The 48,512-nt window shown below is 49.9% G+C and carries 43 protein-coding genes and 1 riboswitch; of the genes, 26 read left to right on the top strand and 17 right to left on the bottom strand.

Annotated elements, in window-relative coordinates:
• Positions 1-3,663, bottom strand: a 3,663-nt coding sequence (locus AC5JO6_RS07325; protein WP_496080399.1) for a tandem-95 repeat protein, incomplete at its 3' end; no start/stop codon positions are given.
• 180 nt (positions 3,664-3,843) lie between these two features.
• Complete coding sequence (gene sipA / locus AC5JO6_RS07320; protein ID WP_496080398.1) at positions 3,844-4,068, bottom strand: regulatory protein SipA; 225 nt, start codon at positions 4,066-4,068, stop codon at positions 3,844-3,846.
• 1,008 nt (positions 4,069-5,076) lie between these two features.
• Here sipA and AC5JO6_RS07315 point away from each other — a divergent pair.
• Positions 5,077-9,354: an amino acid adenylation domain-containing protein gene (locus AC5JO6_RS07315; RefSeq protein ID WP_496080397.1), complete on the top strand. Its 4,278-nt coding sequence runs from the start codon at positions 5,077-5,079 to the stop codon at positions 9,352-9,354.
• An 83-nt stretch (positions 9,355-9,437) separates the two neighbouring features.
• Here the strand turns inward: AC5JO6_RS07315 and AC5JO6_RS07310 are convergent, their stop codons facing one another.
• On the bottom strand, positions 9,438-10,610 hold the full coding sequence (locus tag AC5JO6_RS07310) for a PRC-barrel domain-containing protein (RefSeq protein ID WP_496080396.1): 1,173 nt from the start codon (positions 10,608-10,610) through the stop codon (positions 9,438-9,440).
• Positions 10,611-11,221: 611 nt separating this feature from the next.
• Here AC5JO6_RS07310 and AC5JO6_RS07305 point away from each other — a divergent pair.
• Complete coding sequence (locus AC5JO6_RS07305) at positions 11,222-11,746, top strand: fatty acid hydroxylase (protein WP_496080395.1); 525 nt, start codon at positions 11,222-11,224, stop codon at positions 11,744-11,746.
• A gap of 255 nt (positions 11,747-12,001) precedes the next feature.
• Here the strand turns inward: AC5JO6_RS07305 and AC5JO6_RS07300 are convergent, their stop codons facing one another.
• A complete protein-coding gene (locus AC5JO6_RS07300; protein ID WP_496080394.1) occupies positions 12,002-12,334 on the bottom strand; it encodes a hypothetical protein in 333 nt (110 codons plus the stop codon).
• A gap of 135 nt (positions 12,335-12,469) precedes the next feature.
• On the opposite strand from AC5JO6_RS07300, the gene vapB (AC5JO6_RS07295) reads away from it, so the two are divergent.
• The 4 genes from vapB (AC5JO6_RS07295) to AC5JO6_RS07280 all read left to right on the top strand — a co-directional run bounded on the left by vapB (AC5JO6_RS07295) (position 12,470) and on the right by AC5JO6_RS07280 (position 14,588).
• A complete protein-coding gene (vapB, locus tag AC5JO6_RS07295) occupies positions 12,470-12,700 on the top strand; it encodes a type II toxin-antitoxin system VapB family antitoxin (protein ID WP_496080393.1) in 231 nt (76 codons plus the stop codon).
• On the top strand, positions 12,694-12,909 hold the full coding sequence (vapB, locus tag AC5JO6_RS07290; RefSeq protein ID WP_496080392.1) for a type II toxin-antitoxin system VapB family antitoxin: 216 nt from the start codon (positions 12,694-12,696) through the stop codon (positions 12,907-12,909). The genes vapB (AC5JO6_RS07295) and vapB (AC5JO6_RS07290) overlap by 7 nt, the downstream gene beginning before the upstream one ends.
• Complete coding sequence (locus AC5JO6_RS07285) at positions 12,909-13,298, top strand: type II toxin-antitoxin system VapC family toxin (RefSeq protein ID WP_496080391.1); 390 nt, start codon at positions 12,909-12,911, stop codon at positions 13,296-13,298. Before vapB (AC5JO6_RS07290) ends, AC5JO6_RS07285 begins: the two co-directional genes overlap by 1 nt.
• A 69-nt stretch (positions 13,299-13,367) precedes the next feature.
• On the top strand, positions 13,368-14,588 hold the full coding sequence (locus tag AC5JO6_RS07280) for a glutathione S-transferase family protein (protein WP_496080390.1): 1,221 nt from the start codon (positions 13,368-13,370) through the stop codon (positions 14,586-14,588).
• Between the two features lie 21 nt (positions 14,589-14,609).
• On the opposite strand, the gene AC5JO6_RS07275 is transcribed toward AC5JO6_RS07280, so the two are convergent.
• Entirely contained in the window at positions 14,610-15,239 is a 630-nt protein-coding gene (locus tag AC5JO6_RS07275) for a helix-turn-helix domain-containing protein (protein WP_496080389.1), read from the bottom strand.
• 239 nt (positions 15,240-15,478) lie between these two features.
• On the opposite strand from AC5JO6_RS07275, the gene purU reads away from it, so the two are divergent.
• The 13 genes from purU to AC5JO6_RS07210 all read left to right on the top strand — a co-directional run bounded on the left by purU (position 15,479) and on the right by AC5JO6_RS07210 (position 27,847).
• A complete protein-coding gene (purU, locus tag AC5JO6_RS07270; RefSeq protein ID WP_496080388.1) occupies positions 15,479-16,339 on the top strand; it encodes a formyltetrahydrofolate deformylase in 861 nt (286 codons plus the stop codon).
• 9 nt (positions 16,340-16,348) lie between these two features.
• On the top strand, positions 16,349-17,590 hold the full coding sequence (locus tag AC5JO6_RS07265) for an FAD-dependent oxidoreductase (RefSeq protein ID WP_496080387.1): 1,242 nt from the start codon (positions 16,349-16,351) through the stop codon (positions 17,588-17,590).
• A 63-nt stretch (positions 17,591-17,653) separates the two neighbouring features.
• Positions 17,654-17,953: an antibiotic biosynthesis monooxygenase family protein gene (locus tag AC5JO6_RS07260; protein ID WP_496080386.1), complete on the top strand. Its 300-nt coding sequence runs from the start codon at positions 17,654-17,656 to the stop codon at positions 17,951-17,953.
• 33 nt (positions 17,954-17,986) lie between these two features.
• Positions 17,987-18,316 (top strand): low molecular weight protein tyrosine phosphatase family protein, encoded by a 330-nt coding sequence (locus AC5JO6_RS07255; RefSeq protein ID WP_496080385.1) that lies wholly within the window; start codon positions 17,987-17,989, stop codon positions 18,314-18,316.
• 52 nt (positions 18,317-18,368) lie between these two features.
• Positions 18,369-18,629: a sarcosine oxidase subunit delta gene (locus tag AC5JO6_RS07250; protein ID WP_496080384.1), complete on the top strand. Its 261-nt coding sequence runs from the start codon at positions 18,369-18,371 to the stop codon at positions 18,627-18,629.
• Positions 18,626-21,769 (top strand): 2Fe-2S iron-sulfur cluster-binding protein, encoded by a 3,144-nt coding sequence (locus AC5JO6_RS07245; protein WP_496080383.1) that lies wholly within the window; start codon positions 18,626-18,628, stop codon positions 21,767-21,769. The genes AC5JO6_RS07250 and AC5JO6_RS07245 overlap by 4 nt, the downstream gene beginning before the upstream one ends.
• The gene (locus AC5JO6_RS07240; protein WP_496080382.1) at positions 21,766-22,431 is read left to right on the top strand and encodes a methylglutamate dehydrogenase; all 666 of its coding nucleotides are present in this window, start codon (positions 21,766-21,768) and stop codon (positions 22,429-22,431) included. Before AC5JO6_RS07245 ends, AC5JO6_RS07240 begins: the two co-directional genes overlap by 4 nt.
• A gap of 253 nt (positions 22,432-22,684) precedes the next feature.
• Positions 22,685-24,013, top strand: coding sequence for a type III glutamate--ammonia ligase (gene glnT / locus AC5JO6_RS07235; RefSeq protein WP_496080381.1), 1,329 nt, complete (start codon positions 22,685-22,687; stop codon positions 24,011-24,013).
• A gap of 85 nt (positions 24,014-24,098) precedes the next feature.
• Positions 24,099-25,007 carry a class II glutamine amidotransferase gene (locus AC5JO6_RS07230; protein WP_496080380.1) on the top strand — a complete coding sequence of 303 codons (909 nt, stop codon included), beginning with the start codon at positions 24,099-24,101 and terminating at the stop codon, positions 25,005-25,007.
• Positions 24,995-25,672 carry a protein glxC gene (locus AC5JO6_RS07225; protein ID WP_496080379.1) on the top strand — a complete coding sequence of 226 codons (678 nt, stop codon included), beginning with the start codon at positions 24,995-24,997 and terminating at the stop codon, positions 25,670-25,672. The genes AC5JO6_RS07230 and AC5JO6_RS07225 overlap by 13 nt, the downstream gene beginning before the upstream one ends.
• Before the next feature lie 122 nt (positions 25,673-25,794).
• A complete protein-coding gene (locus AC5JO6_RS07220) occupies positions 25,795-26,022 on the top strand; it encodes a hypothetical protein (RefSeq protein WP_496080378.1) in 228 nt (75 codons plus the stop codon).
• Complete coding sequence (locus tag AC5JO6_RS07215; RefSeq protein ID WP_496080377.1) at positions 26,012-26,446, top strand: putative toxin-antitoxin system toxin component, PIN family; 435 nt, start codon at positions 26,012-26,014, stop codon at positions 26,444-26,446. Before AC5JO6_RS07220 ends, AC5JO6_RS07215 begins: the two co-directional genes overlap by 11 nt.
• A 39-nt stretch (positions 26,447-26,485) precedes the next feature.
• Positions 26,486-27,847, top strand: a complete 1,362-nt coding sequence (locus tag AC5JO6_RS07210; protein ID WP_496080376.1) for an FMN-binding glutamate synthase family protein — start codon at positions 26,486-26,488, stop codon at positions 27,845-27,847.
• A 128-nt stretch (positions 27,848-27,975) separates the two neighbouring features.
• On the opposite strand, the gene hpf is transcribed toward AC5JO6_RS07210, so the two are convergent.
• Positions 27,976-28,647: a ribosome hibernation-promoting factor, HPF/YfiA family gene (gene hpf / locus AC5JO6_RS07205; protein WP_496080375.1), complete on the bottom strand. Its 672-nt coding sequence runs from the start codon at positions 28,645-28,647 to the stop codon at positions 27,976-27,978.
• A 175-nt stretch (positions 28,648-28,822) separates the two neighbouring features.
• Here hpf and lipB point away from each other — a divergent pair, with 175 nt between their 5' ends.
• Entirely contained in the window at positions 28,823-29,575 is a 753-nt protein-coding gene (gene lipB / locus AC5JO6_RS07200; RefSeq protein WP_496080374.1) for a lipoyl(octanoyl) transferase LipB, read from the top strand.
• Here the strand turns inward: lipB and AC5JO6_RS07195 are convergent.
• Both AC5JO6_RS07195 and AC5JO6_RS07190 read right to left on the bottom strand, forming a co-directional pair.
• Entirely contained in the window at positions 29,526-29,906 is a 381-nt protein-coding gene (locus AC5JO6_RS07195) for a hypothetical protein (protein ID WP_496080373.1), read from the bottom strand. The genes lipB and AC5JO6_RS07195 overlap by 50 nt on opposite strands.
• A 370-nt stretch (positions 29,907-30,276) precedes the next feature.
• Positions 30,277-31,152, bottom strand: a complete 876-nt coding sequence (locus tag AC5JO6_RS07190) for an alpha/beta fold hydrolase (protein ID WP_496080372.1) — start codon at positions 31,150-31,152, stop codon at positions 30,277-30,279.
• Positions 31,153-32,110: 958 nt separating this feature from the next.
• Between AC5JO6_RS07190 and AC5JO6_RS07185 the strand changes: the two genes are divergently transcribed.
• On the top strand, positions 32,111-33,373 hold the full coding sequence (locus tag AC5JO6_RS07185; protein ID WP_496080371.1) for a septal ring lytic transglycosylase RlpA family protein: 1,263 nt from the start codon (positions 32,111-32,113) through the stop codon (positions 33,371-33,373).
• A 225-nt stretch (positions 33,374-33,598) separates the two neighbouring features.
• Here AC5JO6_RS07185 and AC5JO6_RS07180 read toward each other — a convergent pair whose 3' ends face one another.
• The 3 genes from AC5JO6_RS07180 to argF form a co-directional block, all read right to left on the bottom strand.
• On the bottom strand, positions 33,599-34,831 hold the full coding sequence (locus AC5JO6_RS07180) for a class I SAM-dependent methyltransferase (RefSeq protein WP_496080370.1): 1,233 nt from the start codon (positions 34,829-34,831) through the stop codon (positions 33,599-33,601).
• Positions 34,832-34,964: 133 nt separating this feature from the next.
• Positions 34,965-35,165: a hypothetical protein gene (locus AC5JO6_RS07175; RefSeq protein ID WP_496080369.1), complete on the bottom strand. Its 201-nt coding sequence runs from the start codon at positions 35,163-35,165 to the stop codon at positions 34,965-34,967.
• A 394-nt stretch (positions 35,166-35,559) separates the two neighbouring features.
• Positions 35,560-36,480, bottom strand: a complete 921-nt coding sequence (argF, locus tag AC5JO6_RS07170) for an ornithine carbamoyltransferase (protein WP_496080368.1) — start codon at positions 36,478-36,480, stop codon at positions 35,560-35,562.
• Positions 36,481-37,044: 564 nt separating this feature from the next.
• Here argF and AC5JO6_RS07165 point away from each other — a divergent pair.
• Both AC5JO6_RS07165 and AC5JO6_RS07160 read left to right on the top strand, forming a co-directional pair.
• Positions 37,045-37,422 (top strand): hypothetical protein, encoded by a 378-nt coding sequence (locus AC5JO6_RS07165; RefSeq protein ID WP_496080367.1) that lies wholly within the window; start codon positions 37,045-37,047, stop codon positions 37,420-37,422.
• 228 nt (positions 37,423-37,650) lie between these two features.
• Positions 37,651-37,698: riboswitch (Glutamine riboswitch) on the top strand.
• 33 nt (positions 37,699-37,731) lie between these two features.
• Positions 37,732-38,151, top strand: a complete 420-nt coding sequence (locus AC5JO6_RS07160; protein ID WP_496080366.1) for a hypothetical protein — start codon at positions 37,732-37,734, stop codon at positions 38,149-38,151.
• Positions 38,152-38,184: 33 nt separating this feature from the next.
• Here AC5JO6_RS07160 and AC5JO6_RS07155 read toward each other — a convergent pair whose 3' ends face one another.
• Both AC5JO6_RS07155 and AC5JO6_RS07150 read right to left on the bottom strand, forming a co-directional pair.
• Entirely contained in the window at positions 38,185-38,856 is a 672-nt protein-coding gene (locus AC5JO6_RS07155; protein WP_496080365.1) for a potassium channel family protein, read from the bottom strand.
• 157 nt (positions 38,857-39,013) lie between these two features.
• A complete protein-coding gene (locus tag AC5JO6_RS07150; RefSeq protein ID WP_496080364.1) occupies positions 39,014-40,297 on the bottom strand; it encodes a DUF58 domain-containing protein in 1,284 nt (427 codons plus the stop codon).
• Between the two features lie 256 nt (positions 40,298-40,553).
• On the opposite strand from AC5JO6_RS07150, the gene AC5JO6_RS07145 reads away from it, so the two are divergent.
• A complete protein-coding gene (locus AC5JO6_RS07145) occupies positions 40,554-41,756 on the top strand; it encodes a type IV pilus twitching motility protein PilT (protein ID WP_496080363.1) in 1,203 nt (400 codons plus the stop codon).
• A 74-nt stretch (positions 41,757-41,830) separates the two neighbouring features.
• On the opposite strand, the gene typA is transcribed toward AC5JO6_RS07145, so the two are convergent.
• From typA to AC5JO6_RS07130, 3 genes are all read right to left on the bottom strand, one after another.
• Positions 41,831-43,630, bottom strand: coding sequence for a translational GTPase TypA (typA, locus tag AC5JO6_RS07140; protein ID WP_496080362.1), 1,800 nt, complete (start codon positions 43,628-43,630; stop codon positions 41,831-41,833).
• A gap of 249 nt (positions 43,631-43,879) precedes the next feature.
• The gene (locus tag AC5JO6_RS07135) at positions 43,880-44,725 is read right to left on the bottom strand and encodes a Uma2 family endonuclease (RefSeq protein ID WP_496080361.1); all 846 of its coding nucleotides are present in this window, start codon (positions 44,723-44,725) and stop codon (positions 43,880-43,882) included.
• 33 nt (positions 44,726-44,758) lie between these two features.
• On the bottom strand, positions 44,759-45,670 hold the full coding sequence (locus AC5JO6_RS07130) for a DNA adenine methylase (RefSeq protein ID WP_496080360.1): 912 nt from the start codon (positions 45,668-45,670) through the stop codon (positions 44,759-44,761).
• 55 nt (positions 45,671-45,725) lie between these two features.
• Here AC5JO6_RS07130 and hisIE point away from each other — a divergent pair, with 55 nt between their 5' ends.
• Entirely contained in the window at positions 45,726-46,358 is a 633-nt protein-coding gene (gene hisIE, locus AC5JO6_RS07125) for a bifunctional phosphoribosyl-AMP cyclohydrolase/phosphoribosyl-ATP diphosphatase HisIE (RefSeq protein ID WP_496080436.1), read from the top strand.
• A 52-nt stretch (positions 46,359-46,410) separates the two neighbouring features.
• Here the strand turns inward: hisIE and AC5JO6_RS07120 are convergent, their stop codons facing one another.
• Positions 46,411-47,655, bottom strand: coding sequence for an MFS transporter (locus AC5JO6_RS07120; RefSeq protein WP_496080359.1), 1,245 nt, complete (start codon positions 47,653-47,655; stop codon positions 46,411-46,413).
• A 248-nt stretch (positions 47,656-47,903) separates the two neighbouring features.
• Between AC5JO6_RS07120 and AC5JO6_RS07115 the strand changes: the two genes are divergently transcribed.
• Positions 47,904-48,347, top strand: a complete 444-nt coding sequence (locus tag AC5JO6_RS07115; protein WP_496080358.1) for an Rrf2 family transcriptional regulator — start codon at positions 47,904-47,906, stop codon at positions 48,345-48,347.
• The last annotated feature ends 165 nt before the right edge of the window (positions 48,348-48,512 follow it).

The raw sequence follows: 48,512 nt of genomic DNA, 5'->3' as shown, positions 1-48,512 counted from the left end.
GAAGGCATCCGGGGTCGCCACGGGTGCTTGATTCACGGGCACAGGGGCAGTGACGAAAATATTGACCGTAGCGGGATTAGAGTTGCCGATGCCGTCGCTTGCTTGGTAGGTAAAGCGATCGGTGCCGACATAGTTACTGTTTGGCGTATAGGTGAAGGTACCATTTCCGTTGAAGATGATGGCACCACTCGTGGGTGTGGTTAATAGATTGGCGGTCAGTGCGTTGTTTTCAGGATCGGTGTCGTTGGCGAGAACTCCCTGTCCAGCGACAGTGAGAGCAACATTGCGGGTAGTGGTATAGCTATCAGAGTTGGCAGTGGGAGGGCTGTTGAGTGCGCCACCCACGTTAACAAACAGGGTTTTAGTGTCCGATAAAGCTGTGCCGATGCCCGTGTTGCCTTCATCGTTGACGCTAATGCTGATGGTGTCGAAGCCAGTAAAACCGGGATAGCTGCGATAGATGAGACTACCGATCGCCGTATTGATTGCAGCCAGCGTTCCTTGGAATGTGATGCGGTTATTTTGATTACCTGTGCCTTGAGTAAAGGTAAGTCCTGTGTTAGATGGCAGCGAAAGAACCCCATTAGCAGCGGCGATCGTTACGGTCTCTGTACCGCCTGCGGCATCTGGGTCGCTAATACTAACACCGACGATCGCCAAATTAGTGTTGGCGACAGTCGAAGGTGCCAGCGGTACTGTGATCACAGGAGCCTGGTTGATGCCCAGCACATTGATTGCGATCGTCTTGCTGTCGCTTAACGGAATGCCAAAGCCAACATTGCCGTTATCGTTCACGTTGATGCTAATGGCATCAGCACCGTTAAAATTGGCGTTGCCCTTATAGACGAGAGTACTGAGAGCGCTGTTGATGGCTGCCAAGGTACCGCTGAAAATCAGACTGCCGCTCGGACTGCCGTTTCCGCTTGTGAAGGATAGTCCGGCTGTCGTACCCAGTGAAAGCTTACCGTTTGTGGCTGATAGACTCACCGCGATCGCACCACTGCCAGCATCCACATCCGTAATGCTAATACCCGTTACCTGTAAAAGCGTGTTCTCGTTCACAACCTGAGCCGCTGGTACCGTTAGCACTGGAGCATCATTTACGGGCGTTACCGTCACCACCAAACTCTTTGTGTCTGACAAAGCAACACCGTTGCCCGTGTTGCCGTTGTCATTCACGCTAATAGAAACTAAGTCAGAGCCATTGAAATCCTTATTGCTCTGATAAGACAAGCTGCTCAGTGCCGTATTGATCAGCGCTAAAGTACCTGCAATGGTGAGGTTCCGGTCTTTGAAGCCTGTGCCCGTTACAAACGTTAGCCCAGCAGTCGTACCGAGAGAGAGAACACCATTTACGGCTGAGAGGTTGACCGTCACATTGCCGCCGCCAGCATCCAGATCGCTAATACTAATACCAGTGAGGGAGAGGCTTGTATCTTCGTTAACTGATTGCGAGGTCGGCACAGTGATGGCAGGCGGCTTGTTGACAGAATTTACCGTCACCGCGATCGTTTTGCTGTCCGTCAGCGCTCCACCTTTGCCCGTATTGCCATTGTCATTGACCGTAATACTGATGGTTTCAGTACCCTGGAACGAAACATTACTACGGTAAATCAGGCTGGTCAGTGCATTGTTAATCGCGCTCAACGTACCGCTGGCAGTAATTGAGTTGGCTGCACTACCATTTCCTTGTGCAAAAGTTAAGCCTGCGGTTAAGCCTAGAGATACCAACCCGTTTGCGGCTGAAATGGTGATGGTTTCGCTACCAGTCCCACCATCAAGGTCAGCAAGGCTCACGCCTGTAATGAGCGAGTTAGCGTTTTGATCAACTGTCTGACTACCTGGAACGGTCAAAACTGGCGCATCGTTCACCGGGTTCACTGTGATGCCGAACGTGTTGCCAGCGATCGCTCCACCTGCTCCATCGGACACTGCAAAGCTGAAGCTATCAGACAGCGTTTCGCCACCGTCATGCTGATAACGGAGCAGGTTACTGGTGATATCTGCTTGCGTAAAGGTTGCACCAACACCGATCGCCGCTCCATTCAAAGAAAGGGCACCATAAGCAGGCAGACTTCCCACCGTATATGTCAACTGTGCGATCGGGTTATCATTGTCAGCCACCTGGAGCAAACTGCTGCCGATTGTTGCAGCAGCACCTTCATCAAGCGTCAGTCCAGCATTCGTCACCAGCACTGGTAAATTATTAATGAGCAGGTTAAGCGCATACGCACTGCTACCACCATTAGCGGTATAGACCCGAACGTAGTAAACGCCAGCATTCAGTGTGCTGTTAATCGTTTCCGGGCTAATACTGCTCAGCGTCGAGCTTTGCAAAAGCTGGTTACTGCTGTTAATTAACTGCACGTCTAAATTATTAGTAAAGCCTGTGAGCGTCAGGCTAACAGCACTGGAAGTGCTCAAATTGAGCTGATAGTAGTCGCTCTCCAAACTACTGACAGCATCACGATACGTCCCGCTGCCTGTCAAATTGTCACCAACATTGAATGCATTAGACAATGCGTTTCCAGCCACGCTAATGGGAGCGGGTTCAACAGTGCGAACAAAGGGAGAGAGCGATCGCCAGTTAGGATCACCAACAGCTTGAAGGTAAACATCTGTACTGAAGGTAGTGCCATTCATCAGCCAGATCACATTCTGCCCGGTGCTGTAATTGCGCCATAGTAAATCGGTCTTACCATCGCTATTAAAATCACCCGTCCCACTAATACGCCAACTAAGATCGCCAATGGGACGCAGATAAACGTCTGAACTAAAGGTGGTGCCATTCATCAGCCAGACTACATTTTGCCCGGTGCTGTAATTGCGCCACAGAATGTCGGTCTTGCCATCACGATTAAAATCACCGACTCCGTTAATTTGCCAACTCGGATCGCCAATCGGGCGCAGATAAACATCTGAACTAAAGGTGGTGCCATTCATCAGCCAGATGACATTCTGCCCGGTGCTATAATTGCGCCACAGAATGTCGGTTTTGCCATCACGATTAAAATCACCGACTCCGTTAATTTGCCAACTCGGATCGCCAATCGGGCGCAGATAAACATCTGAACTAAAGGTGGTGCCATTCATCAGCCAGATGACATTCTGCCCGGTGCTGTAATTGCGCCACAGAATATCTGATTGACCATCCTGATTGAAGTCACCTCCGCCTTGTATCGCCCAATTCAAATCAGTGATAAGCCTTAGAGAAGCATATGCTTCAACTGATGCATCCGTTACCTGCCAGACGACATTTTCACCAGTAGCATAATTACGCCAAAGGATATCCGATCGGAGGTCACTTTGAGCAGACACATTCAAGCTGTAGTTGGCACTGGTGGCAAAAGCACCTGTAGCGACACGAATGTAGTAGGTTCCAACATCTAACGTGGTATTGATGGACTCAGCTAGATTGCCCGCATTGTTAGATGATTGTAAGACTCCGTTAACGCTAAGTACGCTACCTGTGCTAGATAGCAAAGCAACGTCAGCGTCAGTATTTAAGCCTGTTAAGGACAGGTTAAAACTACTACGATGACTGAGAGTGAAGCGGTAGTAGTCATTCGCAGTTGGAGTCACAATGTCTGGGAAGGTCTGAACATTGGACGAAAGGTTCAGCGCTGTCGCTGTTCCCAAAGAGTTCCCGGCGATATCAGGCATAGCTACTACTCAAGCAATGGCATAGCTATGTTGCCCGGATATGTTTTAGGGCTAACGACTTTGATGCTGATTCACAAAAGTTGTCTCTTTAGACAAGCCTTTAGAGTGAAAATACCGATTAACTTTTGTCGTTTTTTCTCCGCCCTGCGGTTTTTACGGAGTTAACTATGCTGACGATCGCTACCCTTCGACGATCGCTTCTAAATACTGTGGCTCTAATAGAAATGTGCCACTAGCAAAGCGAACGCCCCAATAGTTACCCGGTCGCTGGTTTACCACAACGCCTTCTAATCCCACAGCAAGCACGTTCGGCGGACGCAACGTGGGCATTGGATCAGCAGTTTTAATAAAAGCAGGAAGAGCCACAATACGGACACGATCGCCCACTGAGATTACTTTTGACATGATGTTATTCTCTCGGCATAGAATGTCAAATAAAAGCGTGTAACAAAAAAGCTTCAATGCCAATCGAAACAGAGTTAGTGCTTCTAGTTCCCAAGACTCTAATCAGTTACGTACCTTCTCAGCCTAGCAAACTTAAGGCAACTTCCGTCAAGTGGATTATTTAGAGTAGCTGCACTAAACACATAAAAGCCTTTGCCTCGTGACACCTTGCTGCTGTTGGGTTGCTATTGCCGAGATCATGCTTCTGCTCAAACGCTTCACTGCTTCCAGCCGACTCTACATTCTTCACGCGTTGACCTAATCTCAACCCCTGTTTAGCGTCGCTTCACTAAAATAGTAAGACTGCAAAATTGGCTGATTGGCAGTAATTGGCAGTAACTGACACAGTCATCTGCAACCTGCATAGCCTCAAGTGAATAAAATGCCTACCCATGTCTTAACTAATTAGATTGAACTATTTGAATGTGCATAAGCAGTACTTGGGTTAACTGCTTTTGATGTTATTAACTACTTACCATCATTGCAAGTTCAATCTTCATAATGACCTTCTACTCTTGTTGAAAACAACGATCGAGAGGCTTCTTAAACACACTTAAAATTGCTAGCACCGCTTTACTTCACGACTTGAAAACTCAGATCAGCTTTTCAAGAAAGCATATAAAGATTTCTTGAAAGCGTAAGGTAAACGGCATGGATAGATAAAGACTAAGTGAAGGATCGTCATTTATGCATTGACGGTTGTAAGTTAGGGAAGCATAAATGGAATGTTGTTACGAACAAAGATGTCTAGTGGATTTGTCTATTTACTAATGTTCACTCTTTTTTCTTCCTTGAGCTGAGTTAGCTCAAGCACAGATGTCCTTGTCGAGACGGCTCTCCGCCTCGACAAGAAAGGCAGTATTTAGTGCTGGTACTCAGTCCACCGCCACGTTTGCAGTCTCATTAAAACCCTGAAGGGTCTGGGTGAAGTCCTCTGTGTAAGTTCAGCTATACAAATTCATCCTTATCATGATGCTCTTCAATCCTTCTAAGCGACTACGACCAGCTAAAGCATCGGTCACTGAGCCAAAAATAGAGAGAGCAGGCGCGATCGGGAAGGCTTTAGAACCGTTGTTGCATGACTCGCCCATGCCAATTACGTCCAAAAGGATAGAAGCTTCGTATGCACTCTCTCCGATGCAACAGGGCATGTTGTTCCATAGCCTGCATGAGCAACAGTCTGGAATCGATATCGAACAAATGGTTTGTACGCTGCGTGAAAACCTTGAAATTGCACCGTTCATCCAAGCCTGGGAGCAAGTTATACAACGGCATCCAATTTTAAGAACCAGCTTTAGATGGAATGATCTAGATGAACCATCGCAGCAAGTGCATCAAGACGTACAACTGCCACTGACACAATACGACTGGCGAGAATTATCTGATATAGAGCAACTGGAACGCCATCAGACATACTTGCAAGGCGATCGCCAGCGTGGTTTTGATCTGACTCATGCGCCTCTCATCCGGCTTGCTTTATTCAGGTTAGCTGACGCTGAGTATCGGCTGGTCTGGACATTCCACCACATTTTGCTAGATGGACGCTCGTTTACGTGGCTACTCAAAGAAGTCTTCGCACTTTACGAAGCGGTTTGTCAGGCTCAAACGCTTTCACTGCCAACCCCTCGTCCGTATCGAGACTATATTGAGTGGCTACAGCAGCAGGATCTCGCGAAGGCGAAAGACTTCTGGCAGCACCTCCTCAAGGGCTTTTCCACACCCACGCCTTTACTTCCAATTCAAGCTTCTAGCCACTTGCTTGACCGGGCAGACTATGGAGAAGAGCAGATTTGCCTCTCGTCAGCCTTAACAACGGCGCTACAAGCTCTCGCTAAAGAGCACGACATCACACCAAACACGATCGTTCAAGGTGCCTGGGCACTGCTTTTAAGTCGCTATAGCGGCGAGGAAGATGTGCTTTTTGGGGCAACTAGAGCCTGTCGGCATTCGGCTCTGGGCGGAACAGAAGCGATGATTGGACTGTTGATCAACACGCTACCAGTGAGAGTCCAGGTTCCTGCTGAAGCGTCCTTGCTGCCCTGGCTGAAAGCGCTACGATCGCAGCACGTAGCCGTTCGTGACTATGAACACACACCGCTGGTTAAGGTACAGACATGGAGTGATGTGCCTCCTGGTGTAGCTCTGTTTGAGAGCATTGTCGTGTTTGAAAACTATGCGCTGAACACGACGCTTCAACAGCAGGGAGGCAACTGGCAAAACCGCCACGTTCAACTCCATGAACAACCCGGGTTACCGCTGGTATTGATTGGCTGTCTGGATGCAGAACTATTATTGAAAATTTCCTACGATCGCTCTCGGTTTGACCGGGCAGCGATCGTCCGACTACTGGGACATCTGCAAACATTGCTGGCAGGGATGGTTGCTCATCCAGAGCAAACGCTGGCAGATCTAACGCTGGTGACTGAAGCTGAACAACATCAACTGCTGGTGGCATGGAACGACACAGCGGTTCCCTACGCGCAAGATGTCTGTTTACATCAACTGTTTGAAGCTCAGGTCGTGTGCAATCCTGACGCGATCGCCGTTGTTTATGAAAACCAACAGCTAACGTATGGCGACGTTAACCGTCAGGCGAATCAACTCGCTCATCACCTTCAATCTTTAGGAGTTGGTGCTGGTACCTTTGTTGGAGTCTACTTGAACCGTGGCTTAGAGATGATTCCAGCTCTGTTGGGAATTCTGAAAGCTGGAGGTGCTTATGTGCCTTTGGAACCAAGCTTTCCTGAAGCGCGGGTGCAGTGGATTCTGGACTCACTCAATATTCACTGGGTTGTCACACAGGCGTGTCACCAACCAACGTTTGAAGGGCTACAGCCGCAACTTCCTCAGTTAGAGCATTTGATTTGTTTGGATCGAGCCGCGATCGAAACACCGACTGCCTGCGCCTCGAAGCCGCTGTCTTCAAAAGGACTGCACGTTTGGCAAGCATCCCACCTGTACAAGCAGCCACAACAGAATTTGCCCAGGCAAAACAGTCCTGATGACACTGCCTACGTGATTTTCACCTCAGGTTCGACTGGAACACCGAAAGGGGTCGTTGTTCGGCATCAGCCTGTCATCAATTTGATCGAGTGGGTCAACCGCACCTTTGCTGTGAACGCCTCCGATCGCGTATTGTTCATAACTTCTCTCTGCTTTGACCTATCGGTCTACGACATCTTTGGGCTTTTGGCAGCGGGTGGTTCTATCCGAGTCGTATCGAACGAAACGGTTCGTGATCCATCTGCTCTGCTACAGATTCTTTGTCACGAGCCAATTACCTTCTGGGATTCTGCCCCACCAGCACTACAACAGCTAGTACCGTTTTTTGCCAGCATTCCGGCAACTGATCGACCTAACCCGTTGCGACTTGTTTTTATGAGCGGTGATTGGATTCCGGTCACATTGCCCAACGCAGTGAAAGCAACGTTTCCAGGAGTCAAGGTAATTTCGCTTGGAGGTGCCACAGAAGCGACTGTCTGGTCGAACGTCTACCCCATTGACCAGATCGAGCCTCACTGGACAAGCATTCCCTATGGCAAGCCGATTCAGAATGCCCAGTACTACATTTTGGATGCTCGCTTGCAACCCTGTCCGATCGGGGTGACTGGAGAGCTTTACATTGGTGGTGATTGTCTGGCATCTGGATACACCGATCCAGTCAAAACAGCAGAACGCTTTATTCCTCATCCGTTTCATCAGTCACCACAGGCGCGGCTGTATCGCACGGGTGATTTAGCGCGCTTTTTCCCGGATGGCAATATCGAGTTCCTGGGTCGTATAGACCATCAGGTGAAGATTCGGGGCTTTCGCATTGAGTTAGGCGAGATCGAAGCCGTACTGGCGCAACATCCTGACATTCAGGTTTCTGTGGTCATGGCACGGGAAGACCAGCCCGGTGAAAAGCGTCTGGTTGCTTACATTGTTCCTCGTCAGCAGCCTGCTCCGACGATCGGTGAGTTGCGACGCTGCTTAAAAGAAAAACTGCCAGAGTACATGGTGCCTTCAGCTTTCGTCATGCTGAAAGAGCTACCCGTTACCGCCAATGGCAAACTCGATCGTCAGGCGTTACCGACTCCTGAGTTGGCATTTACGGACGATCGCCAAACCCTGTTGGTATCGGCGACTACTGGTGCAACGGATGCCGTAGCAAGTACATTCGTTGCACCGAGAGATGAATTAGAACGTCAGTTGACCGAAATCTGGCAGGACGTTTTGAGAATCAAGCCGATCGGCGTTTACGATAACTTTTTTGAGTTAGGGGGACATTCGCTTTCAGCCGTGCGGGTTTGGGCGCAAGTTGAAGAGCGGTGTAGCAAGGGTCTCCCATTGTCTACTCTTTTTCAAGCACCAACAATCAGTGAACTCGCAAAGGCTTTACGGCAACTGGAACCAACACCTATCTGTCCGTCGCTAGTGGTCATACAGTCGGGTAACCAAGCGAGTCATAAGCCGCCGCTCTTCTGTATTCATGTACTTGGTAGAGGACTAGAGTTCTACTTACCATTAGTGCGGCACCTCGATTCAGAACGACCCGTCTATGGTCTGGCAGCTCAAATTGCTGGAGAAGCGATCGCGCTCGATCGCGTTGAAGATCTAGCGGCGCACTATATTCAGCAGATGCGAACACTACAGCCGCAAGGACCCTACTTATTAGTAGGCATATCGTTCGGCGGTTTGGTTGCGTATGAGATGGCACAGCAACTCAAAGGGCAAGGACAAGAAACTGCTTTGTTGGGGTTGATTGATACCTATCCCCCGATCGCCGCTCAGTCTTCTCTAGCTCGTGATACAGCAACCAAACACTGGCATAAGATGAGGCAATCTGGTTTCGCTTACCTGTTACCCACGCTCAAAGAACAACTTCGCTGGCGAACGCATGACCTCACACAAGCGCTGTGGGATTTCTATTATCATGTCCGAATTAAGATCTCTCAACGTGCGGGACTGCCCTTACCAGACGAGATTATGGACTTTAACTATGAGCAAGAAAACCAGGAGTTAACCGCTCGCTACTGCATTCGTAGCTATGCTGGTCACGTTACCTTGTTCAAAGCAACTGAAATTGCTAGTGCCTATCACGCTCTTCCTGACAACAAATTGAGTTGGCAGAGTTTGGCAGAGAACGGCTTAGAAGTTTTTCTGATTCCTGGCAATCATCTGGGCATGTTGAAAGAACCTCACGTGCAACTACTGGGTGAGAAACTAGAAAACTGCATTGCCGATACAAGGGCACAGCAAATTTAGAATGACCTGTATTGACAAAGCTTCACTGTTTAGCAACAGCAAAGACGATTACAGAGCGTCCAAACTCACCCTACCGATAGCTCTTAAATCCAAGGCTCGTCGTCATCAATGTCAGTTGCTTCCAAGTTAAGTTTTTGTTGATGATTTGGGCTGTTTTTTGAATGTGGAGAAGCGATCGTTGGTAATGGGGTGTCGATCGATGTCCCGATCCAAGGTTCATCGCCAATCCAGGGAGCATCATCATCGTTGAAGTCACTAATCTCCGAGCGAGTGGTTTCAAAACCCGTTTGTTCGTTTACTTGAGTTGAAGGGATGATTGGTGTGGATGACACGGCTTGCTCAGTATCGTCTGTCGTCGGTTCGAGGATTTCTTTTGCCTGGACGGTCAATGTTTGGATGCCATCTTCGACTTGCTCACCCAGGCTTTGGATGCCGTCTTCAAACTGTTCGCTGAAGGTTTGAGTGCGTTCTTTCATCCGTTCGGCAAGCACCTGGCTATTCTCTTTCGCTTGTTCAACGATCGTCTGCGCGTCTTCCTGGAGCTGCTCGTTGATGTTTTGAATCGTTTCTTGCGCCTGTTGAGAGAGCGATCGCGCTCGTTCCTTTAACTGTCCAGTCAGGGTTTGAAACCGCCCCTTTGCCTGTTCGGTAGCGGCTTGTGCTTGTTTTGAGAGCGATCGCAATTCTTCGGTCGCTTGACCATAGTCTTCTTTTAGCACCGACGTGGCTTTCGCCAACGTTTGCTTGATGCCGCTTTGATCGACTGCCAGCGTTTGAGCTGAGGCTTCGGTCACAAGCACCCGTTTTCGCCCCATACTCAGCACTTGTGATGGTGGTAGCTGGTAGAGATCACTGGCAATGCCAGCCCAGCCACTTGATGCCAGCAAGTAGTGAGTAATAGTGCCTGTTTTCAGGTTAAAAAGGTAATCGGTGATTTTGCCGATTTTGTTGCCAGTTTCACTCCACACCTCGCAGTGCAGCAACGTTTCAAGCTGACGTACTTTTGTGGCATCCGTTTCTTCGGGTTGATCGCGAGTCAAGATGCCATTGGCACCCAATGTGCTGATTTGAGCCAGTTTGAAGGCTGTTTTTTTAGCTCCGAAGGTGCCTGCTTTGCAGACAAAGCCCAACACACGATGGGCAGAGGGATACATCCACATGACTTCTACTCGCCCCAGTGCTTCCATGGTGGTGCGATCGAGTATTAGCTGGTTGAGCAAGTCGCTCTGTCGGATTACGTCAGGTAATGGTGTCATTGCGTTCGTCACACTCCTGTTGCAAGTGTTCGTCACACTCCTGGTTGCAGAGTTTGTACATCCAGAGTTCAGTGTCTATCTCTTGATTTTATGCTGCTTGCAGTCGAGTTGCCGATGAAATGGCATTGATGCAGAGCGCGTAGCGGTGTGATGGCGACTGAGTTTACCAATTGTCGGTTGGCGATCGAACCGTCAACTGTTGCCGAAGCAGCCTGAGCAGGTATCACCTGGAACGATCGTAGAGAACGCTACAAGGATCTTGGCTTTCACTGACAAGATCGGTACAATAGTGCAAAATCTACGGTTAACCTATCGGAAAACCATTGTATGCAAGATTTGCTTGACGTGAGGTGAAGACATGCTTGTCTATCGGTGTCGAAACACATGATCCCTGTAGCCAGAGTCGCTTCTTTTTGAGTGCTGTAGGCTACACGCAAATTGAGCTGAGAGATGTTAACAAGAGATGATCTTGGGGTTAGTCCTCTGGCTCCAGTGATTTCTAAAGACTCGTTTGGTTTCTTTAGCTAATGACGTTTTGAGACGGTAGAGGGCTTGGGTGCCTTTCCGGTCAAATTCTACGATGCCAATCTATATCGGTGTGAGGAATATCCATGCTTGAGGCGATCGCACGTGCGTTCATTTGTCCATTGACAGTTGCCTGGTTGTTGTTGGTGCTTGGCGATTTTTTTTCTACCTTTTGCTACCACGTTCCCGAACATGTTTTTGGTAGCCTTCATCTTAAGACGCACCATTCTGCAAAGAAAACGTTTCACCACTACGCCATTTTGACGTTCAACGTGCAGGTTTTGCTTGACGGTCTTTTGGGTGCATTACCGTATCTGCTGGTGGCGGTGGCGCTGTGGTCGTTCTCACCGATCGGCGTTATCAGTGGGCTACTCTTCGGACAATTTCACGTTTGGTGGCGGCATGTTAGCGCGTTGGGCTGGCAAACACCAAAACCGATCGCGCTGTTGTGTCAGGTTTGCTTCATCACGATTCCTGAACAGCACTGGCTGCATCACCAGAAGACAAGCGTGGGTTTCGGGGATATTTTTACTTTTTTTGAACAGCCTGCCAGAGCATGGATGCGCCTACTGCGGTTGCTGAGACTTTATTTGAAGTATGTGCCTGTTTAATGAACACGGGCTTGGTTTGGAGGGGCGATCGTGCCCCCTAACCCTACATTCACGCGATGTGCGACTTTCCTAAAATACCTGCCAAAACTGCCCTCACCCTAGCCCTCTCCCGATGGGAGAGGGAACCGGAACGGTCTGGAAGCCCTTCTCCCTGGGGAGAAGGGTGGGGATGAGGGCGAATTAGTTGCACATCGCGTTACGTTCATCTGTGGGTAAAGAATTGACGGCTTTAGTGTGCCCCTTGCAACACGACGGTTAACGCTTGCAGAAGGAATAGTTGGGGCTGTGATGCGAGTGTGCATTGAGCAATGCGCGATCGATGTGGTCACAGTGGCAATGTAGGGTGATGCAGTTGTGATCGATCACGATCAATTTGAGATCGATGCAGTCGCCTTGGTAATGCAGGGGCATACATTCGAGATCGATCACGCTGCCTTTGAGATCGATCACGCTGCCTTTGAGATCGATCGCGATCGAGTCAAGATCAACGCGGCGACAGTGACAATGTAGGGGCACAATTTTGCCTCGTTGAGCGATCGCGTCTACTCCTGTTGAGTAGTAGTTGACTAGCTCCACGCCAATCAACACTTTGACCGTTGCCGCGAGAAACCCGGTTTTTGGAGACTCGCGCGATCGCGTCTACTGGCTTATTCTGGAAGAACGGTTGTGTATATTGTGCTGTCAATGCGTTTGATTGCGAACTCTACGTTGGAGTAAGGAGCCATGATTCAAACAGATTTATTAGAGGCGTTGCAGAAATTACCTGAGTCATTACAGCAAGAAGTGCTGCATTATGCCGAATTTCTGGTTCAGAAGTATCCTCAAGACACGATCGCAGCAGAGCCGCCTGAAAAGAAGCGCGAAGCGGGTGCGCTTAAAGGAAAAATCTGGATGTCGGATGACTTCGATGAACCGTTAGAAGACTTTTCTTTGAAGGAGGATGCGTCATGTTAGAGACTACGATTTTGCAGAATCTTGAGAAACTACCGGAAGCACTGAAGCAAGAGGTTTTGCATTACACAGAATTTCTTGTGAATCGTTATGCAACGGTTTCTTCTGAGCAAGAGTCTCTCAAACGACAGGGTTTTGGCGTTTGGAAAGACAAAATCACGATCGCTGATGATTTTGATGAGCCTCTGGAAGACTTCAAGGATTATATGTAATGACGGCTGCGCTTCTGGATACACATGTATTTCTGTGGTACATACAGGGCAGTCTTACCTTGAGTGCATCGGCAAAAGACATCATTGAAGCGCGAGAAAATCGGATTTATCTGAGTATCGCCAGCCTTTGGGAGATTGCAATCAAAGTTGGCTTGGGAAAGCTAGAACTCCAATCTTCATTTCAAGACTTACGTCAGCTTTTACAACAGTTTGATATTGAAACTCTCCCCATTACCTTTGACGATGCAGCGCTCTACTTGACACTACCACTGCATCATCGTGATCCATTCGATCGGATGCTCATTGCACAAGCGATCGTTCATGATTTGATTATGATTAGCCGTGATGAGCAGTTTGACGCATATCCGATCCGGCGATCGTGGGCATGAAGCAAGACGATCCGCTGTTGCAGACAGTTTTAGACCGTTACCGTTAGACTCAATCTGGTTGAACTCATTATGACATCCCTTTCTACAGCGATCGATCCTTTAAGTTGGTCAGAACTCGAAGCTCTGGCAGAGTTTCCAGTCGATCCGGTCAATGGCTCGACCAATGCTCAAGCTCGTTTGCGTCTCTTTGGTCATGCTGAAGCAGACGTGCGGGTAACGCTCTACCGCGACAACCATGCCTGGTGTCCTTACTGCCAGAAAGTTTGGCTGTGGCTGGAGGAGAAGCAAATTCCCTACCGTATCGAAAAAGTCACGATGTTTTGTTATGGGGAAAAAGAAAGCTGGTACAAGCGCAAAGTGCCATCGGGAATGCTGCCCGCGATTGTGCTGGACGATCGCATCATCACCGAAAGCGATGACATTTTGCTTGCTCTGGAACAGGCGTTTGGGGTATTGGGATTGGGCATGAAACACCCCGCAGTGCTTCCCCTGAGGTATTTAGAGCGTCTGCTTTTTCGATCCTGGTGTGCCTGGCTATGCTATCCATCCAGTTCGGCTCGGCAAGAACAGGGGAACCGCGACCAATTCGTCAGCGTAGTCGCTAAGGTCGAAACGGCTCTGGGTGCCACGTCAGGTCCGTATTTTCTGGACGAGTTCGGCACGGCTGACGTGATCTTTACACCCTATGTCGAGCGGATGAACGCCAGTCTTTACTATTACAAAGGTTACTCCTTGCGTGAAGCAAACCCACGACTAGCGGGCTGGTTCGCGGCGATGGAAAGCCGTCCTACTTACCGTGGCACTCAGAGCGACTTCCACACTCATGTGCATGATTTGCCACCCCAGATGGGAGGCTGCTGGGAAAACGGTGAACCGCAGATGGAATTGAATAAAGCACGAGTGGATAACGGTCCCTGGAATGGTCTGCCCGACGTGACCTACCCAGAACCGGAAACCTCCCGCGCTGAGGCACTTTATCGGGTGATTAGGCATCGCGCCAATATTATTCGCGTCAATCCCGCTGACGATCGCTTGATGGATGAAGCCTTACGCTGTGCGTTGACTAACCTGATGACGGGTCAAGTGTGTACACCACCATCCGGTTCTGATGTGGCGCTGCGCTACCTGCGCGATCGCATTAACGTGCCGCGCGATATGTCGATTTATGCTGCCAAGCGGTTGAGAGAAGCTTTGGAAGAAACTGCTGCTCTGGTCGGCGATCGGCAGGGTCAACCTATTCCTGTGCAGCATCGGCGAGACCAGAACCCGGCTGATTTTGCCAAACGTTAGAAACGAACGCATCAACAAGCTCTAAGACAAATCTACTTGTGAGACAGAGTAGTAGATGATGGCGAGAAAGCGAATGGGTAGTGTGAGAAGCTTTTCGGGACCGTGGGGAATGTCACCGCGAAAGGTGAGGGAATCGCCTGGTTCTAAAAGGTATGTGGATTGCCCATGACGATATTCGATCGCGCCTTCCAGCATATAAATGAATTCCGTGCCGGGATGCTCAAAGGTGGGGAAAACCTCGGAGGCATCGTCCATCGTAATCAGAAACGGCTCAAAGAGCTTCGTGGGTCCCTGGTCGTATGCCAACAAATGATAGGTATGCCCGCACTTTGTACCTCGACGCACTACTTCCATCCCATCGCCTTGCTTGACCAGTTGAGCGCTGCCTGTGGGAATGTTGTAGTTACGAAAGAGTGTGGCAAGTGACACGCCGAGAGCATTAGCAAGTCTAGCCAATGTTTCCAGGCTGGTGGCAGTTTGCGCGTTCTCGATTTTGGATAGCATCCCACGCGAGATGCCGCTCTGTTCAGCAACTTCGGCGATCGTCAGCCCATGTCGTTGCCGCAAATCCCGAATGGTGTTGCCCACATAACGCTCTAATGTATGGTCGGTGACGCGCTGTTCGGGGTTGCTGGTCGTAGCCTCCGTCATGACTCACCTCGTAGGCGATCGCTTTGCTCTGGCTAATTTGCATAATAGCAGGAAAATTAGTTGACACACATGAATCAAAACGGCATGATAATAGGACTCAAGCACAAGGCTTTCAGATCCTCGCAAAGCTTTTAGATCCCCGACTTCTCTGACGGTAATGCGATGTGCCCAGCTTTTACAACAGAAGTCGGGGATCTTTGCATAAGTCCTAATCACTAACGTCTCCTGATGGAAAGCCGATGTCCTCCGTAAGACGCTACACTCTGACCCTTTCGTGCCCCGATCGCGTAGGCATTGTGGCAGCCGTGAGTACGTTTGTTGCCAATCATCAAGGGTGGATTGTGGAAGCGCAACATCACGCCGATCGTGTGGTAGAGCGATTCTTCATGCGTCAAGAAATTCTCGCCGATTCCCTTCCCTTTGGCATTGAGGCGTTTCGTGAACAGTTTGCACCGATCGCTGAGTCATTCCACATGGAATGGAACGTCACCGATTCGGCACAGAAAAAGCGAGTGGTGATTCTGGTTTCCAAATTAGAACATTGCCTGTACGATTTGCTGGCACGATGGCAAAGTAGCGAACTGGATGTCGAAATTCCCTGCGTCATTTCTAATCATGATGTGTTTCGTAAGTTTGTGGAATGGCACGAAATCCCCTTTTATCACGTGCCCATTACGCCCAACACAAAAGCAGAAGCCTTTGATAAAGTGAGCCATTTGTTTGACACCATGAAGGGTGATGTGATGGTGTTGGCGCGATATATGCAGGTGCTTTCACCAGAGGTGTGCGATCGCTACTCTGGACGTATTATTAACATCCATCATTCCTTTCTGCCCTCGTTTGTGGGTGCGAAGCCATACCATCAAGCGTATGAGCGCGGCGTGAAGCTCACAGGTGCCACCTGCCACTATGTCACAGCCGACTTGGATGCGGGTCCCATCATCGAGCAGGATGTAATTCGCATTGACCACTCCGATTCGGTAGAAGACTTAGTGCGTTATGGCAAAGATATTGAAAAAGCGGTGCTGGCACGGGGATTGCGCTACCACGTGGAAGATCGAGTGCTGGTGCATGGTAACAAAACCGTTGTGTTTCGGTAGGAGAACCCTATGCCTTTGCGTCTCCTAAAGTTTGGCTTTTCTAAGAAATACCCCGAACCACGCATGTTTCGGCAGCACGATCGCCTCAAGTCGAGCTACGACGCGGTGATCATTGGCGCAGGTGGTCATGGACTCGCAGCCGCCTACTATCTAGCGCGCGATCACGGGATGCACAATGTTGCCGTGTTGGAAAAAGGCTACCTCGGTGGTGGTAATACGGGACGCAACACCACGATTATTCGCTCTAACTATCTCACTCCCGAAGGCGTGAAGTTCTACGATGAGTCGGTGCGGCTGTGGCAGGACTTATCACAGGATTTTGATCTGAATGTGTTCTATGCCACACGCGGACATTTCACATTGGCACATACCGATGCGTCGGTGCGAACGATGCGATGGCGATCGGAGGTCAACAAACATTTCGGCATTGACAGCGAATTGGTGGATGCTGATGCCGTTCAAGAAGCCTGTCCATATATGGATGTTACTTGTGGTGGCAATGCCCCTATCCTCGGCGCACTCTACCATGCACCGGGAAGCATTGCCCGCCATGATGCAGTGGCATGGGGCTACGGGCGTGGGGCTGATCAGCGGGGTGTAGAAATCCATCAGCAAACGGAAGTCTTAGGTATCAACGTGAAATCTGGTCGTGTCACAGGTGTGAAAACCTCACGCGGCACTATTGCCACATCACGAGTGTTGTGCGCGGTTGCCGGATCAACGCCACGGTTGCTGGATATGGTAGGACTGCGATCGCCCCTCTACATCCATCCCTTACAAGCAATGGTAAGCGAACCAATGAAGGCATGGCTCGATCCCATCATTGTCTCTGGTAGTTTGCATGTGTATGTGAGCCAAACGGCACGGGGAGAACTGGTGATGGGTGCGTCGCTTGACCCCTATGAACTGCATTCCACCCGATCGACCCTCGATTTCGTGGAAGGCTTGGCGGCTCATATGCTGGAACTCTTTCCGTTCCTTTCACACGTCAAAGTGGTGCGGCAATGGGCAGGGATGGCAGATATGACACCAGATTTCGCCCCCATTATGGGAAAGACCGCGATCGAGGGTTTCTACCTCGACTCTGGCTGGGGCACCTGGGGCTTCAAAGCCACGCCTGTCGCGGGAAAGACGATGGCATATACGGTAGCGAACGATCGCACTCATGAGTTAATTGAAGACTTTTCACTCGATCGCTTTGCCAACTATGCGTTGGTGGGTGAAAAGGGTGCCGCATCGGTGGGACATTAGGATAAAGGCAGAAGGCAGAGGGCAGAGGGCAGAAGGCAGAAAGAAAGTCAAGGATTGGATTTTATGGTGCTTGAGGTGGCGATATTGATGGTTAAACGTGGTCTGGAGCAGGCGTTTGAGACTGCGTTCAGGCAAGCTTCTGTCTTAATTGCGTCCATACCAGGATATGACTCCCATGAACTCCATCAATGTCTGGAAGTGCCGGGGAAATATTTACTGTTGGTGCGATGGCAGACATTGGAAAACCATATGATCGGCTTTCGGGAGTCATCCACCTATCAAAAATGGAAACAGCTTCTCCATCACTTTTATGATCCGTTTCCCGTCGTTGAACATTTTACAGAAGTTGTTAGCTGGAAATAGAAGTCAGGCATACCCATGAACGGTGGGAGGCTCATGAAAAAATTGCTCTTTGTGTGTGGCAAAAATCGTCTACGTAGCCCAACGGCTGAAGCAATTTTCTCGTATTATGAGGGTTTAGAAGTCGAATCGGCTGGGATCGATCGGGACGCAGACGTTCCACTCGGTCATGAAATTATTCAGTGGGCAGACATCATCTTTGTGATGGAAAAAGTACACCGAAGTAAGCTCTCAAAAAAGTTCCAGCGCTATCTCAATGAGAAACGAGTGATTTGTTTAGATATTCCAGATGAATATGAGTATGTGGAGCCAGTTTTGATTGAACTACTCAAGAAAAAGGTGTTACCGCTCTTAGGAACCTTTTAACACTGATAAAGTTAGCACTGAAACAAATGACTGTGATGGATGGGATTGAACGATGAAATTAATGGTTTGTCCAATTAACGGTGCCAGATCGATTTCTGAATTTGTGTATGGCGGCGAAGTGCGTCCCATAACCGATCCACAATTAGTAGATGATGCAGCATGGGCAGATTACATCTTTAATCGCAATGGTGCAGCAGGTGTAAAGCAAGAATGGTGGTGTCATACGCCGAGCAATACCTGGTTTCTAGTCGATCGCAATACCATCACCGATGAAATTCTTCGCACCTATCTTTTGGGTGAGGAGGCAGCATGAGTCAACGATTGCCACCTGTTCCCGGTGAATGGATCGATCGCACTCAGCCGATCGACTTTACCTTTGAAGGGGTGTCATTTCGAGGGTATCAAGGTGATACCATCAGCAGTGCTTTGTGGGCAGCAGGACAGCGGATCTTGGGACGCAGCTTTAAATATCATCGTCCGCGTGGGCTGTTGAGCTTTGCCAATCATGATATTAATACGTTGATGCAATCTGGTGAGAAACTGAATGTGCGGGCAGATGTCACACCGCTAGAAGCAGGAATGTCGCTCACCGCAATTAATACGATCGGTGGCGTGATGGGCGATCGTGCCAGCGTTCTCAACTTTTTTTCACCCTTTCTGCCTGTTGGTTTTTACTACAAAGCCTTTTTAGGTAAAAAACTTTTTCCTTTCTGGGAACGCCTCATTCGCCGTATGACAGGGCTGGGCGAAGGCGATCCATCCACTCCTCACATTCGCACTTTCAAACGCTACGATTTTTGTGATGTGTTGGTCATTGGTGCTGGAGTATCTGGGCTGTCAGCAGCACTATCAGCAGCAAATGCAGGCGCAGATGTGGTAACTATTGATGAGAATGCAAGGGCGGGTGGATCGGGTACTTACCAACTCGGTGGCAATCCATCTCGCGCTAAGAAAACGGGTGAGATGATGGACGCGATCGTATCCCATCCCAACATTCGCTTGTACCTGGGAACCGAAGCAGCAGGCTATTATGCCGATCATTGGGTTCCCCTAGTCGATCGCGATCGGCTTACCAAGATGCGGGCAAAGGCAGTGATTGTTGCCAGTGGTGCCTACGAACAGCCTGCCGTTTTCCATAATAATGACCTCCCAGGCATAATGCTGGCATCGGCGGCACAACGGTTAATCTATCGTTATGCCGTCAAACCCATGCAGCGGGCTGTGGTGTTAGTCGCAAACAGTGACGGCTATCGTGCGGCATTGGATCTGGTAGCACATGGAATTGTTGTGATGGCGATCGTTGATCTGCGTCCCACGATCGCAACAACGGATCTAATGCAAGCCGTGAAATTACACGGTATTCCCATTTTCGCAGGATATTGTATCTACGAAGCAAAGCGAAACCCAGCAGGCGATGGTGTTTCCAGTGCGGTGATTTGTCCGTTTGATGGTGACAAACCGCAAGTAGGACAGAAACGCACGATCGTCTGTGATGGCATTGTGATGAGTGTAGGTTGGGCACCAGCGGCAAATTTGCTCTATCAGGCGGGTGCCAAGATGTGCTTCGATGACCACTTGCAGCAATTTATCCCGGACGTTCTGCCTGCAGGAGTTTTCGCCTGTGGTCGAGTGAATGGAATCTTTGAGTTTGAGCAGAAAATGTTGGATGGCGATCGGGCTGGGATGTCAGCAGCAGTACATCTAGGCTTTAAGACCCCCTTCACCGAGCGGAATAGCCTTCAGTCTACACGGCTTACCTCGATCGACGAGAGGCTGAGACCAATACAAGCAGCACCTTTCGGGGGGCGTGGGGGAGTTAAGACCCCACATAGCGGGGGACAAGATGATTTCTGCGTCGCTGTGCCGAAGAAATCATCTTGGCAGGGGGGAAGTCCCCCGGGCAACGTTAGCAACGAAGCCCAGATGAATGTACACGGCAACTTGTCTGGGATCGCGGTTATGAATGAGGGCGAATCCCATCCCTGGGCGATCGTCCCCCATCCTCACGGCAAAAACTTTGTGGATTTTGACGAAGATTTGCAGCTCAAGGATTTCTACAACGCAGCGCAGGAGGGATTCGACAACATTGAACTATTAAAGCGCTATACCACTGTAGGGATGGGACCCAGCCAGGGCAAGCATTCCAACATGAACGCGCTACGAATTTTGGCACGTATTACAGGTAAAGCACCCGGTGAAGTCGGCACCACAACCGCACGACCGTTTTTCCATCCCGTTCCTCTTTCCCATCTGGCAGGACGTGGATTTACGCCTGAGCGTCAAACGCCTTTAAATAGTCGTCATACTATATTGAACGCAAAATTCATGCTGGCAGGTAATTGGCGACGACCCGAATACTATGTGCAAACCGGGAAAAGCCGTGAGGAGTGCATTCAATCAGAAGCGATCGCCGTTCGTACTCACGTTGGTATCATTGATGTCGGTACGCTGGGCAAGCTGGAAATACGTGGTGCCGATGCGGCTGAGTTTCTGGAGCGCGTCTATACAGGACGCTACGCTAACCTGAAAATTGGGATGTCACGCTATGCCCTGATGCTAGATGAAACAGGTGTAATTATCGATGATGGCGTGGTAGCGCGGTTTGGAGCCGAGCATTTCTACTTCACGACCACGACATCCGGTGCCGCGACTATTTATCGTGAGCTATCACGCCTCAATACCATGTGGCAGATGGATTGCGGCATTGTGAATACGACAGGGGCACGATCGGCAATCAATTTGGCTGGACCCTGCGCCCGTGAAGTGCTCACCACGCTTACTGATTTAGATTTATCCAGTAGTGCATTTCCCTATCTCGGTGTCCGTCAGGCAACCGTTGCCGGGATTTCTGCCCTTTTAATGCGCGTTGGTTTCGTGGGTGAATGGGGCTATGAGATCCATGTAGCGGCAGACTGCGCGATCGCCCTGTGGGATGCCCTTCTAGAAGCAGGTGCAGCCTATAATATCACGCCTTTTGGTGTGGAAGCACAGCGACTCTTGCGATTGGAGAAAGGGCACTTGATTGTGGGACAGGATACCGATGGTTTGACCACTCCGCGAGAAGCTAATCTGGGATGGGCAGTGAAGATGGATAAACCATTTTTTATCGGTCAACGGAGTTTGCAAAGTATGGCAAAACGTCCGGTTAAACATACATTAGTAGGCGTTATGCTAGAGCCATTTGAAGGGATGCCACCCCAGGAATGTCATTTAATCATCGATCGCGGTGACATTGCAGGTCGCATCACCAGTATCACCTTCAGCCCCTCACTGCAAAAATTTATTGGCTTAGCGTATGTGAAACCAGAGTTGGCAACGGTGGGCGATCGCCTTTCCATCCGTCGCTCTAATGGTTCCTTTGTCACTGCAACCATCTGTCCCACCCCGTTTTATGATCCTGGTAATCTACGCCAGAAAGAATCCATGCCAAACCGTGAGGAGGTTGCAGTATGATTCGCCTCAGTCCTATGCACGACTTGCTGCAATCCCTTGATGGAACGTGGCGCGATCTGAATGGAATGCCATCATTGGTGAAATTGCCCAACGAAGAGGCGATCGCCGCCCATTTAGGCATTGCTGATGTTTCTTGCCTGAACCGCTTCGGTGTCAAAGGAACCAACGCCGCCCATTGGTTAGAGAGTCAGGGTGTCGCAGTACCCGATCGCCCCAATACCTGGAATTCTCTTCCCGATGGTGCCATCATTGCCCGTGTTGGTTTAACAGAATTCTTCATTGAAGACAGTTTGCGTAGTCAATTTGCATCGCACTTAATGGAAAACTGCCAGCAACCACCCGCCAAAGTCTATCCCGTTTTGCGTCAGGATGCCGCGATCGTCCTCTGTGGCGCAGATGTTAACGAACTACTACTCCAAACCTGTAGCGTTAACTTTCGCGCTGTATCATTGATAGAACGTCCCATCTTCATCACGTCAATGGTAGGAGTCGCTGTTACAATCATTCCTGGCGATCGCAATGGCAACCCGTTCTACCGCCTCTGGTGTGATGGCACCTTTGGAGCATATCTATGGCGCACATTAGGGGCGATCGTGTCAGAGATGGGAGGTAGAGCGATCGGTATAGAAGAAGTGATAAAGGATAAAGGTTATGAGTTTTGAATTGTGAGATTTGAGTTGAAAGAAAGGCTAAAGGATGAAGGATAAAGAATAAAAGTTATGAGTTTTGAATTGTGAGATTTGAGTTGGAAGAAAGGCTAAAAGTTATGAGTTAATCCAAGTGCCCCTGCTTCCTCTGCCCCCTCTGCCTCTTCTGCCTCTTCTGCTTCCCCTACTTCCCCTGCCCCTCTGCCTCTTCTGCTTCCCCTGCCATCCCTACTCCTGACTCCCGCCCACCAACTTCAAGGAACCACCCATGACCCCAGAAACGGCAAAAAAATTCTTGGCAGACAATCACGTTAAATTCGTCCTAGCGCAGTTTGTGGATATGCACGGCACTGCCAAAACAAAAGCGGTGCCTGCGTCCCATTTTGATGATATTCTCGACCCCGGTGCAGGGTTTGCAGGGTTTGCGGTTTGGGGCTTGGCGCAACAGCCGAATAGTCACGATTTTATGGCAGTAGGCGATCCATCAACCTTAACGCTCGTTCCCTGGATGCCGGGTTTCGCGCGTATGGTTTGTGTCGGGCACGTGGATGGACAGCCCTACCCGTATGATTCTCGCTTTGTCTTGAAGCAGCAGTTGGAACGACTCAAGCAAAAGGGTTGGACGTTCTATACGGGATTGGAACCTGAGTTTGGCTTGCTGCAAAAAGATGCTCAAGGTCGCATTGCTCCTGCCGATATCACCGATACCTTAGAAAAACCCTGCTACGACTATAAGGGACTCTCTCGCAGTCGTACGTTTGTTGAAAAGCTGGTGGAAAGCCTGCAAGTGGCGGGTTTTGATGTGTATCAGATTGATCACGAAGATGCAAACGGGCAGTTTGAAATTAATTACACCTACACCGATTGCTTGACTTCTGCCGATCGCTACATTTTCTTTAAAATGGCTGCCTCCGAGATCGCTAAAGAGATGGGATTGATTGCGACCTTCATGCCCAAACCCTTTGCAAACCGCACAGGCACTGGAATGCACATGCATATGTCCATGTCCGATGGCAATTCTAATCTCTTTGCGGATGATAGCGATCCTCGCCAGTTGGGATTATCCAAACTCGCGTATCACTTCCTCGGTGGGTTATTAGCTCATGCGCCTGCCTTGACTGCCATCTGTGCGCCGTCCATCAATTCCTATAAACGTTTAGTGGTCGGTCGATCGCTCAGTGGCGCAACCTGGGCACCCGCTTACATTACCTACGGCGACAACAACCGCTCCAGCATGGTACGCATCCCTGGTGGACGGCTCGAATTTCGCCTTGCCGATGGTTCCTGCAATCCCTATCTAGCCGCAGCCGTCGCGATCGCTGCTGGTCTTGATGGCATCGAAAACGAACTCGATCCAGGCGAACCTCACAACATCAATCTCTACGATCTTTCTGAGGTAGACCTCACAGATAAAGGTATTCAAACCTTGCCCCAAAGTTTGAAGGAGGCGATCGACGCTCTCGAAGCCGATCCCATCATCACCAACGCTCTTGGACCACTCGCCACCGAATTCATCAGCCTCAAGCGCATGGAATGGGTCGAATATATGCGCCATGTTTCTGAATGGGAAGTGCAGCGGTATTTAGAATTTTTCTAAAGTTGCAAAGACTTCGGATTTCTTGGAGAAATCGGAGGTCTGAACCGCCTACTAACAACTAACAACTAACAACCAACAACCATCCATGTGCGGCATTGTCGGACTACTCATCAAAAATCCATCACTGCGATCGTCCCTCGGTGAACTAATGGTGCCCATGCTCATCGGCATGAGCCAACGCGGTCCTGATTCTGCCGGACTCGCCGTTTTTACCGAAACGCTCCCTGACCATCAGCGCAAATATAGTCTTTATGCTGGCAGCATTCATACTGGTGGAAACTTCAACTGGTTGGAACTCGCACAGGCATTTCAAACCCATTTCAAGACAACTCCTGACCTCCAAATTCATGAGAATCAGGCAGTTTTAACCGCTGATCTGGCTCCCAATATAGTTAAGCAATGGTTGCAAGTGCACTATCCACAAATCCATCTTCTATCGACAGGACGCGCGATCGACCTGTACAAAGATACTGGGAGTCCGACAAGCATTGCCGATCGCTACCAGTTCAAACACCTGCAAGGTTCCCATCTGGTGGGTCATACCCGCATGGCGACGGAATCGGCAGTCACGCCCGCTCACGCCCATCCCTTTACCGCTGGTGAAGACTTCTGTCTGGTGCATAACGGCTCCCTATCCAATCCCTACGAAATTCGCCGCAAGCTTGAACATCACGGCATCCACTTTGAAACCGACAACGATACCGAAGCCGCCTGCCGCTTTTTGGAATGGCGCATGCAAGAAGGGGATGATTTGAAAGCTGCCATTCAAAAAGGCTTTGAAGCGCTCGATGGTTTCTATACCTTTCTCATGGGTACCGCCAATCAATTAGCATTAGTGCGTGATGCTTTTGCCTGTAAGCCTGCTGTAGTGGCTGAAACGGATGATTATGTGGCGATCGCCTCGGAATTCCGCTCTCTCGCCCATCTCCCAAACATTAACCACGCTCATATCTACGAACCTGCACCAGAGGAAATGTATGTATGGACGGTGTAACCTTCGACCTCGCTCAAACGCCCCTACGTGAAGTCAATCGCTTTCTCCATCAATCATCAAGCGGGTATATCCATATCATCAATCCTGACGGTGCTCATAACATTGCAGTAGGCTTAGATGCTCCCATTGAAGTGGAAATCGTCGGTCATGCAGGCTACTACGCCGCTGGTATGAATAAACTGGCAAACGTCACCATTCAAGGTAATGTCGGTACTGGTGTTGCCGAAAACATGATGTCTGGACGAGTCCACGTTAAGGGCTTTGCTTCCGTCTCTGCTGGAGCCTCTGCCCAGGGTGGACTACTCATCATTGATGGCGATGCCAGTCTGCGCTGTGGTATTTCCCTTAAAGGAGCCGATATTGTGGTGGGTGGCAGCGTCGGCAGTTTCTCCGCGTTCATGGCACAGGCAGGGCGCATCGTGATTTGTGGCAACGCAGGCGATGCTCTCGGTGATTCCCTCTACGAAGCCATCATCTACGTGCGCGGTTCCATTAAATCGCTCGGTGCCGATGCCCAGATGGAATCCATGTCTGATGCCGATTATGAAACGGTTAGGGAGCTACTCGCCAAAGCAGGTTTCACCCACAATCCCAAAGACTTCAAACGCATCGCCTCAGCCAAGCAGCTTTATCATTGGAATGCGGATGCCAACCAAGAATATTAAATACACTAGGATCGTATTCTGCATTATCTGGTTAGGGTTGAAGCATGGTTGACTCATTGATTCGTTGAGTAAGCTGTAGACAAGATTATTGAAGCAATCAACCGAAAAACAGGAGTAGAACAATGGAAACCAGACCGATTACAATTCAGGTTGATGTTGAAACAGCACGAATGTTTGAAGCGCTGCCAGAGGAGCAACGGTATAAGTTAGAGGTACTACTGAGCCTGAAACTGAGCGAAGCTACTCGTCAAAGAAAACCACTTGAAACAGTCATGACGGAAATTAGCGATCGAGCACAAAGCCGAGGCTTGACTCCAGAGATTTTAAACTCGCTTTTACATGAGCAATAAAGTCCGCTATATTCTGGATACGAACCTGATCATTAGTGCATTACTGTTCAAAAATAGTACGCCTGCAAAAGCATTTCGATACACCTTGAATCATGGTGAAGTCCTTTCGTCGCTTGAATTGTTAGAAGAATTGAGCGAGGTACTTGGGCGGGGTAAATTCGATCGCTATGTGACCAGCGAAGAGCGAGAAGAGTTTTTAGAAAGTTTGATAGAGCGGATAGTACTGATCCAACCAGTTGAAACGGTGCAAGTATGCCGTGACCCAAAAGATGACATGGTTTTGTCGCTGGCTTTAAGTGGAAAAGCCAATTACATCATTAGCGGCGACAACGACCTCCTTGTTCTAAATCCATTTCGCAACATAAAGATTGTGACGGCAGAAGATTTTTTGCTGGGATCTGAGGAAGCCGAAGAAAATTCATAAAAAACGATTAATACATTCTTCGTGGTGAACTGTGACGCTATGAACACACAAAATTCTCAATCCCCTCAACCCATCTCTCGTGAGACATCCTGGGGCTACGACAGCCGCATGATTAGCTACATTCAAAACGCAGCCGCACACGGTCTTTACGAAATTCGTGGGTTGGGTGCCAAGCGTCGGTTGCCTCACTTTGATGATTTGGTGTTTCTCGGTTCATCTCTCTCGCGCTATCCATTAGAAGGCTATCGAGAAAAATGTACGACCAAAACCATTCTGGGCACTCGATACGCTACAAAACCCATTGAGTTGGAGATTCCCATCACGATCGCAGGCATGAGTTTCGGTTCCCTCTCCGCCAACGTGAAAGAAGCATTGGGGCTTGCCGCAACCGCAGTGGGCACTTCGACTACGACAGGCGATGGCGGCATGACTCCCGAAGAACGGCTGTCGTCCAAGACGTTGATTTATCAGTGTTTACCCTCCCGTTATGGGTTCAATCCCGATGATGTGAGAAAGGCAGATGCTATCGAAATCGTCATTGGGCAGGGCGCAAAACCGGGTGGTGGTGGGATGCTGCTGGGGCAGAAAATCAATCCACGGGTGGCAAAGATGCGAACCTTACCTGAAGGGATAGATCAGCGCTCTGCCTGCCGTCATCCTGACTGGACAGGACCCGACGACCTCACCATCAAAATTCAGGAATTGCGGGAACTGACCGATTGGGAAAAACCCATCTATGTGAAAGTAGGAGCCTCGCGTACCTTTAATGATGTGAAACTAGCGGTGCATTCCGGTGCCGATGTAATCGTCGTTGATGGCATGCAGGGTGGGACGGCTGCAACCCAATCGGTGTTTATTGAACATGTGGGCATTCCCACTCTCGCAGCCGTGCGTCAGGCAGTGGATGCTCTCGAAGATTTAGACATGAAAGGGAAGGTGCAACTCATTGTTTCTGGTGGGATTCGCACAGGAGCCGATGTGGCAAAAGCGATCGCAATGGGTGCCGATGCTGTTTCCCTTGGGCAAGGCATTCTCATTGCATTGGGTTGCAACGGCGAAACCTATATCCAGCAGGGCGAACACCACTCAGCGGTAGAGGATTATGCGGCGATCGGCACTGCTCCCGGTTACTGCCACCATTGCCATACCGGAAAGTGTCCCGTTGGTGTCACCACTCAGGACGAGGTTCTAGAAAAACGGTTGGAACCAGAAGTGGGTGCGCGGCGAGTGGAAAACTATCTCAAAACGTTGAATATGGAACTGACCACGATCGCCCGTGCTTGCGGCAAGCAAAACATCCATCATTTAGAACGGGAAGATCTGGTTGCCCTCACCGTTGAAGCGGCTGCAATGGCGCGTTTACCTCTAGCGGGAACGTCCTGGATTCCGGGGTGGCAGTGAGAAGTCAGAAGTCAGAGATTTCGATCACGGTTCTACGTCATGCAAAAACCCGCCTTCGTTGGGACAACTGCTTAACGGCAGCGATCGAGTGAAGGCGGGTTAGGTAAACTTATGACTATAGCTATGGCTTAGGCATGGGTGGCTTGAGGAACATACTCATACTCGCTGCTATGCCCATTAGTGTCGTCATGATGTGCGGTCTTACCGTTCTTGCCGTTGGTGTGCCCATTGCCCTTACGCGGTTGAATCACGCCATAGCCACCATGATTACGCTCATAGATGACGTTAATTTCGCCCGTTTCGCTGTTTAAGAACATGTAGAAATCGTGATCGACCAGTTCTAGCTGTTCCAACGCTTCCTGTGTGGTCATCGGAGGCATGGCGAAGTACTTGGTGCGTAACACCTGGCTGGGTAACGTGGGCGATCGGTCTTGCAATAGATCAGGCGCGACGGGTTGATCGCTCAACACCTCTACTGTTTTCACGGGAGCCTGACTCTGTGCCTGACGTTTCTCCTTATATTTACGAAGCTGGCGGCTAATCTTATCGGCAACTAAATCGATACTGGCGTACAGGCTCTCGCTACCTTCTTCAGCGCGGACGATCGAACCGTTAACATAAATTGTCACCTCAGCCGTCTGTTTAGAGTTGATGCGAGGATTTTTGGCAACAGATAAATGGACATCCACTTCAGTCGTGAGGCTTTGATAATGGCTGACCGCCTTTTCGATCTTGCTAGTCACGTATTCACGTAACGAGTCCGTAATTTCGATGTTTTTGCCCTGGATAACAAGCTTCATAAACGAGCTTCCTTCCCTGAACGAATGGGTAATGAATTAACCCTAGCACTTTGTATTGTGCACGACAGCGCCCGTTAGAATGTTTTGCAAGCCTTGACAATTCTTGACTAGAACATCCTTCATAAAAGGCAAAATTGCGTTGGAACCCCCTTGATTTTTTTGCGAGTTTAAACCAGTGATTCAAGGTACTGCTAGAGAATTTCTGCCCGATCGCGATCGCTCAACTCGTCGTGTTTGCCAGCTTGATCAGAAGGGTATTATTCCATACAAAACTGCCTGGGCATGGCAGCGATCGCGGGTGAACGATCGTCGTCAAAATCCCCACCTTGATGATGTCTTGCTTCTGCTGGAACACCCGCCAACCTATACGCTGGGGCAGGGTGCGAGTCTCGCCTTTCTTAAATTTGACCCCGCACAAACAGAATGGGATCTGCATCGGGTCGAACGCGGCGGTGAAGTCACTTATCACTGCCCTGGTCAGCTAGTTGGCTACCCCATTTTGAACCTGACTTACTATCAGAAAGATTTGCACTGGTACTTACGCCAGCTAGAAGAAGTGCTGATCCGCGTGTTAGCAAATTACAACTTGCAGGGCGATCGCCTTCCAGGTTTGACGGGCGTATGGATAGAGGATCGCAAAGTCGCCGCGATCGGCATTAAAGTGAGCCGTTGGATCACGATGCACGGCTTTGCACTGAATATTTGTCCCGATCTCAGTGGGTTCGATCGCATTGTGCCCTGTGGCATCCCCGATAAACCCATTGGCAGTCTGGAGCAATTTATCCCAGGCATTCAGTTTGAAGAGGTACGAGAGCAGGTGGCGATCGTGTTTGCTGAAGTCTTCCAGGTCACGTTGGTGACACATCAGCAACCAGATTTCACGATCGCTGCGGCACCAAAGCCTCCACAATCCCCACAAGACGGGTGATATTTTGCTCCTGCCGTTTTGCCGTTTCAGATTGTTGCTGCGCTAATTCTTTAGTTTCAGATTGCTGTTGCGCTAACTCTTTAAGGTCAACCTCCACAATCCCCACAAGACGGGTGATATTTTGCTCCTGCCGTTTTGCCGTTTCAGATTGTTGCTGCGCCAATTCTTTGAGTTCGGCAAACCCTGTAGTCACAACCTCAGTCAAATACCCAATTTGATCAGTCAGTAAGTCAATCTTCTGATTCTGTTGCTTGTTCGATTGTTGCAGTTCAGCCGTCGATTGTTGCAGTTCAGCCGTCGATTGTTGCAGTTCAGCCGTCGACTGAACCAAAACAGTCAGTAACTGTTGCGTTGTAGAATTTCCGCCCGCATCGTTCATAGCCTGGTATTGACCGAATTTTGGTATTGACTGAATTTTTTAGAGTTTAACCTGAATCGTTTAAAGAAGCGGCACTGACGGCATCACACTCCAAACAGCCCACCAGCCATCTTCATGCGTCATTCTACGGTTGGAGGCTTTTCTGGCATTGCTGAATCAAACTATGAATCTGCCCTCATCCCCAACCCTTCTCCCCAAGGAGAAGGGAGCTAGAATTCTTGTCCCCTCTCCTTTTGGGAGAGGGCTAGGGTGAGGGCGAATCTTGCAATTCATGTCGCCATTCAGCAACGCCGCTTTTCTAATACTTAATTGTCTTGTTCTGCTATTGTCTCAAAAACGACAACAACTCACGGTTCACCGTTTGCGGCGCTTCCTGCTGAATCCAGTGCCCACAGTGAGGCACAAGCGTCAGCCGAAACGGGGCTTTAATCAGTTGGTCAAGCTCTTTAACTAAGTTTTGGCTCAACAAAGAATCTTCTTCACCCCACAGCACGAGCGTTGGTGCGGTCACCAGATTAGGCGTACGTCCAAAATCTTTCAGCCAACTCCAGGGCGAAAACATTTGGCGATAGTAGTTAAGGGCAGCAGAGAGTGCGCCTGGTTTCTCTAGCGCCGATTGATAAAGCTTCGTCTCCTCATTTGAGAAGGCACCCTTGCGGACTGCTTGTCCCTGAAGAAGATTGTTGAGAAACTCCTTCAAATTTTGCTGAATGAGCCACTCTGGAACCCCAGGCACCTGAAAAGCAAGCACATACCAGCTTCGGCGAAGTTGATCCAGGTTGCTCACCATCTCTTGTAGAAAACGTTGCGGTGGTGCAGCATTCAAGATCGCCAAACGGTTGAGATACTGAGGAAACTTTTGTGCCAAATGCCACGCGATCGTCCCACCCCAGTCATGCCCCACAATGTGAGCACGGGCATACCCTAAACTTTCAATCAGCCCTTGAATATCAGCGCTAAGTGTATCGAGATCGTACCCACTGGAAGGTTTGTCCGATTCGTTATAGCCGCGTAAATCGGGCACCACGACTTTAAAGTGACGGGCAAGTGCAGGTATTTGAAAGCGCCAGGAGTACCAGAACTCTGGAAACCCGTGTAGAAGCAGCACCAGTTCACCTTCCCCTTGCGTGACGTAGTGCAGGCGAATACGATTGGTTTCAACAAAATGATGTTGCCATTCAGAAGACAGCGCAGTCATAAGAAGAGGTTGCTTAGGGACGATCGACTTGGATTAGAACAAGGTTAACGAGATAGCAGTGTCAGTAATAACCTCTATAAACCTATATAGAAAGAAACTATTTTTTACAACCGTTGACACACAAACGGTCTTTTACAGAATATCATTTGGTTGCTTCGGTAGCCATGCGTGATTACCGCTACAGCAGTAGTGGCACGATCGCACAACAAACCCGCAGCTTCAAGCCAACAGCCTCAACGTAGCGCCCTAAACTGGGTATGGTTGGCGCACAGCGTCTCAAGCAAGTATAAAAAACTCGCAACGCTAAACAAAGAAACCAGGTGTACTGATACCAGTATTAGCCTGTTCACTGAAGTAGGTTGAGCTGTGAATACAGTACGGAACAGCAAAGCGGCATTCATACCCTTGCTGAGGCGCTGAACTCAGTCAACATGAAGCCATTCAACGCGAACAGGTTTAAGGATTCTCTCGCAACTAGCAGACATCCAGACTTTGGGTCAAGAGCGGCTGGCTAGGCAGCACTAGCCTGTTAATCGTCAGTACTTTGCAGTACAGCGATCGCCTCGGATCTCGCTGCCGTACTACAGCAATATTGGTTTCTCTAGCTCTAACACCCAAAGTCTTTCTACCTTCCCGTAACTCATCCTCCAATTGGGTGATTTAAGTCACAAATTTGTGAAGCTAACGTGAAGTTTTGATGAAGCGCCTCAAAGTGCGTAAAACGGCAAAACGTCCTTTGATACTTACTTTGCTTGCTCTATGTATCCCTAAAGCATTCGCTAGATTTGGGGCTGTCTGTTAGATCCCTGATCCCCAAAGTAAAAAGTTCGTGATAGTCTGTTGCAGTTCTTTAGAGCAGGAGTAAACGCGGAACAAGTACGAGCTATGAGAGATGTCAACCGGGAGATTTTCGACCAACTTAGATCTCGCTTGACATATGCCCTTCACACATGGATGTATGAATCAAAATGTTATCAGTGGTTTAACTGCCACCCTGTTTATGACAACGCTCGGTCTACCACTATCTAGCCGCGCCGACCAGACCGCAGTTAACCAGGTTGCTGAGGCTAACCTTAGTCAAGACTCTCACCAGTCTGCACCATCCGAACCGACTCCGGGTGAGATGGCAAAAAAAGCTAGTAAACAGCTTCCTCATGCTGCTATTGGAACCAGTGAAGCATCTGCTTTCAATCCACCACAAACTCCAGACTTGAAGCTCACACATGCAGTCGTCAAACTCGGTGAACAGCAGCCTCAAGCAATCAATACCGTTACTGCTGAGCGTGAAGCGATTGCCAAGGTACAGTCACACAGCCTGGCAGGGCGTAAGGCAGCCACCCTTTATGTACGCAATATACCGATCTTGACGTTTACTGGTTCTAGCAAAACAGTGACGACCAGAGTCAAGATGGGAAGCCGACAACTTATTTCCACTGGAGCGGCTACCGCGATCGCAAGCGCTAAAGCCCTTGAAGAATCTAGCGCTACTGACACGTCCCAAGCAGCAACGCCAGAACGCTTAACCCAAACTGCTAACGCAGCCCAGGCAGATGCTGCCCTTTCTCAAAGCGATCCGGTCTTGAGAGCCGCCGCGATCGCTGCCAAGATTAATCAACTAAACCGCGAAGGCGTGGATGCCAAAACCATTACCGTCAGTTGGAAGGCGCAATCTGGGCAATCAGCCCCCACAGGCGAAAGGTACATCATCAAAGCGAACAAAACCCTGATTGCTGTGGTTGATGCTGGCACTGTGCTATCAGGTTCTACCCGCAACCTGGAAACAGATGCGCTGCAAGCAACCAATCGCTTGCGGCGGCTACTGGGCAATGCGTCCCCACTCTCCAGCGTCTCTGGCAAACCAAATGGCTGGTCTCAGGCTGCGGTAGGTTCGATTCGGCAGCGGCTCAGCGGCTTGGCATCCTGGTATGGTCCGGGTTTCCACGGTAACCCCAGTGCTAGCGGTGAGCGATTCAACCAAAACGCGATGACCGCAGCGCACAGAACGCTCCCTTTTGGGACACAGGTGCGTGTAACTAATGTGGATAACGGTCAATCGGTGGTTGTGCGGATTAATGATCGGGGTCCCTTTTCTGGCGATCGCGTCATCGACTTATCTACCGCCGCTGCCCGTGTGCTGGGTTTAGTGCAATCCGGTGTTGCCCCGGTGAGGCTGGATGTCTTAGACAACAGCCCTAGAGCCGTAAACGCTTCTGGCAACTAAAGAACATCAGCACAGAGCGGTCAAAAAACAGGGGTGTCGGTTCCAGTCACCACTAAGATTAGGTTGAAAGCCAAGCCCTTCGTTCATCAGACGATTCGATTCCGTGCACGACAAAGCGGGCGAAATTTGTCCTATTGCTTGGCGACTATTTAGTGAATGCTGCATCACAACGCTGATTGTTTACTTGCTTCGACCGTTGTGCTTTCTGAGTTGTGTTTTCTCAGACTAACCTAACGACCCGCTCAACCCTTTCAGCCGATAGACACTTTCTGAACTGGTTAGCCCTTTGGACTGTACTAACACACCAAAGCCTCCCAAACCCATCGGGTTAATGAGCAGATGTAAAGCATTGCGCTGCTGGAGTATGGCTTGTATTGTCAGCGTATCGCTGGCAGTGGTTTGGCTAAGAGCAACAATGCGATCGCCCAAACCCAATGCCATCAGAAAAAGGCTTTGCTGGGTTAAACCGATCGTACTTAGTCCAGAAATTTCACCTTGTCGTTCTAGGGCAGTGAAATCAACGTGGGCAGTGATATCTTGCCGCCCAACATGAATGTATGGGTTTGAATGGTGTGTGTGCTGGTAGTAACACTGTAACGTGCCCTCTGTGCGAGTGAGGCTGTAGTAACAAGCGCTTGTATAACCGTAGTCGATCGTCAAAACATAGCCCCTTTGAAGGCGGTCTGCAACCAGATGCATCCAATCCAGGGCGGCTAAATTGACTTCACTACGGTACCCATCGGGATAAGATCGAGCGGCTAAATCAATGCCTACCAGCTCAAAATAGTTTACTAGACCTGGTGTTGACAATGAGCCGCTTACCTCGTCAAACTGAATAGGTTCTTTCTCCCTGTCCGTCTCGCCATGAAGTGTGGTGACATACAGCTCTTGCAATTGCCCCGACATCAGCGTCACTTGATGCACTGGAAATGCATCCACCAACTCATTTGAGAAAAAGCAGCCAGTGATGGAGTGCGGGGGAATAGCTTCAAGGCTACGCCAATGTAGCCGGATGCCGCTGTCCGCTAATGCTTTCAACTGTCGCTGCTGCTCGGCGATGAGTGCAGCAGCGCGCTCAACAATAATATATTCGAGCGATCGCAGAAACTCAGGATATTGACGCTGCAGGTAGCGCAGGATGTCACCCGCTAGCAATCCCTGTCCGGCACCCATTTCAACCAGTGTAAAGTGGGCTGGACGCTGTAGAATGTCCCACATTTGGACAAATTGTTCAGCTAACAATTCACCAAAATCTGCACCCAAGTGGGGTGATGTAAAAAAGTCGCCGCTGGCACCAATCACGGTAGCGTTAGTAGCATAGTATCCATGCTCTGGATGGTACAATGCCAGCTCCATGTAGTCAGCAAAGGTTAGGCGTTGTTGAGAACTCTCGGCAATCCGTCGGGCAATCAAATTACCGAGAGTTGAGTGACTGTCTTGCTCATCCAATCCTGCCATAACCACCACTGATAGCGGTCTTTATTTTGACACAGGCGAGCACAACAGTATGGAAGCGCTGTCGATCGCACACAGCATTTACATCGATTCAATTGTTCCAACACCACCCTCCCAAAGCGTTACGAATGAAACATTACGCTTCAGCTTGAGTAGCAAAGCTGCCCTCTCCAGAATCAAAGGTAATAGCGAACTGAGAGTAAGGCTGAGACTGTATTAAAACCTTCAGATAGGCTTCAGCGTCAGGACGACGACGAAACCGAATAATCGTGAGATGCTTTAAGTTGGGTAGGAGCTTGTGAATCACCCAGGGAGTCAGTTGCTGTTGATAACTCATCGTTTTCGTTCCGTGGCTAATGGTTTATGAGTGACAGATGTGTTTATCACCTAGAGAAGCCATTAAGCTAAGCGATACACTCAAAATGTGCTAGGCGGTACACTTAAATGTAGAGCGAAGCTCCAGGCAAACGCTGTATATAGCGTTGTTCTCTCAGTGTTACTACTATAGATAGCGGCTAACACTTTAAACTGCAAAGCATTTTACAAAATGAGATATTTTTAACCGTCACGGCATTAAAGTGGGCGATCGCAGACCATCTTGCTTCAGGTCATCCCAAGCGATTTTCAGCGCAAGACACGTCTCGCTCTGGACAACCAAAAACTAAAGTGCCCCCCAAAAATGTCCTTCTGTAGACCAAATACACTGTTGGGTCTACACCCGCCCTTTTGACTCAGGCGATTCCCAACAAACTTGCTAGCAGTGCTTTCTGCGCGTGCATCCGGTTTTCGGCTTGATCCCAGACGCGAGATTGGGGTCCTTCGATTACAGCGTCAGTGATTTCCTCACCGCGATGGGCAGGCAGGCAGTGGAGCACGATCGCCTCTTTAGCAGCATGGCTGAGCAGTACCTCGCTAACCTGATAAGGCTGAAAAATGGGAATGCGAGTTTCTGCTAACGCTTCTTGCCCCATGCTTGCCCAGACATCAGTGTAAACAACCTGAGCACCATTGATCGCGACGATCGGATCGGTTGTAACGATGATTTCAGTTTTACCATTAGCGATCGCCTCTGCCTTCTGCACAACCACATCTAGCGGACGATACTCTGGCGGTGAGGCAATACGCACATTGATACCTGCCATCGCGCAGCCCAGCATGAGGGAATGCGCCATATTGTTCCCGTCTCCCATATATGCCAGGGTAAGACCAGACAATGAGTTGAAAGACTCCTGTATCGTTTGTAGATCAGCCAGAACCTGACAGGGATGTTCCAGATCGGTGAGGGCATTGATGATCGGAATGGTGGCATAGCGGGCGAAGGCTTCGAGGTCATGCTGGTCGAACGTGCGAATTGCCAGAATGTCGAGGTAGCGATCGAGCACTCGTGCGGTGTCAGAGATTGGTTCTCCGCGCCCCACTTGCGTCACATTGGGGTTTAAGTCCAACACTTGTCCACCCAGTTGATACATGGCGGCTGTAAAGCTAACACGGGTGCGGGTAGACGCTTTGTAGAACAACAGTCCCAGGATTTTCTCGCACTTCGGCTTTAGCGTTCCTGCCTTCAGCTGAGCTGCCAACTGCAAAATTTCCTGTAGTTCTTCTCTCGTCAGATCTGCCAAACTCAGCAAATCGCGTCCTTTCAATGCCCCCATTGCACTTCACTCTCCAAGATTTTCCTCAAAACCCTATCAGATCTGTCTCCGTTCGCCTAGCTGTCTGAGCAGGAAAGATCGTTAGCAGGCAAAACCGATCGAGTACTCCAGCTCTCGTCTATTTATAAGTAATTTATAAGTAGGAAGGTTCAATTAAATATAAAATCTGCGTCGGATGGGTATAGCCTTCGGCATTCAAGAAAAGCGAAGCGTAACCCATGCTGCTAAAGGTTTTGATGCGTTACGGCTATGCCTAACACATCCTACGTTTAATTTCACCCAGCTACTTAGCTGTCGCCACAGAGCTTGGGATAGTGGGATCAAAAGGGTGTAGGAGCGTTGCCCCAGCCAGCTTTCGACCTGAGCGCTCAAGCCGAAGGGGGTTCCACCCCTCCCTGCACCCCGTTCTTACCAGGATGCCTAGAGGTATAGAATCAAAATGTCAACAAACGTTGAAACTGTAGCTTTCAATACAGAAAAAATCTTATAGTTGTAAATGTAGAGATTTTAGTCTCTGCGTCAACTGTACATTTTCGGAACACTATTACTCGGAACACTATTACTATGACTAATGCACTTCATCTCCACAACCGCCGCACCCTGGAGAAGCACCAAGACAGCATCATGGCTTCTCTGAACCACCGTCTAGCGATCGCCAGAGCAACCAACAACGCCAATCTGGTCGTGCTGTTAGAGCAAGAAAAACGGCAGGTTGAACCAAAAACGCCGCTTGATGTTGCCTTGGGTGGCAACTGGTGGCAAACACTGACTCAGTATCTTACAGACAAGATTTTTGGTGGTTCGGCTCTGCAAGTAGTTGAAATTGCGGACGGGCGCGATCGCTGGTGGGTTGCCTCTGATCCCCAGACTGGTCAAGTGGTGTATGCAGATTCCGAAGCAGAACTCCGACTTTGGATTGAAGAAAACTACCAGGGCAAATAAGTAACATTTGATTGTTACTCAGGGATCCAAGAGATTCAGAAAATTTAGACACTCTTTTGCCCAGCTTGATGTTTCTGCAAAAAGATAAAATCGTTCATCTCTCCGCTTAAAACCAACAGTTAGGCAAGCCGTAGCAATCTTAGCTCAGGTCTGTGGGGTGTATGGGTTGTAGAGGTTATGGAACACTTCTGCAATGCTTTTGCATCGCACGCTAAACAAACTGCTGTATCCGTTCAAGGAGGGACGGAAGTAGGGAAAGCCCCGAAGGAACGCGCTTCATGTACTCAAGAGACTTTATGGAGCGTTGTGATGAAATCGCAATGGCAAGCTTACAAAGAACTAGAACTGCTTCCAGACATCGTAGAACCGCAGACGATTCATTCTCCGCTGATCGGCTATCTAGATCGGTGGTGGCGATCGCTGCTAAACCGTCGGTCTAGCAGTCTGGATTACGAGAATCAAGTGGAATATCTGGAGCGACGTTTAAAGCTTCTGTGTGAGCGATCGACCGCACGTACCCACGTTTGGCAAACACTCTGGCGCTTGCTCAACCAACCGCTTGGGTTTGGTCCCTACCGATCCACACAGGCTGAACCGGAAGTGCGGCAGACACTCGATCAAACGGGGCAAACCTGGTGGACAGTCTATGATCCACTCACTGGACAAACAGCCTACCTGGAATCTGAAGCAGAAGTCCAGATCTGGCTTGAAGAGCGTCTTTACCATTAGTGCCCTTGTGTGAGTCTGTGCCTCAATCGGTGTTTAACCTTCAATAAAGTCAATCATCTCGCGCATTGAACCCGGTTTGGTGACCACAAGGATGGTTGAACCTGCCTCCAGTACTGTGTTGCCATTGGGGATCGCAAGAGCCATTTGCGGATGCGGCTGGTAGCCAATGATGAGTGAACCAGATGGAAAGCGACGATCCTGGGCGATTTCTGCCACGCTGCGATCGACCACATTGCACTTCTCAGGGATAGCGAGTTTCAGTACCTCAATCTGCCCCTGCTCAAAGTGCATCATGGATTCTACTTGGGGGTACTCGATCGCGTTCGCCATCGTTGACACTGCCAGGTCGATCGCGTTAACGATGTGCGTTGCACCAGCAATGCGATAGGGTTCAGCAAAGTCTCGATGCCGCATTCTGGCGAGAATATGGTGAACACCATTGTGCTTTGCCAGCATGATCATCGCCAGGTTTAAAGCATCGTTGCGTAAGACTGCTGCCAGTGCATCTGCCTTGCGAACACCAGCTTCGAGCAGCACTTCTGTATTTACCGCACTGCCTTCAAACGCCATGACACCTAGCTGTTCGCGGGCATAACGACAGGCGATCGGGTCAATATCGATCATCGCTACCGTATGTCCTAAATCGAGTAACCGCTGCGCTAACCCCAGTCCAACTAAGCCCGCGCCCCCAATCAATACGTACATTTTGAATTGCCTTTCTCTTTGAATTGCCTTTCTCAATGAGAGGGCGATGAAGCGGTGCGATCGATCGCGGCATCAAGAGTGATCAGTGGCTCGATCACAAAGCTCAAGCTTGCATTCGTCTCCATCAGCCAGTTTACAACCATAGCGCGACTCCCCCTTATCTGCTCTGAAGTTGCGTCCCCAAGGCTTTTTGAAGCTGTAGCTGTAGCGATTGATCAGGTTGCATTAACAAACCTAGACTATCTAAGACTGGCTGCTCCTGTTGTGCGCTTGTCCATAGCAACCAACGACTGCCGGGCGGCAAGGTCGCCAAACCAAGAGAATTCTGAGTGAGCCAAAGCAGGGGCGCATCTGGTAGCCGATCGGCTCGGACATCTTCGCCCGCCTGCACGGCTGCCAAGGCTTCGAGTACGGCTTGACTGCCCTGGATCATGCCTGTGCCTGCTGTCCACACTTTGACGTTAAGCTTGCGGTGCAGTGCATAGAAGTAAAGAGAGGCGGCTGCGATAACCGCTTGCTCAAACGGTTCGGCTACCTCTGAACCACCGTAGGTTTGCCAGGGCATCGCGCTATCCAGGTAAATGATAAGCTCTTGCTCACTGGTCAAGGTTTCCAGCTCACGCACTCGCAGTTCACCGTAGCGGGCACTAGTACGCCAGTGGACAAAGCGGATAGGATCGCCCCAACGATAGGGACGCAGCGATCGTGTTAAGCCTTCACTGGCAGTGTGAGCACGGCGATCGCGGCTAAACAATACATCCGCGTTACGACCCATTTCATCAATCAACGGGCACTGCGTCAGCGGTAAGACGGTCGGATAGACAACCGCGATCGCCGGGACTGTTTGCGATCGACGACACCAAAACAGCCCCAACGGTGCAGCCGTTCTCACGTTAACGGTTTGCCAGCGGTAGATACCACGACGTTGCACGGTCTGGTGATAACACCAGTGATGGGTGCTGTGTGGTGCAATCGTTTCGATCGCCGCTGATACGATCGGAGCCATCACAAAAGGGAGTAGATCCTGTATCTGAATCAAGGTCTTCGGTTGTTTGGTCGTATTCGCCAAAATCAACTCAACGGTTAGTGGCTCGCCAACGCTCACAGGATTAATGAGGCGACGTTGAATCTGGATGCCACGTAGCGTGCGTTCGGGTAAAATCGCTGCAATTGCCAGCAGTGCGAAACTAATCCCGCTGATGACATAAAGCCAACCCGCCAGCGTATTTGTTGCAGAAACGAAGAAAAAGAGCGCCAGACTGCTCAACAGCCAGCCACTATAAGCAGGCGTGACCCAGTGGGATTCTAGCCAGTCAGCAATTTGTTTTGCAGTATTCATCAAAATTGCTACGCTAGACGCACTCAAGTTAAAGTAAGTTTTTAGCTGGTTGAACGCAAGCAAATTAGAGCATTGCAGGTAGATAGAGGTTAAACCGGACATTCCAGTAGCTGCAATCGCTTCTTTACTCTTAGGTGTGACGACTTAATCTAGTAACAAAAGTACTAAAAAGACGGATCACTGAGAGGTTACTCGATACAATGAGTGGATATTTGTCAGGCGTGCTAGTAAAGACTCAGTTTGTATTGGCGAGATTGCTAGCCATCTCTAGGCTAGCTTACCCAAACTGCAATAAGTTGAACTGAATTGAGCCAGTATGATGGCTCTGCATAACGAAAGACCTACCAGAGAGATACCAATGTCCGGCTCACCCGCACCCCGCCCCCACGATCAAGCACCAAGCGCACCGCCGCCACCGCCCCTTTCAATGGCTGTGCAAGGGCGATCCAAAGAGACTAGTTCGATCGAACAGATGGTTCGTGATGCCCATGCCAGACAGGCTTCTGACATTCATATTCGCATTGGTGAATTGCCTAGATTCCGCGTCCGAGGGCAGATGGTACAGCCACGGGATCAGTTGAAGGTCACGCCTGAAGTCTTTGAAGCCTATCTCGCCGAAATTTTATCGCCTAAGCAGCAGCAAGAATTTGAGCACAATAAGGAACTGGATACCGCTATTTTCTATCCAGGCTTTCTGCGCTGTCGGGTGAACTGCTTTGAGACGCTAACGGGTGGCGCGATCGTGCTGCGACTGATCTCGCTTGAAGTGCCGTCGATCGAGGGGTTGGGTTTGCCAGAAGTCCTGAAGTATTTAGTGAGCCAACCGCAGGGCTTGATTCTCATTACGGGACCAACTGGGTCAGGGAAGTCAACCACGCTAGCGGCAATGTTGCGTCACTTGAATGAAAGCATGACGAGGCACGTCGTCACCATTGAAGACCCTATTGAGTATGTTCATCCGTCGCAGAAGTGTCTGATTAGTCAGCGGGAAGTAGGGCTGCATACCCACGAATTTAATCAGGCACTAAGGGCTGTACTGCGGGAAGATCCAGATGTCATCCTCATTGGGGAAATGCGCGATCGCACGACCGTTGAGACTGCCCTCAAAGCGGCTCAAACAGGTCACTTAGTTTTAGGAACGCTGCATACTCGGAATGCAATCAATTCTCTTAATCGTCTACTGAACATCTACAACCCCGATGAGCAGCCAGCCATGCGGGTGCAGATTACTGAATCATTGGTGGCGATCGTCGCGCAGCAGTTAATCCCGACCACCGATGGACGACGTACAGCCGTCCACGAAATCTTGATCAACACACCAGCCATGCAAGATTACTTGCTGAAAGGTCAAGAAACGGATGCGTTCCAACTGATGGAAACCGATACCAACCAGGGGATGCAGGTGATGAACCAGGCGCTTTGCGATCTCGTACTGCTGGGCAAAATTAGCCCCGACGATGCCGTGAGAGCGTCTCCCGATGCAGGCGATCTCCGACGACGAGTGCGAAATGAGGGCTTTGACCCGGCGCGATCGTCTAATCGTGAATTTAATCACGCGTAAGCAAGAAAGGCTAAAGGATGAAGTATGAGGGCTAAAAAGAATTGCTTTTATACTTTATCCTTTAGCCTTTATACTTACTTTCTTCCTGCCATCTTCTTTACCTTATCAACTTTCCGCAGGCGGATTGACTGAGGCGTAATTTCGAGCAGCTCGTCAGAACCGATGTACTCTAGAGCACGCTCAAGGCTCATATCGACCGGAGCCTGTAGTTGCACCAGTTCTTCGCCACCAGAGGCGCGGTGGTTGGTCAACTGCTTACTCTTGCAGATGTTGAGTTCCAGATCCTGGTTGCGGTTGTGTTCGCCCACAATCATGCCTTTATAAACGCGAGTGCCAGGAATGATAAAGAACACACCCCGGTCTTCGGCATTCTGCATGGCATAAACGGTAGAAACGCCTTCCTCAAAGGAAATCAGCACTCCATTGCGCCGGGTTTCAATCTCGCCGCTAATAGCACGGTACTCCAGGAAACTGTGGTTCATGATGCCAGCACCACGAGTCAGGCGCATAAATTCACCCCGGAAGCCAATCAGCCCTCGTGCGGGAACGACAAATTCCAGTTGCGTCCGATTGGCAACACCCACCTGCATATCTTGCATTTCGCCCTTGCGCTGACCGAGCCGCTCAATACAGCTACCCACGGCTTCTTCGGGTATATCCAAAACCAAGGTTTCAAACGGTTCACGGGGCTGACCGTTGACTTCGCGGTAAATCACCTGTGGCTGCGACACCTGAAACTCGTAGCCTTCACGTCGCATGGTCTCAATTAAGATGCCCAGGTGGAGTTCACCCCGTCCAGACACCAGAAACTTGTCGGGCGAGTCGGTTTCTTCGACGCGAAGAGCTACGTTTGTTTCCAATTCGCGGAAGAGCCGATCGCGCACCTGTCGAGATGTGACTAACTTGCCTTCCTGTCCGGCAAAGGGCGAGTCATTGACCGAGAAGGTCATCTGCAACGTGGGTTCATCGACTTTGATCAGCGGTAATGCTTGTGGATCGTTGGGATCAGTAATCGTTTCACCAATGTTGGCGTTGGCAAAGCCTGCGACTGCCACGAGATTGCCTGCGGATGCCGATTCGATATCGATTCGCTTCAGCCCCTCAAAGCCCATAAGCTTGGAGACTTTGGTTTTGACGATCGCGCCACTTTCCGTCACCAGCGCGGCTTGCTGTCCGGCTCGAATCGTGCCGTTGTGGATTTTGCCAATCACGATGCGACCGAGGTAGTCGGAGTAATCGAGCGTGGTCACCTGTAGCTGCAAAGGCTTTTCGGGATCGCCAACGGGTGGTGGCACATGGCGCAAGAAGGCATTAAACAGCGGCTGCATATCCACCGACTCGTCTTCCAGCTTATCCTTCGCAAAGCCAGCGAGACCGGATGCAAACAGATAGGGAAACTCGCACTGATCGTCATCCGCACCAAGCTCAAGGAACAGATCCAGCACTTTATCGACAGCCGTGTGGGGATTGGCGCGTTCGCGATCGATTTTATTGACAAGGACGATCGGGCGTAAACCTTTCTCTAACGCTTTTTTCAGCACAAAGCGCGTCTGTGGCATCGGTCCTTCGTTGGCATCCACAATGAGAAGGCAGCCATCCACCATGCCCAGCACCCGTTCGACTTCACCACCGAAGTCAGCGTGTCCGGGTGTATCCACAATATTGATCAGGGTATCTTTGTAGCGCACTGCCGTATTTTTCGACAGAATTGTAATGCCTCGCTCCCGCTCCAAGTCGTTGGAATCCATCACGCAGTCTGGAACCTCTTCTCCTTCACGAAAGGTGCCTGCCTGCTTCAAGAGCGCATCCACAAGGGTGGTTTTGCCGTGGTCAACGTGAGCAATGATCGCAACGTTGCGAATAGGGAGAGTCATAACGGGTTCCGTAGGGAGGGGATATCGAAAGGGACGTGAGACAAGAACTGATGGACTAAGAGCTGAGAGCGCTGAATATGCATCATCCAGCTTAACGGACTGTTTGCTGAGCTGAGCGATGCAGCCTTTGGGACAGCGTTAGGCACTTCTTTCAAAAGCTTTCCCAAAAAGTCGCGTCAAATCTGGTAAAGAAGCCTTAACAATTCTATCTTAGCTGTTGGCGTAACAAAGGAGTGTAAGAAGCTTCGTTTAGAGAGAATCTGGGTTGATGCCCTGCGATCGCAAATACTCTGCCAATCTCTCTGCCCGCTGGCGTTCTTCCTCTGCCCGCTGGCGTTCTTGCTCTGCCCGTTGGTATTCCTGTTCTGCCCGTTGGCTTTCCTGCTCCGCTCGTTGGCTTTCCTGCTCCGCTCGCTGGCGCTCTTGCTCAATCTGCTCGACTGCCCAGGGTAACAAATTTCCGGCTTCATCCCACCAGCGTAGCCAGTAGCCTGTGCGTTCTTCTTTTGCACCCTGCCAAATGCCTAAAAATAGCCCCATCTCAGCCAGCCAGACGCGATTCTCTGGCGTTGGGGGTTGCAGTTCATACCGTCCTGCGGTTAGCTGATGTACTTCCAGCAGTCCCTCGGCTGGCTCAAAAATCACGTAAACCGGAATTTTGAGGATTTGTTCGTAGAAAAACCATTTTCCGGGCGGAAAGGTGCGCTTCACCGAATATTCGCCGCCGTCTTTGTGAGACAAAAACTCCATCACCACGATCGGCGTTGCCCCTTGTAGATTGGGCGTGTAGCTGCGACGATCGGCTTCTAGCGTTGATACAGAGGGCACATAAACCCAATCGGGTGCTTTGATGACCAGATCGCCATTCACGGTTGCACACAGCCCAAAGTTAGACGCAATGAGCATCTCTGGCTGAATGAACCCAGCTAACTCAAGAGACTCACGGAGCGCCCCTGCCAGCAGCGGTTGACCTGTATTTTCCACGGGTTCATCATCTAAAGGCACGTCGTCGGGTAACGCTTCCCAGGTGACGATTGGCGCTACTGCCTGAGTGACAGGTGTTTGGGTAATGGGCGCACCTGGAGTAGTAACCATAGCCTGACCAAACGCAACTGGAGTCCTCTAATTTTAGCTGGAATAGGGTGGTGTTGCGATCGTCCCTAACTCGACTGGTAATGACTGATCAATACTGACGGAGAAACCCGGTTTGATGAGTAGCGCTTCTGCGATCGCTCCACGCAGCTTTTCTCTAGACCCGACATGATAGAAATGCTGACAAACGCGCATCTCTAAACCTGACCAGCATTCTTGAATATGGCTGTTTTGACGATGCTGATTTTCAAGCCACATGGACACGGCGAAACCACAGGAAAGCTGTTTTGTTACTATCGCTAATGTTTCCGCTTCTGCTTGATTCCAGGCATTGTAATAATCGGTATGGCGACCGATATAGGGCGGATCGAGATAGATGAAATCATCCGATCGCGCTTCAGCCAGCGTTTCTTGCCAGTTTGCAACCCGAAATTCCCAATCTTTGCCTTCTATTTGCTTGGCGATCCAGTCAACTTGATTGGCAATTTTGGTGATGTAGCTTTGGGCAAAGCGCTGCGGTTTGCGACAAAAAGGAACATTAAAACCACCTTTACTGTTGAATCGCATTAAACCATTGAAACAAGCGCGGTTGAGAAAGAGGAAGTCTAGCGGTGAAGCAAACTGGTTGAAGCGATCGCGCACTTCATAGTAGTAATCAGCTCCAAACTTAAGAAGCTGATCCCCTTGTTCTTGTAAGAATTCGCATACTATTTTTCGATCGATCTCACCACTCTGAATACCTTGATAAAACGCAATAATATGCTGATTACTATCAGTTAATAAGGCGCGTTTGGGTGCTAAATTAAATGCCACAACACCTGACCCTAAAAAGGGTTCAATCCATCGAGATTCTACTACTTCAACCCATTGAATTTGACTCAAAATGAAGGGCACAAGCTTTGTTTTAATGCCCTGACACTTAATGGGTGGAACTTTAACCTGCATCATTGGGATACCAACAGTCGGTAAGATGAAGACATCGACTATAGGGGCGTTTGAGACAATGGCTTTACAGCAATCAGTTCCGGTAGAAACGATTCGCTACGACGATCGCGGTTTGGTTCCGGCAATTGTACAGGATTACCTGGACGGCACCGTGCTGATGATGGCATGGATGAATCGGGACTCGTTGCAAAAAACGCTGGACACGGGCGAAACCTGGTTCTGGAGTCGATCGCGTCAGGCATTCTGGCACAAAGGCGAAACCTCTGGGCATTTTCAGAAGGTTCACTCGATTCGTTATGACTGCGATAGCGATGCCCTGCTGGTTGGAGTCGAGCAGATCGGTGAAATTGCCTGCCATACCGGAGAGCGAAGTTGCTTTCATCGCCTGAATGGTTCAGTTTCAGCGCCGCCTGCCGATATGCTGTCGCAGGTCTTTGAGGTGATTTGCGATCGCCGCGATCGTCCCTCCGAAAGCTCCTACACCTCGAAGCTACTGGCGGATGGAGACAATAAGATTCTCAAAAAAATTGGTGAAGAAACGGCTGAAGTGGTGATGGCATGTAAAGATGACGACCCGGACGCGATCGCGGGTGAAGTGGCTGATCTGTTCTACCATACGCTCGTTGCACTGGCTCACCACAACGTCGATCTAAAAGCGGTTTATCGCAAACTGCAAGAGCGACGACGCTGAGGCATTACGCCACCAGATCCCCGACTTCTTGAAGAAGTCGGGGATCTCGATCTCAATGCTTTGACTGTTTCATCACGCGATCGAGTTCCTGCAAAACCAGAATGACGATACCAACACTGAGCGTTAACCCAAGCCACAAACTGTGGGCAACAAACGGTGATTGATCCAACGCCCAACCGCCCAATGGTGGACCAATGAACGAGCCGATCGCCCAGCACTGCGAATTAACTGCCAGGTAAACGCCACGCAGAGACTCTGGTGCCAGTTCAACCGTGATTGATGACGCTGATGGCATATAGGCAACCGTTGCCAGCGCCAATACACCTAATGCCAGGATTGCCCACAGCAAATGATATGAGGAGACAACGCCCGTCACCCATACCAGTACAAAGCCCACACCCCACAGTATGGCAGACAGCGTGAGTCCCCACGCGCGGCTAAAACGGTTAAGCAGTCGGGCTGCGGGTAATTGGCAGAGGACAGACACAACCATGTGCCAGGTGAATAGAGCACTCAGAGTCGGTGGCGAGAAGCCACCGGGCAAATCAGCGAGAAAATTCGTGAAGTACAGCGGCATCGTGCTGTTGATCTGAACCAGATAGGTTGTAAACAGCACATTGGCAACGGCATAGGTGAGCAAACGACGATCGCGCAATGCCTGCTGCCAGTCCCTGATCGCTCTATGTTCCCCTGTCGCTTGATGAGACTCGGCGATCGCCCAATACACCACCGCAAACAGCACCAAAAACGAGACGGCATCAATGACAAACAGCGCTCGATAGGCACCCGTTGCACCAACCAACAATCCACCGAGCACAACACCCAAACCTAAGCCTAGACTGTCGCTCAGGCGCGTCAACGCAAACGCCTCATTACGTTGTGCGGGTGCCGTTAAATCCGCTACCATCGCCTCATTCGCGGGCCAATACAAGCCAATGCCTAAGCCCATCAGCAAATTGCCTGCCACGAAGACCGGAAAATCGCTGGAGATGGCAAGGACGATCGAGGCGATCGCGGACACGATCGCAGACAGCAGCAGCGTTCGTCGTCGTCCCCAGAACTGCGAATCGGCAAACGACCCACCTAACAAACGACCCACCACGCCTGAAATCGACGCACTGCCCAAGCCAATGCCAACTTGTGTCGCCGATAAGCCCACCTGATTAACGAAAAAGATCGGCGCGTAGAACAGCGTGAATCCTGATCCTGTCTGAGATAGCAACCGTCCCGCTGCCAGAACCCAAACCTGATAGTTCAAATTGGGTAGCCAGGACGATAGCTTGGATTTGCGAGGCATGAAGCAGGCACCTTAGACGAGGGGCAACCTCAAGTTTGCCTGATCTGGTGCTGGAGTGAGCGACTTGCTTCAGTCGATGCTGTCGATGCAACTGTCAAGCTAAAGAATGGGAGAGTTAAAAGTTAAAAGGCTAAAGGCTAAAGGCTGAAGGATGAAAGTTTGGTCAGTGGTCAGTCACCAGTGGTTAGCATTAACTCAAAACTTTCTCCCCTCACTCCTCTCTTCTCACTCCTCACTCCTCTCTTCTCATGAAATTAACGACTCGCGGACATTACAGTGTGAAAGCGCTACTCGATCTAACCTTGCAACCGGGGTATGGTCCGGCATCGGTGAAAGCGATCGCGCATCGTCAAGACCTTCCCGCGCCCTACCTCGAAAAATTGCTTATCGAACTGCGCCGCGCTGGACTGGTGCAATCCATGCGTGGCGTACAGGGCGGCTATCAACTTGCCCGATCGCCTGCCAGCATTTCTTTAGGACAAATTCTGGAAGCCGTTGGTGAAAGCGTTGACCCGCTTCCTCGCCATGCCCCTGATGGCTCACAGGCAGAAGATTGGGTTACGTTCACCGTTTGGAATCGTCTCCACCAAAAGCTCAAAGAAGCGCTCTACAGCATCTCGCTAGAAGATTTGTACTTCGATGCTCGTAGTTGGCAGGCGGCACAAGGGGAAGAGACGAGCTTTGTTGTGTAGAAATTTTGTTTAGAAAAAGTACTGACGTTAGCCTTATGACGAGTTTATGTTAGAGACTAAAAGCTTAGAGGATGTTTTAAAAGTCCAGATGCGTGTAGCTCTGGCGACTAAAGTCGCGGCTACACGCACAAAACCTGCCTACGCAGGTTATAAAACCCTTACTCT

It is taken from the genome of Tildeniella sp., assembly GCF_059505325.1.
The sequence above is the reverse complement of the archived record's forward strand: the minus strand, read 5'-3'. Positions and strand labels throughout refer to the sequence as shown.

Coding starts and splice junctions, on each gene's coding strand:
- AC5JO6_RS07275 (WP_496080389.1), bottom strand. CDS start 15,239: ATGACGGAGGCTACGACCAGCAACCCCGAACAGCGCGTCACCGACCAT.
- typA (WP_496080362.1), bottom strand. CDS start 43,630: ATGACTCTCCCTATTCGCAACGTTGCGATCATTGCTCACGTTGACCAC.
- AC5JO6_RS07175 (WP_496080369.1), bottom strand. CDS start 35,165: ATGAGTTATCAACAGCAACTGACTCCCTGGGTGATTCACAAGCTCCTA.
- AC5JO6_RS07115 (WP_496080358.1), top strand. CDS start 47,904: ATGAAATTAACGACTCGCGGACATTACAGTGTGAAAGCGCTACTCGAT.
- AC5JO6_RS07220 (WP_496080378.1), top strand. CDS start 25,795: ATGGAAACCAGACCGATTACAATTCAGGTTGATGTTGAAACAGCACGA.
- vapB (WP_496080392.1), top strand. CDS start 12,694: ATGTTAGAGACTACGATTTTGCAGAATCTTGAGAAACTACCGGAAGCA.
- sipA (WP_496080398.1), bottom strand. CDS start 4,068: ATGTCAAAAGTAATCTCAGTGGGCGATCGTGTCCGTATTGTGGCTCTT.
- AC5JO6_RS07315 (WP_496080397.1), top strand. CDS start 5,077: ATGATGCTCTTCAATCCTTCTAAGCGACTACGACCAGCTAAAGCATCG.
- AC5JO6_RS07155 (WP_496080365.1), bottom strand. CDS start 38,856: ATGTACGTATTGATTGGGGGCGCGGGCTTAGTTGGACTGGGGTTAGCG.
- AC5JO6_RS07190 (WP_496080372.1), bottom strand. CDS start 31,152: ATGACTGCGCTGTCTTCTGAATGGCAACATCATTTTGTTGAAACCAAT.
- AC5JO6_RS07210 (WP_496080376.1), top strand. CDS start 26,486: ATGAACACACAAAATTCTCAATCCCCTCAACCCATCTCTCGTGAGACA.
- AC5JO6_RS07310 (WP_496080396.1), bottom strand. CDS start 10,610: ATGACACCATTACCTGACGTAATCCGACAGAGCGACTTGCTCAACCAG.
- vapB (WP_496080393.1), top strand. CDS start 12,470: ATGATTCAAACAGATTTATTAGAGGCGTTGCAGAAATTACCTGAGTCA.
- argF (WP_496080368.1), bottom strand. CDS start 36,480: ATGGGGGCATTGAAAGGACGCGATTTGCTGAGTTTGGCAGATCTGACG.
- AC5JO6_RS07285 (WP_496080391.1), top strand. CDS start 12,909: ATGACGGCTGCGCTTCTGGATACACATGTATTTCTGTGGTACATACAG.
- AC5JO6_RS07245 (WP_496080383.1), top strand. CDS start 18,626: ATGAGTCAACGATTGCCACCTGTTCCCGGTGAATGGATCGATCGCACT.
- AC5JO6_RS07135 (WP_496080361.1), bottom strand. CDS start 44,725: ATGGTTACTACTCCAGGTGCGCCCATTACCCAAACACCTGTCACTCAG.
- hpf (WP_496080375.1), bottom strand. CDS start 28,647: ATGAAGCTTGTTATCCAGGGCAAAAACATCGAAATTACGGACTCGTTA.
- AC5JO6_RS07130 (WP_496080360.1), bottom strand. CDS start 45,670: ATGATGCAGGTTAAAGTTCCACCCATTAAGTGTCAGGGCATTAAAACA.
- AC5JO6_RS07305 (WP_496080395.1), top strand. CDS start 11,222: ATGCTTGAGGCGATCGCACGTGCGTTCATTTGTCCATTGACAGTTGCC.
- AC5JO6_RS07185 (WP_496080371.1), top strand. CDS start 32,111: ATGAATCAAAATGTTATCAGTGGTTTAACTGCCACCCTGTTTATGACA.
- AC5JO6_RS07280 (WP_496080390.1), top strand. CDS start 13,368: ATGACATCCCTTTCTACAGCGATCGATCCTTTAAGTTGGTCAGAACTC.
- hisIE (WP_496080436.1), top strand. CDS start 45,726: ATGGCTTTACAGCAATCAGTTCCGGTAGAAACGATTCGCTACGACGAT.
- AC5JO6_RS07145 (WP_496080363.1), top strand. CDS start 40,554: ATGTCCGGCTCACCCGCACCCCGCCCCCACGATCAAGCACCAAGCGCA.
- AC5JO6_RS07150 (WP_496080364.1), bottom strand. CDS start 40,297: ATGTCCGGTTTAACCTCTATCTACCTGCAATGCTCTAATTTGCTTGCG.
- AC5JO6_RS07180 (WP_496080370.1), bottom strand. CDS start 34,831: ATGGCAGGATTGGATGAGCAAGACAGTCACTCAACTCTCGGTAATTTG.
- glnT (WP_496080381.1), top strand. CDS start 22,685: ATGACCCCAGAAACGGCAAAAAAATTCTTGGCAGACAATCACGTTAAA.
- AC5JO6_RS07120 (WP_496080359.1), bottom strand. CDS start 47,655: ATGCCTCGCAAATCCAAGCTATCGTCCTGGCTACCCAATTTGAACTAT.
- AC5JO6_RS07250 (WP_496080384.1), top strand. CDS start 18,369: ATGAAATTAATGGTTTGTCCAATTAACGGTGCCAGATCGATTTCTGAA.
- AC5JO6_RS07265 (WP_496080387.1), top strand. CDS start 16,349: ATGCCTTTGCGTCTCCTAAAGTTTGGCTTTTCTAAGAAATACCCCGAA.
- AC5JO6_RS07225 (WP_496080379.1), top strand. CDS start 24,995: ATGGACGGTGTAACCTTCGACCTCGCTCAAACGCCCCTACGTGAAGTC.
- AC5JO6_RS07255 (WP_496080385.1), top strand. CDS start 17,987: ATGAAAAAATTGCTCTTTGTGTGTGGCAAAAATCGTCTACGTAGCCCA.
- AC5JO6_RS07215 (WP_496080377.1), top strand. CDS start 26,012: ATGAGCAATAAAGTCCGCTATATTCTGGATACGAACCTGATCATTAGT.
- purU (WP_496080388.1), top strand. CDS start 15,479: ATGTCCTCCGTAAGACGCTACACTCTGACCCTTTCGTGCCCCGATCGC.
- AC5JO6_RS07165 (WP_496080367.1), top strand. CDS start 37,045: ATGACTAATGCACTTCATCTCCACAACCGCCGCACCCTGGAGAAGCAC.
- AC5JO6_RS07240 (WP_496080382.1), top strand. CDS start 21,766: ATGATTCGCCTCAGTCCTATGCACGACTTGCTGCAATCCCTTGATGGA.
- AC5JO6_RS07260 (WP_496080386.1), top strand. CDS start 17,654: ATGGTGCTTGAGGTGGCGATATTGATGGTTAAACGTGGTCTGGAGCAG.
- AC5JO6_RS07230 (WP_496080380.1), top strand. CDS start 24,099: ATGTGCGGCATTGTCGGACTACTCATCAAAAATCCATCACTGCGATCG.
- AC5JO6_RS07160 (WP_496080366.1), top strand. CDS start 37,732: ATGAAATCGCAATGGCAAGCTTACAAAGAACTAGAACTGCTTCCAGAC.